The following is a 57671-nucleotide window of genomic DNA, read 5'->3' on the forward strand; positions in this document are numbered from 1 at the left end:
CTCCCCCTCACCCAACCCTCTCCCCCAAGCGAGCTTGGGGGAGAGGGCTTCGGCTCCCTCTCCCCCGGCCGCGAGGGGAAGGGCTTCTACTCCCTCTCCCCCGACAGCGTCGGGGGAGAGGGTTGGGGTGAGGGGGAGAAGCGCAGGATCGCCGCCATGTGCGGTTGTCGCGCTATCCACAATGCTGCATTTCGCTTCGCTGTCAGACATCCCGACCAGATTCCCCATGACACGCCCCTCAATAGGTCAGGATCAGATTGCCAAGCACGGAGTAATAGAGCGACTTCTGATCGCCATACAGATCCTTGAAGCCGGAGCCGGGCAGCAGCGCTGCGCCGGACAGGCGCACGACGGCGTTCTGCGTCGCGAACGGGCGCCAGATCCACGCGACGGAGACGTCGGTGCCGATGCCGCGGCTGATGTTGGCCTGGTTGCGCGCGGTCTCGAGGATCTCGGTCTTGTCGAACCAGAGCTGGTTGATGTTGCCGGACAGGCGCGACTGCGGCGTCAGGTCGAAGTCCGCGCCGATGCCGATGAGGCGCAGGCCGGGATTGTCGAAGTTCGACTGGCCTTGTTCCTTCGACGGACGCAGGTCCGGCAGCAGGCCGTTGCGCTGTGAGATCGCGACACCGCCGCCGCCGATCAGCGGCACGTTCTGGCGGATCCAGTAGCTGGTGTCCGCACCCGCGAAGATCGGGTTTTCGAAGATGGCGTCGTAGCCGGTGGAGCGGTCGTCGAACGGGTCGTCGTCGCCGGTGGCATAGGCGGCCGACAGGCGCGCGCGGATCCAGTCGAAGTCCATCGACGCCTCGGCGGCGAGAAAGCCCGCGCAGATGTCGGTCTCTTCGGCGACGAATACGCCGGAGGACTGGTCGCCGATCGCGTAATAGCCCGACACCGTGAGGTTCAGCCGGCCGATATGGCCGTCGCCGTTGTAGCCGAGATACGTCACGTCATACGTGCGCGGGAATTCGCGGCCGATGGCGGCGGGGCGCACGATGAAGCCGTTGGAGTCGTAGAACGAGTCGGTCTCGCGGTTGCGGTTGTGGATCACCGTGGCCTGCGAGGTGAAGCCGACGAATGGGAAGTCCTGGCGATACAAGTTGGCGACGAAGATGTCGTCCTTGCGCGGGCTTTCCGTGATGTCGTTGAGGCCGGAGTTGAGGTCTTTCTCCAGGCGCCGGAACCACGCGAAGTTGTATTGCCAGCGATTCGAATCGCGCGTGCCGAAGAAGCGGATGCCGGGCTGGTTGTCCTGGAACAGGAAACCGCGGAAGTCGCTGGAGAACGGCTGTATGCCGATGCGGAAATCGTCGAAGTCGTAGCGCGGACGGTTGCTGGCGTAGTCCCAGGTGAAGAACAGTTCCTGCACGCCGACGAAGCCGTCGTCGCGGGTTTCGCCGAACGTGGGATCGATGGTCAGCGCGCGGGTTTCTTCGGTGCGGACGCGGTTGTAGTTGACCGCGAGCGTGGCCTTGAACTCGTAGACCGGCGGCTTGAACGTGGTGTCGCCCTTGTACAGCACGGCGCTGGCGATGACGGTCTGCGCGGCGATGAGCTGGTCGACGTCGCCGAGCGTGTCGTTGGTGCCGGGTTCGCTCGGCGCCTGCGGCGCGGCGGGCGTGGGCAGGCTGCGCGGCTCGATCAGCGTGTCGGACACGGCGAGCAGGTTGAGGAACCAATCTTTCCCGATGACGGGCTTGTCGGCCTTGAGCTGGTTCTGGTTGTACGGGTCGTACCACGGGTGCTTGAAGCCCAGCGATTCCATGATGCGCCAGCGATCCGGCACGGGCAGGAATTCGCCGACCTGGTCGACCGGCGCGGGATCGACGTTGTCGGGGTTCTGCGGCGGCGATGGCATCCAGCGTTCGTACGGGTGACCGGGACGGCGGCGCGGGATGTCGGACGCGAACGGGTCGTAGGTCGGCGCGGGCAGCAGCTGCGTGAGTTCGAGCCAGTGCAGGCCGACGCTGGATGTGTCGGCGCGGGCCAGGCCCGGCGCGGCGACCACGGCGAGGATCAGCGCGGCGAGCGGGCGCAGTCGGAGATGGCGCATGTCACTTGCCCTCGCAGACGAACTGCTCGGTGGAATTGAGGAACGGCGACTGCGGGCATTGCACGTAGGACAGGCGCGCGCCGGACGGCACGAGCTTGTCGGCACGCAGCGCGACCGGCGCATTGCCGACGCCGGTGTTCAGCGCGACACCGGCGTTGTGCAGGCCGAGGAAGGCGACGAGGTCGCTCTGGTCGGTGCCATCGCCCGACGCGGCGACGCCGCCAACCAGCACGTTGCCGCGATAGACCGGGAAGCCGCCGCCGAACAGCGTGATGCCGTTGGGGATGCGCGGGATGCCGGTGCAGTTGCGGCCCACATCAGGCACGGGCACCGGATTGGCCGGTGTCGGCGCGGGCGCGAGCGCGGCGCCGTCGAGTGTCAGCGCGAGGCCTTTCTGGTTCAGATAGAAGGCGACGTGATTGGCGATCTGGTTGTAGACGAGATCGAGTTCGAGGCCGTCCTGGAACGGGCTCCAGCGCGCGAAGGGCAGGCTCAGCGGACCATTCGGCGTGCCGGGCACACCGTCGGGATAGAACGGTCGCGACAGGTTACCGATGGTGCGCAACGAGTAGGCGATCTGGCCGTCGCTCAAGGCCGTGGGCAGGCCGAGGAAGCCGCGCAGCAGCGGCACGTAGGCGTTCGGCGCGCTCTGCGCGACGGTGAACAGGTCGACGCGGCCGTTGGCGAGATCGAGCGCGGCGCGCAGGTAGCGCGCGTTCGTGGTCGTGGCGATGTCGGCGGCGGTGAAGGTGCCGGAGAAAAACGCGGCGGTGCGCGCCTTCTGCGTGGTCACGTCGACCGCATCGACCAGCGCATCGCGCGAGCGTGCGAGGGCGAGCACGACGCCGTTGCTGTCGACGACGACGACGGTTTCCCCGGCGCGCGAGCCGAGCGGCTTGCGCACCTGGGCGCGCGTGCGGGCGGCGACCTTGAGGGCCTCCTGCACGATGGTGCGGACTTCGGCCTGCGTCAGTGCGGCGGTGCCGTCGGTGCCGGCGCGCGGCGGATAACGGTTGGTGCCGGTGCCGTCGTCGAGCACGAAGGCGTCGAGGCCGGGGTAGTCCGTCGTATCGGGGCGGATGCCGGATTCGACGGTGCCGAGGGCCAGACCGCGCAGCACGACCGGATCGGCGTAGCCGGGTACGCGCAGCAGCGCGCCGTCGGCGGGGGTGAGGCTCGCGAAGGTTGGGGCCGTGGCCGGGTCGCGCGCGAGTTCGGCAAATTCCACATCGGTAAAACGCAGCGTGAGTCCGCCGGCGGTGATGCGGTCGGCGCGGCGGTCCTGCGGTGCGCCGAAGCCGAACGTGGCGGCGAGCGCGACGAATTCGTCGAGGTTGCGGTCGCGGTCGATCGCGTTGTCGTCGAGGCCGTAGGTGTCGTCGGCACCGGCGGCGGCGACCGCGCCGACGGGCACGCCGGCCTTATAGAGCGGAATGCCGCCGGGATCGGGCGACAGGCCGATCGGTGAGCGATGTGGCCCAGCGCCCGTGCCCGTGGTGAAGCGCGCGCTGATGTCCGAGCACGGCAGCTGCGAGAACTGCACGCCGAACAGCGGGCCCGAGGGCGCGGTGATATCGCCGGGGTTGAAGTGTTCCTGCGCGATCTGTCCTGCGGTGCGCGAGGTGAACGCGTTGCCTTCGGACGAGAAGTAGACCGAGGTCAGCGCCTTGGCGATGGCGGCGAATTCGGCCGGGACATCGAGGCCTTCGAGCCCGCCGACGACGCCGCGGCCGGAGCTCACGCGCACCGTGGGCGGCGCGCCGGCCATGGCGTACGCGGCGAGCACGTTGCCGACGCGGTCGACGACGACGAACGTGGCGGGCCTGCCCTGCGCGCGCGCTTCGGCGACGCCCTGGGCGATGACTTTGCGCACGTCGTCTTCCGTGAGGAAGGACTGCGCATTGCCACAGTTGCCACTGCAGCCCGAGTCGCCGTTAACGGGCGGGTTGGGCGGCGGCGCAGTGCCTACAGTGCTGCCGGAATTGCTGCCACCACTACAGGCGGCCAGGGCCAGGCAAAAGCCGGCCAGCATCCAGCGAAACGGCGATCTCCCCATCGCACAATCCTCCGAGTGGCAAGGCGGCGGGGCGCCTGCACAGAGCTCATCAGTGTTTCCCGCGTTCGATACTAACCTAGGAATCGTGCGGTTTGGCGCGGGATGGCGCGTTGCACCGGCCGTGTCAGTTTTCGGTGCTGTCTTGCGTTAGGGGTCCTAATGCGCGCGGCGTGATGCGCCGCCGCGCTGCTGCCGCGGGTCAGGAATGTGATGACGCCGCACCCGGGCATCCGCCCGACGACGCTGGCGCCACCCGGTTCAGGGGGCTCCGCTCCGGCACCCCGGTGGCGGCGGCCAGCCCGGCGCTGAATCGGGCGCGCGAATCGAGCGTGAGCCGCCGGACCGGTCGGCGCGTCGGAGCGGGCTTCGTACGAAGCGCGTAGTGCCCTGCGTGCCGGACCGTGCGCCGAAACCGGTGCTGGGCGTTTTACCCGCCGCCCGGTGCTGGACGGCCGGTGCGTCCCGCGCCGCGCGCCTGGCACGTTCCGGGTGCGTCGCGTCATGAAATCTTGTCCGGACGAAGTCTGCCGGAAGGCAGGTGTCACGCGGATTTCTTCCTGTTATGTTCGGCCGGTCCCTACGCCACGATGTCGAGGCCGGTGCCTGCGGAGTCTGCGCCGGAATGCTCGAGCCCGTGAAGCGGCGGACCACGTGTTGTCAGGTCCGATAGCGACCCCTCGCACGGTCGCGATGTCGCCCTGTACACGTGTGAACTTTTCTCATACGCAGGGGTAGGGCGAACTATGACATTCAGCAGATCAGGCAAGCGCACCGCGCTTGTGGCCGCGATAGCGGCCGTCGTTTTCAGCGCCGGGGTATCGGCGAACGATGCGGGCGGGGTGGCGGCAACGCATGCGGCATTGCCGCTCGCCGCCGTCGACGCGGGCACGCGCACGCGCTACATCATCGGGCTCAAGGAATTGCCGCTCGCACTGGCCGACGCGATCCCGCGCCGCGACGATCGTCGCCTCGCGCTCGAGTCGCTGCCGGCGCAGAGCTATCTCGCGCAGTTGCGCGCGCACCAGGACGAAGTGCTGTCGGATGCCTCGGCGCTGCTCGGCCGTCCGCTGCCGACGCTGATGCGTTTCCAGCACGCGTACAACGGCCTCGTCGTCGAACTCACCGCCGCGGAAGCCGAGCAGCTCGGCCAGCTGCCGCAGATCGCGCGCATCGAAGCCGACGGCGAATACCAGCTCGACACCGACCGCGGTCCGGTCATGATCAACGCACCAGCCGTCTGGGACGGTACCGGCACGCCGGGCAACCTGGCGTCCAAGGGCGCCGGCGTCGTCGTCGGCATCATCGACAGCGGCCTGAATGTCGCCAGCCCTGCCTATGCGGCCATGGGCAGCGACGGCTATGCGCATACCAATCCGCTGGGCGCTGGTACGTATCTGGGCTGGTGCAATCCGTCCAACCCGAACCATGTGGCCGGCCGTGACGTCTGCAACGACAAGCTGATCGGCGGCTGGGACTTCATGGATGCGCTGGCGGTTTCGCCGAACACCGAAGCACGCGGCTTCGAGGACGAAGGCGGACACGGCTCGCACACGTCCAGCACGGCGGCCGGCAACGCGCGCCAGGTCACGTTCAACGGCATCACCCGCGATGTCTCCGGTGTCGCGCCGCACGCCAACGTCGTGATCTACGACGCGTGCTATACGAGCACCAGCGGCGGCCAGTGTCCGTTCTCGGCCACGACCGCATCGGCCGACCAGGCGGTGGCCGACGGCATCATCGACGTGCTGAGCTACTCGATCGGCGGGGGCAACCAGCCGTGGAGCGACACGACGTCGTTGTCCTTCCTCGCCGCGCAGAACGCCGGCATCGTCGTCGTGGCCTCGGCCGGCAACTCCGGCCCGACGCCGGGCACGGTCGGTCACCAGGAACCCTGGACGATCACGGTCGGCGGCACCATGCACGACCGCGTGTTCGGCTTCAATTTCTCGCTGACCGCGCCGGCGGCGCCGCCAGCGAATACGCAGAACATCACGGTGCGGCCGGGCGGTGCGCCGATCGCGACGGCCACGCTGTCGGGACCGATCATCCAGAGCCCGAACTTCGCCAACGGCGCGACCGACGGCTGCGCGGCCTATCCGGCCGACACCTTCCGCCGCGGCGGCATCTCCGGCATCGCCGTGCTGCGCCTGGACAGCGTGACCAGCGCCTGCGCGAGCGGCGCGCGCCGTACCGCGGCGCTGAATGCCGGCGCTTCCGGCGTGATCTTCATCGACGTCGCGCCGCTGAACCTCGGCGCCAGTGCGACGAGCTACTCGATGCTGCTGAAGGACTGGAACAATGTCGCGACGCACATTGCGACGGACCCGAATGTCGCCGAGGCGACGATCGCAGTACCGCTGACGGCGGGTCCGGGCACGGCCGATGCGGTGTACTACTCGACCTCGCGCGGACCGGGCAGCTTCAACCCGGGCCTGCTCAAGCCGGACCTGGCAGCGCCTGGCGTGGAAATCCTCGCCGCCTGGACGCGCTGGGCCTCGGCGGCTCCGGCGCCCTACGGCGGTGCGGTCAATCCGGCCAACAACGCGATCGCCAACGTGATCAGCGGTACGTCGATGGCGGCACCGCACGTGGCCGGCTCGGCCGCGCTGCTGCGGTCGCTCAACCGGTCGTGGACGCCGGCACAGATCAAGTCGGCACTGACCACGACGGCCAAGCCCGACCTGATGGAAGTCGACGGCGTGACGCCGACGACGCCGTTCGCGACGGGCGCGGGCCGCATCGACGTGGCGCGCGCGAGCCGCGCGGGCCTGGTGCTCGACGAGACTGGCGTGAACTACCTCGCGGCCAATCCGGCCAACGGCGGCAATCCGTCGCAGCTGAATATCGCGAGCTTCCAGAATCTGGCCTGCGTCGGTACCTGTACGTTCCCACGCACGGTCAGGAGCACGCGTACCGCGCCGGTCACCTGGACCGCATCGGTCAGCGGCTTCACCGCCGGTGTCGTCACGATTTCGCCGGCGTCGTTCACGCTGGCCAATGCGGCGACGCAGCCCATCACGCTGTCGGCCAATTCGCCGCTGCTGCCACCGGGCCAGACCGTGTTCGGCGAAGTCGTGCTGACGCCGAACAACGCGACCATCCCGGTCGCGCGCATGCCGATCGCGCTGCGTGCGGCGCCGCCGGAAATCGACGTGACACCGACCGCGCTGTCGGCCACGGTCGACACCGGTGACGCCGTGACCCGCAACCTCACGATCGCCAACCTCGGCAATCCCACGATCAACTGGGACGTGGACAACACGGGTACCGCGCCATTGACGCTGCAGACGCAGACCTACGACGGCATCCGCGGCAACGCGTCGAACTTCTTCACCGGCGCCAACGGCGGCTTCTACCAGACCGAGGACATCGTTTCGCCGGATCCGGCCACGCTGCGCACGGTGGATGTCGCCGGCTTCATGACCGGCACGGGCGGCACGCTGCAGGCCACCGCGACGGCCATCACGGTGAAGCTGTACGCCGATGCGGCAGGCCAGCCGGCGGGCAACCCGGATGCGGGCGCGGCGGGTGAGCTGTATTCGTGTGCGCGTACGCCGGCCGGCCCGAACAGCGGTGGCCTGACGTTCCGTACGGTCGACGGTTCGGCCTTCAGCGTGAACCTCAACGACGCGGCCAGCGCCGGTTGTCCGGCACCGCCTGCCTTGGCGGCCGGCGTGCGCTACTGGGTCGTCGTGTACGCGACCGTCCCCGGTGCGGCGACCGCCCGTCGCTGGATCCTCGGTCGCGCGACTTCGACGAATGGTCTGGCACCGATGTCGTTCACGTCGACCACGCTCGGTGGCAACGCGACGTGGACGGCGCTGACGCCGGTCGCCGGACCGCCGCCGTCGCTGGCTGCGCTGGCGATCAGCGTCTCGACCAACGTCAACTGCGATGCCCCGTGGCTCAGCGCGGCACCGAACTCGGGCTCGCTCGGCGTGGCCGAGTCCAACCCGAGCGTCATCACCGCGAATGCGACCGGTCTGGCCGTCGGCAACTACCGCGGTTTCGTCTGCGTCGATTCCAACGGTGCTGACGCCGACGAACCCAAGGTCGCCGTGCCGTTCGCGCTCGAAGTGACCGAGGTGCTCGATCGCATCTTCGAAGACGACTTCGAAGCCGCGCCGGGCGGTTAAGCACGGTCGACGCGTCCGCGCTTCGGCGCGGGCGCGTCGTGGATCGGAAAAACAAAGGCCGCCGGTGATCCCGGCGGCTTTTTTGTGGGTTTGCCGTGGCGTTGTCCGTGGTGTCGTGCGGTTAGGGAGTGCCCGGCAGAGCCGGAGGGGATCGGTTCTGTGGAACCAGCGCCGCCCCGGTGTGGAACCCGAGGCGGCGGGGAAGGGTGATCCGTTGCGAAGACGTCAGTCGTCTACGCCGGATCCGCGATCACTCGGTCATGCCCAGGGCTGAAACCGAAACAGAATTCCAGCCACTCCATGTGCCATTGACGAGGACGCGCGTATAGATCGTCTGGCCGTCGCCCGATACCAGATGGAACTTCGGATAGCCTTCCGGCGTGACGCTCTGGCTCAGACTCTTGGCGGTTTCCAGCCCTGGAATGCCGATCTGGTTGATGGCTCCCGCGAACCACCCTGTCGGTACCTGCGTGACCTTGTCGATCTTCCGGAAGTACTGGGTGCGGCCATCGTCGCTGACGACGATATCCTTCAGCTGGTTGCCGATCGCGGCATCGGGTCCCGTGCGATCAAAGCTGCGAATCCTGCTGACGCCCGGAATACCGAGGCTGGCCACGCTCGCCGTGCGTACCGGGCCCCAGGCACCGTTGATGAAGGTGCGCGAGTAAATGGTGTCGCCGGCGCGATTGACGAAATATTGCTTCGGCTTGTTCTCGGCGTCCGGTCCCTGACTGAAGGAACGCACCGCGCCGAGGCCGATGGCGTTGACGCTGAGCAGGTTGGTCCACGCTCTCCAGCCGCCGTCGTAGTAGCGCTGCACGAGTTGCTTGCCGTCCGACGTGATGGCGACCTGCTTCACCCGGTTGCCGGATTCCACGTCGGGGCTGGCCTGGTCGAAGGCGCTGACACTCATGACCGGAATGCCGGGGCCGCCGGTCGTCGGCGGAGGCAAGGCCGTACCGATGCGGAGGCTCGGATCAGGCCACTGGCGCAGAACGCCGGTGGGCTCCAGGCCGTACAGGCGCTTCAGCGATACCCGCACGGAATCCAGCGAGCCCACTGCGATGTAGGTGGCGTTGTCGACCCAGCGTCTGCCGGCAGGATCGCCCCAGCTGCGGGTCGCGGTGAGTTTCGAGGTATTGAAGTTGCTGTTGCCGAACAGCGGGGTGAAGTCGAACATGTGGGCGCGGTACTGGAAGTCTCCGCCCTGGCTCTCGAACGGCGACCACATGCCAATGGCATGATTTCCGTCCTGGGTCGCGAAAATGAGCGGTACGTTGCTGGCCTCCTGCTCCACCGTCGTGCTGCCCTGGATATAGCTGCGAATCGGGCGATGCTCCCAGGTTTCGCCCGTGTGGGGATCCATGCGGTAGTGGCGCACAAACGGCGCGCGCAGGTAGATGGTCGGAATTTCCGCGTAGATCTGCTCATAGTTGCCGACCAGTTGCATTTGGCCGGTGTAGCGGATGACCTTGGCGTCGCCGGGCATGCCGACTTGTATCTGCTTCGTGAAAAGGTCATCAGCGACGATTGCTTCGCCGCATACGGCGGCGAGCCAGTGCGCACCGAAGGTACTGGTCTGCCAGGTGCCTGCTCCCACCTGGCCTGCATGCAGCACCGAACTGCTGGTGGGGCCACTGCCGTCGGCACTGCTGCCCGCCTCGGTCGGCATGCGGCACTCGGTTCCAGGCCGCAGCGCGACAGCCATCTGCATCTGCCGGCCGTGATCGTCATTGTTGATGTACTCGACACCGCCGTAGCGAAGACTCGCGATGGCCCCGGCGAAACGGGCGTGGGCTTCCATCTGGATGAACTCGTTGCCGAACTGCGCATCGCCCCAGCCGGGGCCCGAGGTTCCATAGGGGCCGGCCGGCATTAGCGTCTCATCGCCCAGATGGGGCGATGCGATGCAGGATGTTGCACTGATTGCGAAAATCAGCGCGGTAATCCACGCAGGCTTGCGTGGCGAAAGACTCAGAGGATTGTTGGACATGTGTAGAACACTCAAATGCCTCACATGAGGCATTGGCGCAGTACGCACATTCGTCGCCAATCATCTCAGCCACTGCCCGACTTTCTTCCTGCCTTTTCATGAGCGGTGTCGAGATGGGTGGCGCGCACGCCGGCGTGCTTGCCGGCGATCCAGATGCGCAGATGCGCAATCTCGGAACACGTTGCTGTGCGCGCGGAGTCTGATAGTCTCCGCCGATTACTGCCGACACCCGCGATAGCGCAAGCCTCAGACCGATCTCTGGCAATGGACATCAGCCACTACGCGCGCGTGAAGCGCGAGTTCGAGCGCATCAGCGAACTCAACGACGAACGGCGTCGGGTCGAGCTCGATACGCTGGATCGCAGCAATCCCCCGTTGGTCGCGGAGCTTCGTCGCTTACTGGACGCTGCGTTGCGAGAAATGCGCAGTCTCGATGGCGTTGTTCGGGACGTGCATCCGCGCTTTCCCCGTTACCGCGTTGTGCGGGAGATTGGCCGGGGCGGCATGGGGAGAGTGTGGCTATGCGACCGGGATGACGGCACGTTTCGTGGACAGGTCGCGGTAAAGCAGATCGATCGCGAGGTGTGGAGCGAGGCCGACGAACGGCGTTTCCTGCGCGAGCGGCAAATCCTGGCGGAACTGGACCATCCCAATATCGCGCGGCTGATCGACGGCGGGCGCGACGAGCGGGGCCGGCCGTTTCTGGTCACGTGGTTCGTCGATGGTCTGTCGATCACGCGGCATTGCGACGTTGCGGGTCTGGGGTTGCGGGCACGACTGGCACTTCTTCGAAAGCTCGCGGAGGCCGTGGCCCACGCGCATCGGCAGCTGATCGTGCATCGTGACATCAAGCCCGGCAACGTGCTCGTCGATTCGAAAGGCGAACCGCGTCTGCTCGATTTCGGCATCGCTGCCGTGCTCGACGGCGAGTCGACAGCAACAGCCGCCGGCGATGCGGCTCCGTTGACGTTGCGATATGCAGCACCCGAGCAGATCCTCGGCGAGCGGGCCGCGATGGCCTGCGATATCCACGCGCTGGGTTGCCTGATGTATGAGTTGCTTGCCGGTGAACCGCCACACGCAGGCATCGGTCCCGCGGCATTGACGCATGCCATCGTCCATGTGATGCCGCCAGCGCCGTCCACGGCCGCGCGGCGGCTCGGCCGGACGGTGCCCTCGCGCGACATGGATGCCGTTTGCCTGCGCGCATTGCGCAAGCGTCCGCAAGAACGGTACCTCAGCGTGGACGAGTGGGCCGCGGACCTGGATCGCCTGCTGGCGGGCGAGCCGGTGCGGGCACGTCGTGGAGAGGCCGGCTATGCGGCCCGGCGATGGTTGCGGCGACGCTGGCCCTGGCTGGCTTTCGCCGGCGTGCTCGTCACGCTGGTGATCTTTCACCTCGTGAGCATCAATCAGCAGCTTGCTGCGGTAGCGCTGGAGCGTGATCGCACCGCTGAGCTGGCTGACTTCACCTTGACGCTGTTTCAATCCGCGAAGCCGGCTGAAATCCGCGAGGGCCGGATCAGCGCGCTGACGCTGCTCGACCAGGCGGCTGAGCGCCTCGACGGTGCTGAGGCCGACGATCTTCGGCCAGAAGTGCGCGCGGCGTTGGTCGCGACACTGGGGCATGTCTACTTCGAGATCGGACTACGCGATCGTGCGGCCCGTCACTTCGAGCGCGCCGTCGGGCTGTTCGAGAAGGCTGTGCCGCTGCCGGAGGACGACATTGCGCTGCATCAACGCTATCTCGCCATGGCGCTGTATGGCCTGGGACAGTCGGAAGATGCGCTTGCCTGGGTAGAAAAGGCGCTGGCGCGTCGCCAGGCCATCGGCGACAGCGGCAGCCTCATCGTCGCCGGACTCGATCGCGCCGCTGCGCTCTATTCATCGTCGCTGGAGCAGCTGGACCGTGCGCGCGATCACTATGCCAAGTCCATCGACGCCCTCGAGGCGCATCTGCCCGGCACGCGCAACGATCTTGCCATCACGCTGGGCAATGCCGCGGACCTGGATTTCATGCTGGGACGTCTGGACGATGCGGAGCGACGCTTGGCGCGCGCGACGGAGCTGCTCGATCCGTCCAGTTCGACGTTTTACCGCAATAGCCTTTTTCTCCGACGGATGTCGGCGAAGTTGCTCGGTGCGCGGGGCCGGCACGACGACGCGTTGGCGATGATTCACGAGGCGCGAAAGGACGCTCGCGCGCAGATGGGAAAGGATCATCCCGATCTGCTCTTGTTCGCTCATGACGAAGGTCTGTTGCTGATGCGTGCGGGCCGACTGAAGGCGTCGGGCGAAGCCTTCGACGAGGCACTCGCCGTGGGCTCGGGGCCGGATGCCCAGGGAGCACGGCGAGTGCTGGGAGTGAGAGCTTCGCGCGCGCGCTGGCTCATCGCCCAGGATCGGTTTCCCGACGCCGCCGAGGAACTCACCGTGGTGCTGGCAGAGCGTGCCAGAACGCCGCAACGTGATCGCCGCGGCCAGGCGCAGGAACAGGCCGCACTTGCCTACGCGCAGTGCCGGTTGGGCGTTCCGGGCGCGCGCCGTCGATTGGCCGAGGCCGTCCGTTCACCGGACGCGCGCAGCGCCTCGCTTCGGCCGGGCGTGGCCGATGATTTTGCCGCGTGGTCGGCGGCGTGTGACGCGATGGGTGAAGGCGATAGTCCTCAGCCTGGTGCCGCGCCGACGTAGCAACGCCAATGTCCACGAGCAACGCAGGCGGGCCACCCGCGGGAAGCGGCGTCGCACCCCTTACAACTGCTTCAACTGCAACGTCGTCGACTGGTGGTAGCGATGGCATGCGATGCAGGTGCTGGCCACCTTGCTGCCACCGGATTCGCCGGCGTGGCATTGGCGGCAGTTGGCGAGATCGGGGATCAGCAGGTCGGTTGCACTCTTGGATTCCGCGGCCTTGTGGCAGTCGTTGCAGTTCATCGTCGAATGCTTGGCGTGGGTGAAGCGTGCCTCGCCGTACCAGATGCCGGCGACGCGCACGGGCGCGATCTGCCAGCCGCCGCCGGGCACGTTCGCGGGGCCGCTCGGACGCGTGACGGTGTGGCAGGTCACGCAGGCGCGGCCGGTGAAGACGCTGTCGGCGACCTGGCGCGATTTGTTGCGTGCCCAGCTCAAGGCTTCGATCGTTTCCTGCTGGCTCAGCGGCTGGTCGCCGGGACGCCCGCGCTGCTGCACGAAGCCGGGTGCGCTGGTTTCGGTATAGCCGCATTCGAGCGCGCGCTTGGCGTAGTAGTCGTCGAGCATGTACACGACTTCGGCGGCCCTTGGCATGCGGAACCTGGCGGTCCGGTGCGAAGCTACAACGTGCTGGGCGAACTGGTGACGCAAACCGATGCGCGCCAGGTCAGGACCACCATCGTGCAACGCGACGCGCTGGGCCGCGTGCTGCAGCAACAACGTGAACCGCTGATTCCCGTCGTGCCCACCCCCTGCGTCAGAATAGTTGTCGCCCCGATAAACTCACCAAGCTGGGGCGAAGGAAAGTAGAACGTGGCTCGATACGGACAAGCGTTTAAAGATCGGATGCTGGCGCGGTTGCTGCCACCGGAGAGTGCGGATGTGAATGTGGTATCGCGGGAGGCTGGTGTTTCGGCAGAGACGTTGGAGCGCTGGCGGAGCGAGGCCTTGTCGAAGGGCCAGAAGAGCGGAGGCTGGACGGCCGTCGCGCGCTTTGAGGCAATTCTGGCGACGGCAGGAATGAGCGAGGAAGACAAGGCGGCGTGGTGTCGTCGACAAGGGATTTTCCCCAGTGAGCTTGCCCCTACTTCTCGGACGCCTGGAAAAGCGATTCACCGTCGCCAGTCGCGTAGAGTTGAAATGACCAGCAAGAAGGTAGCGCCTGAGTTGGAGCGCGAGCACTTCAGCGCGGAGTTGAACGAGCAAGCACTGCTGCGTGCCGTGAAGGACGGTGGCCGGGGCGCTTCCACTGACTTTTCTACGAAATTCAGGGTCGACAGAGGAGGTCAGCAATGAGGACAGGCACTCCACGATCTGCCGTCGACGTTCTTGGGCTTGAGTACGACTGGCTGGGTTGTGATGAGAGCGGCTGTGTTGCTCTGTTCAGTACGGCTGGATCTGGTTACGCGCCTGGAGCATTCCTCGACGACACCGATGCCCATGACAGAGCGATCGAGGCGATACTTGCTCTCCCTGCATCCACGGAAGCAAGGTTTTTCCCGGATTTGTCTCCCGGGCTCGTCAACACGTGGCGGCTGGTTGCTGAGCGAGGACTCTATGCTTATGACTGCGATCCCAATGGTGGGCCATACCGTCACGTCGCATCACCAGCGAATCCCGCTCGGATAGGAACCTTCCCAGCCATTGTGGTCGACGCAGCCGTTCCGCTTACACGCTCGCTGCGCTTTGAATTCCTAAGCGTCGTTTCAACTGAAGTGCTGCAAGCCAACGATGTTCCGTAAATGAAGCCGCGCGCTTCAACGGCCACGAGCATCCCGACGACGCGCCTGATCATAGGAACAGGCATCGCGACCGTGTATGCGGATGGCACGCCGTTGAAAGGTGTCAGTCCCTCAACCCCAGGCTTTCAGCGATGAGCAAACAACCCACGAATAGCGGACTTTTGATTGCGTCGCAGGAAAATCGCCCAGCCTGGTAAAGCAAGGCCGCGCTGTAGCAGAGCTTGCTGGGTATTGGACCCTTTTCTGCGATTCCGCCCGGCCGTTCTTGCTAGAGATCCTCGACCGAGACGCCGTTTTGTTTCGCCAGCGCCAGAAGCGGCCCGATCGCGCCGGCACGCTCGACGATGCTGAGCGGTATGCAGTGGGCGCACTGGCGCGAGAAGAAGAACAGCAGGAACCCGCCAGAACGCGTGACCCGCGAAATTGCCGGCCAGCGATGGGTGATTTCGTACGTCGTGGCCGAAACATGGATGCCGAGATCGTCGAAGGTGTAGGTGAACGGCTCACGCATCTGCGGGTTGAAGTGCGTTAGCAGCGTCGAGATGACGAGCATGACCGGATAAAACAGCAGGGCTACCAGCATCAGGATTCCGGTATCCCAGCCCAATGGCCGTCCCTTGGCCAGCATGAAAACGAGGAACGACAGACCCAACACTGGCCAGACAAGGGCAGCGGCGATAGCGCGCTTGCTGTACGGGGTTAGCACGATGGCCGCGCGGAAGCGATCCCCCAGCGAGAAGGGAAATGACAGCGTGATGGCCTGCGACGGGTTTTCCATGGCGCCTCGATGGTGGACGAAGCCGGGCAGCGATACGCATCCGGCAGCAACGGTAGCCTGAAGCTGCTGTCTGGCGAGTGCGCGCAGCCGATGGCGATCTTCGCGACGATAGCAAAGCGGTCGCAGTTAGCGAATACGACGGCGAGACAAGGTGCGACACGCCGCCCCGCTGCCCTGCTCGGGTGCAGCGATGCGCAGAACGGTGGCGTCAGAGCTGCTTGAGCTGCAACGTCACCGACTGGTGATACCGATGGCACGCGATGCAGGTGCTCGCGACCTTGCTGCCGCCGGATTCGCCGGCGTGGCACTGGCGGCAGTTGGCGAGGTCGGGGATCAGCAGGTCGGTCGCGGTTTTGGATTCCGCGGCCTTGTGGCAGTCGTTGCAGTTCATCGTCGAGTGCTTGGCGTGGGTGAAGCGCGCCTCGCCGTACCAGATGCCGGCGACGCGCACGGGGGCGATCTGCCAGCCGCCGCCGGGCACGTTGGCGGGGCCGCTCGGACGCGTGACGGTGTGGCAGGTCACGCAGGCGCGGCCGGTGAAGACGCTGTCGGCGACCTGGCGCGATTTGTTGCGTGCCCAGCTCAGGGCTTCGATGGTTTCCTGCTGGCTCAACGGCTGGTCGCCGGGACGCCGGCGCTGCTGCACGAAGCCGGGTGCGCTGGTCTCGGTATAGCCGCCTTCGAGCGCGCGCTTGGCGTAGTAGTCGTCGAGCATGTAGACCACTTCGGCGACCTTGGCATGCGGTACCTGTCGGTCCGGCGCGAAGGTGTCGAAGCCCAGCGTGTGACAGTCGTGGCACATGGTTTCGAAATTCACCGGCTTCATCGCGAGGCCGCCGGCGTCCGGCACGTGGCAGGTCGCGCAGTCGAGCGTGCGGCGGCCGCTTGGCGCGTTGAGGTCGGGTTTCAGGTGCAGCGCGTGGTCGAACTTGAGGCCCGAGTTTTCCTTGAGGCCGGGGGTGAGCCGCGTGAGCTGCGGCGCGAACGCGCCCTGTGCGTCCCAGGCCGGCAGGCGTACGCGGAACTCCGGATGCGCGGTGGCGAAATCGGTCGCGTCGGCGAGCTGGCTCGCGTCCTTGGTGCGTGCTTTCAGATCGGTATGGCAGTCACTGCACAGCGACTGGTCGGTGTTGACCATGCCGTCGAGGCCCAGATGGTCCTGGTGGCAGCTGCCGCAGCGCGCCTCGCCGAGTGCGGGCAGGTTGAAGCGCGCCGGATCCGCGTGCGCGGCCATGCGCGTGTGGCAGGTCGTGCAGGCATCGTCGCGCACGGTCAGGAATGGCGTCTGGTGGCATTGCTTGCAGTCGTCGCCGAAGAAGCGGTGCGCGGCGTCGAGCGGTCCGGGATTCCAGCTCGCCGTCGTCGGCAGACCGCTGTGCGCGATGACGCGGCCCAGCGGCGGAATGAAATGCGTGGCGGCCGGCAGCAGCAGGCCGAACACGAGCACGAGCAGGAACAGGACCCACGACGGAAAGCGCTTGCCGATCCAGGTTTCCTTGAGCGAGGTCGGCTTGGCGCGCTTGGCCTTGACGGCTTCCTGTTCGGCCTTGTCGAGCGCGCTGATTTCGACCGCGGCCTCGAAGTCGCGCGGCGGATCGAGCAGCACGATGCGCGTGGAGGCGATCTCCACGGTCGCGCCAGCGCCGACGGTGGTCGCGTAGGTCAGCTCGCCGTTGACGCGGATGCCGGCGAGGATCAGCGACTCGACCTGGTAGCGACCCGGGCCCTGCGATGTCACGCGCGCGTGGTTGAGCGCGGCGCGGATGTCGGAAAGGAAAATCGCCTGGTCGGCGGCGCGTCCGATCGACAGTACGTCACCAAAGTGCACGTCTTCCTCGTAGGAGACGGCGCCCTTGCCTTGCTTGAGAACCCGGCGGATCAGCCAGCGCATCGGTGTACTCCGCCTACCAGTAGAAGAAGACCGACACGACGTGCGCGAACAGCGCGGCGACGGTCGCGAACGACAGCGGCACATGGACGTACAGCCAGATCTCCATCAGCGCCTGGTACTGGATGTCGCGCGCGACGCGCGAGGCGAGCGACTTCTTGCGCGACAGCAGGTCGATGAGCTTGCGCAGCGCCTCGGCCTGGCGGTCGTTGGTGCCGCTGGCGAGGAAGTCGACCATGGCGAAGATGGTCTGGCCGGACTTGGCGCCGGTCGCGGCCTGGTTGGATTTCTCGCGCGCCGCCAGCGCGGCGCGGATGCCGGCCAGCGCCGCGTCGGAGTCGTCGCGCGCACGAAGTTGCGTCAGCACGCCGCCGCCCAGGCGCGTATTCTGGATCGAGCGCAGCACGACACCGTGGACCTTGGGATCGATGCCGTCGGCCAGCGCTAGCGCGTTCTGGTCGAGTTCGGCGATTTCCTCGAGCATGTTGCTGCGCGTGGCGCTTTCGCGGTTGCGCGTCATCAGCGTCGGATAGCGCAGATAGCAGTAGACGCCGAAGAAGCCGGAGAAGATCACCAGCAGCATGAGCACGAGGAAGAAGGTGTGCAGGTTCCAGCCGACCTGGAAGCCCGCATGCAGCAGCGCGATGAGGATCAGTGTCGTGCCGAGGTAGACGTGCGCCGACAGCCAGCCGCGCAGGCTGGACGAACCCGAGTACGAGCGCTTGCGGATGCCGAAGAACATCAGCCAGAGGATCAGCAGTCCGGCGATCGTGCCGAGCGTGTAGCCGAGCCAGGTGCCGCCGTTGGGCGGTACCGACGGCGAATGCCAGGCGTAGGCGATCAGCGACACGAGCGACAGGCCCAGCGAGATCCACAGCCAGCGCGAGCCGGCGTGATTGAGGATGGATTCGTGGCGGGCGTTCATGCGCGGAGCCTGCCGCGGTGTGGTGCAGGTCTTCCGCGCGTTCGTGCGGCGTCGATCAAAAGATTCATGGTTCGTCCACCGGGAAGCGGCGTTGGAGCGAGGCGCGGATCTGACGCAGCACGACGTGGCCGAGCGCGGTCAGGCCCGTGCCCGCGACGAAAGTGAACGCGACGAACTGCCAGTACTTCACGGGTTCTTCGGCGCGCAGGATGACGGTGCTGTGTCCCTTGCCAGCGAACATGACGGCGCCGAGCATCAGTTGCAGCGCGCCGATCACGAGCAGGAAGATGCCGGCGGCGCGCAGGACCTGCCAGCGTGCAACGGAATCTTTGGCCTCGTGCTCGGCGCGATCGCGCAGCACCCGTATCGTCTTGCGCCGGCCTTCGGCGACAGGATCGGCCGCGGCCGGGGTCGGGTAGAACGACTGGCCGCAGGCCGTGCAGCGCTGTAGCTGCGCGCCGGCCATGATCTGCGAGGCGGCGCAATGCGGGCAGGAGGCCGTGCGTTCGTTCATGCGCGTGTCCGTCGACCACGCTCAGCGCCGGCTCTGCGCATAGGCCGGGAACTCCTCGGGCGAAATGCGGATGGCCGCGCCGGTAGGACAGGCGCGCACGCAGGCGGGGCCGCCTTTTTCATCTTTGCACATGTCGCATTTGACGGCCTTCTTCTCCTTCGGCTCTTTCTTCTTCTTCGGGTCGTAGGGCGCCTCGCCGGGACCGGGGCCGAGGCCGAGCAGCAGCCAGCTCAGCAGGCCGGGCTTCTTCGGCGGCTTGGAGGCCATGTGGATGACGCCGTAGGGGCAGTTGCGCTCGCAGTTGCCGCAGCCGATGCAGTTGTCCGCGATGTAGACCTCGCCGTTGGGCGCGCGGCGCAGCGCATCGGGCGGGCAGTCCTTCATGCAGTGCGGATGTTCGCAGTGGCGGCACGAGGTCGGCACGTGCACGCTGGCATAGGTCGGGCCGGCCTCGCGGTCCAGGCGCGAGGTGCCGCCGTGGGTTTCGGCGCAGGCTTTCTCGCAGTTGTCGCAGCGCACGCACAGCGACTCGTCGATCAGCAGGATGTCGGTCGCTTCGCCCGCGCCCTGGGCGAGCAGGAACTGGATGATGTCGCCGCCGGCCGGCAGTGCCTGCATGGCGAGGTTGGACGCGGCACGCTGGCGGTATTCGGCCTGCAGGCGCAGCTTCAGCACGGGCATGCGGTTGACGAGTTTCTTGAAGCTCTCGCCGTCCAGGCGCACGGTCTCGGTCGCGATCGCCGCGCGCGCCGTGGCCGAGCGGCGCGATTCGCCGAGCAGCGCCATCTCGCCGACGTAGTTGCCGGCCGGCACGTAGGACAGCACCACTTCCTTGCCGGCGATGCTGCGCGAGATCGTCAGCGACCCCACGCGCACGAGATGCAGGCAATCGCCGACTTCGCCTTCGTTGAACAGCACGTCGCCGGCGGCGAACTTCTGCAGTGTCGCGCCGGCCACCATGTCCTTGAGCTGCTCGGCGCTGGCTTCGGGCGCGAAGCGCGACTGGATCGCGCGCAGGATGAAGACCTCGTCGATCTCGCGCTTGACCGCGGCGACCGAGTTGATCAGCCGGTTCATCGAGCGCCGCGGTGTCTCGATCAGCACGCAGCCGTTGCCGGCCGTGACCGTGGCCGAGCGGCGCCGGCCTGAGATCAGGCCCATCTCGCCGAAGAATTCGCCGCGGCGCAGGGTGATGTGCTGCTTGCCGGCGTCGTCGAGCGCGATGTGCACTTCGCCGTCGACGATGGAATAGAAGCTGTTGGTGTAGTCGTTGCGCGTGAACACGACCTCGCCGGGCTTGGGTGCGCGCAGGTCGGAGTCGAGCATGAACTCGCGCAGCTGCAGCGGCGTGATGTGCGAGAGCACGCGCACGTTCTGCTGGATCCGCGCGAGCGCCTCGTCGACGCCGCGGAAGCCCGGCATGGTGTCGAGCTTGGCCTTGAGCAGCGGCGCGTCGGCGGGTTCCACGCGCTCGCCGCGGATGTATTCGATGACCTCGTAGCCCTGGTTCATGGCCTGCTTGATCAGCGGATAGCCGCCGAGCGCGCCGACGATGTAGAGGCCTTTGACGTTGGATTCGTACTGCGGGCTGATCGCCGGCACCGAGGCCGGGTCCTTGCTCGGGAACACCACGCCGCAGGCTTCGACGAAGCCGCGTGGCGCGGTCGCGCCGAGGCGGCCGATCACGCGGTCGATCAGGATCTGCGCCTTGCCGGCGGTCGTCGACAGGATCATGCGGCCTTTCTTGCGGCCGACGCTGAGCGCGTCGACGCGTTCGGGCGCGGCGTTGTAGTAGCACTCGATCACGCCGTCCTCGATCGCCTTGAGGATGGCCGTCTCGTTGCCTTTCTTGGCGCGGGCGAACTCGTCGCGCCGGTTGATGATGACGACGTTGTTCTGCTTGGCCAGCGCGATCGCGTTTTCGATCGCCGCGTCGCCGGCACCGACGACGACGATGGTCTCGCCTTCGTATTCGTCCGGGTCGTCGAGCTGGTACTGCACGAAGGGCAGGTCTTCGCCGGCCACGCCGAGCTTGCGGATGTTGCCCTGCAGGCCGATGCCGAGGACCACGAACTGCGCCTCGAACACCTTGCCGTTGACGCACTTGAGTTCGAAGCTGCCGTCCTCGCGCTTTTTGATCGCGCTGACCTCGTGGCCGTGGCGGACGTTGATCTTGAGCCGCGCGGCGGCCTCGTCCCAGGCGCCGAGGATGGTTTCGCGCGAGCCCGCCTTGAACGGCACGGGCGAGCGCAGCGGCAGTATCCCGGGCTCGTCCATGACGAACTTGCCCTTCTGGTAGCGGTAGATCGTGTTGGACAGGTGCGGCTCGGCTTCGAGCAGGACATGCGATTCGCCGCGCTCGGCCGCGCGCGCGGCGGCGGACAGGCCGCCTGGCCCGGAACCGACGATGGCTATCCGGAAACGCTCGCTCATTGCTTCCTCGCTGGGTCGGCCTTGCGGCCGCCGGGCTATTGCATCGGGAGCACACCATGGCCCTTGCAGGCCATCGCGCCGCGGGCCGGCGGGCTCCGCCGTCCGCGCGCGCTGACTGTAACGCATAGACGCGGCGTTTCATGACAGGAAACGGCGGGCGCCGTCATACTCGGGGGCGTCGCCGAGGGGACTCCGTACGTACAGCGGAGGCAGGCGGCGGCAACGGAGGCGGGATGAGGCAGGTGGAACGACACACGGCGGTGGCGCAGACGGTCGCGCGCATTCTCCGGCAGGACGATGGCCAGTTGCGCGTTGCCGCGCCGCTGGGCCTGGGCAAACCGAACGTGCTGCTCAACGCGCTGTACCGCGCCGTCGCGGCCGATCCGCGCCTGTCGCTGCATATCTTCACCGCGCTGTCGCTGCTGCGCCCGGTGCCGAAGTCGGATCTCGAGCGGCGCTTCCTCGATCCGTTCCTCGCGCGCCATTTCGGCGCCGACTATCCCGATCTCGACTACGCCGTCGCGCGCCGCGACGGCTGCCTGCCGGCGAACGTGCGCATCAGCGAGTTCTATCTCCAGTCCGGCGCGCTGGTCGGCAACGACAGTGCGCAGCGCGAATACGCCAGCCTCAATTACACCCATGTCGCGCGCGACCTGGCCGACAGCGGCATCAACGTCGTCGTGCAGCTCGTCGCGAGACGTGTCGAGGACGGCCGCGAGCGCCTGAGCCTCGCGAGCAACCCGGACGTGACCCAGGATCTCGTCGAGGAGATCGCCGCGGCCGGCAAGCCGCGGCCGCTGGTCGTCGGCGTGGTGCACCCGCGGCTGCCGTTCGTCGCCAACGAGGCCGAGGTCAACGCTGAGTTCTTCGATCTGCTGCTGGACGATCCGGCCTGCGACCACACCTTGTTTGCCTTGCCGCGCGATTCGGTCAGCGTGGCCGAGTTCGCGCTCGGCCTGCACGCGAGCACCCTGGTGCGCGACGGCGGCACCTTGCAGATCGGCATCGGTGCGCTGTCGGACGCGGTGGTGCATGCGCTGCTGCTGCGCCAGCGTGACAACGCGGCGTATCGCGAGGCGCTGACCGCGCTCGGCGGTGCGAGCCCGCTGGCCGGCCGTGTCGGCGGTCTCGATACCTTTGCGCGCGGCCTCTACGGCGCGAGCGAGATGGTCATGGACGGCTTCATGCACCTGGCCAAGGGCGGCGTGCTCAAGCGGCATGTGTTCGACGACTTCGCGCTGGAGCAGGCCCTGGCCGACGGCCTGATTGGCGAGACCTTGCGCAGCGGCGACGCGGAGCGCCTCCACGCCGCCGGTGCGCTGGCGCCGCTGATCCATCTGCCCGAGCTGGCGCGCCTCGTGCGCGCCGGCCTGTTGCCGCAGGGCAGCCACATCGACGGCGACGACGTGGTGTTGCCGGATACGACGCGGATTGCCTGCGACCTGCGCGAACCGGGCGCGCTGGCTGCACTGGGCCGCGCCATGGACGGCCGCCGCCTGCGCGACGGGCGCTACCTGCGCGGCGCGTTCTACCTCGGGTCGGTCGAGTTTTACCGCTGGCTGGCCGGTCTGCACGGCGAGGACTTCGACGGACTGTCGATGACCCGCGTGTCGGACATCAATCAGCTCTACGGCGGCCGCGAGGCGCTCGACGCACTGCAGCGCCGCGACGGACGCTTCTTCAACACCTGCATGATGGCGACCGCGCTCGGTGCCGCCGTATCCGACGCGCTGGAAGACGGCCGCGTCGTCAGCGGGGTCGGCGGGCAATACAACTTCGTCGCGATGGCGCACGCGCTGCGCGACGGCCGTTCCGTGCTGCTGCTGCGCTCCTGCCGCGGCAGCGGCGACTGCGCGCGCTCGAGCATCCTGTGGAATTACGGCCACACCACCATTCCGCGCCACCTGCGCGACGTCTATGTGACCGAATACGGCGTCGCCGACCTGCGCGGCAGGTCCGACGAGGACTGCGTCAAGGCCATGCTCGCGATCAGCGACGCGCGCTTCATCGGCGGGCTGGTCGCGCAGGCCAAGTCGGCCGGCAAGCTGGCGCCCGATTTTGAGGTGCCGGCGCCTTGGCTGCGCAACACACCCGAGCGGCTCGCCGCGGCGCTCGCGCCGCTGCGCCAGCGTGGCCTGTTTGATGCATTCCCCTTCGGCACGGATTTCACGCCGGTGGAACTGCAACTGGCCGGCGCGCTGCAATGGCTCAAGCAGCGCAGTGCGCGCTGGAGCGGCCGTATGGGTCTGTTCTGGCGAGCGCTTTGCAGCGGTTCGCCGCGGCCTGACGAGGTGGCGGCGCTGGAGCGCATGGGCCTCGGCCGGCCGCAAACCTGGGCCGAGCGCTGGCAGCAGCGCCTTGTGCTGGCGGGCCTGCGCCGCTGATCGCCCCGGTCTCGACGTTAAGGTAATGAGAAACGTCAGGAACAGGGTCTAAACTAATGACTTGAGAAAGTTTCTGGAAACGTCTCCGCGACAAGCGCCCATGCTCGGCCTCGATCTCCATCATCCCGCCGACTGTGCGCGCCACTCGCGGTCAGCGGGCCGCCCGATTCGTGGAGCTTCCCGCGCAGGGTCGCGTTCCGAGCTGTTCAGCGATTCACATACGCAGGTAGCCACAGGGGGCAACCTCGATGCATGACTGGCTTCACCGCCTTTCGCACGACTGGCCGGAACGGCATCCGCCGTTCCGCGACGACTTCGCCACCGACGCCCGGGCGATCCGCAACTGGCTGAACCACTTGCCGCTGGCCAATCCCGCGGCGACTTCGCGCCAGCTGCTCGACGCGCTGATGGTCATGAACCGCATGCGCATCGACGCGCAGCAGCGGCTGGACGCACTGGAACTGTTGCGCGGGCCGGTGCTCCAGGTCATCGGCAGCATCGAACGGCAGATCCTGCTCGAAACCTTTCCGCTGCCGCCGGCCAAGCTGCAGCAGGCGCGCACGGCGCAGGACTTCGAGCGCGAGATCGGCCTGGGCTATGTGCAGGCCTTGCACGATTTCTGTGCTCCCGCGGGCAAGGTGCCGTTCCTGAAAGGAAAATCGGTCGCGACCGCGGCCGTGCGCGCGCTGCAGCACTACGGCAACCTGCTGGCCAAGGCCTATACGCTGTACCACACGCCGCCGGCCGGTGTCTGGCTGCGCCTGCACGATGTATTCGTCGCCGCGGCCGCGCTGCGCCTGGACGACAAGGCCTCGGTCGATCCCAGCCTCGGTGGCGCGGAGCTGTCGCCGCGGGTCGCCTATGCCCACGCGCTGCTGCTCGCGCTGAGCAATCCCTACCGCTATACCCAGCGCGAGATGGGCGACGTGTTCGCGCTGACCCGCGCGCTCGCGCCGTATTGCCAGATCGGCCAGGGCCGCGGCGGGGTCGCCGGTTTTGCCGTGCAGACCGACCAGGACCAGGGCGTGGGTTATGTGCCCGAGGAGCGTGAGGTCGCCGCCGAGGGCCTGCTGTCGTTCGATCCGCAGCCGGTGCAGCGCATGGTCGAAGGCCATGTGCAGATCCTGCCGCCCGGTGCGGACCTGCTGAGCTTCCGCCTCAAGGGCGGACCGCCGGTGCAGGCGCGCCGCGCCGTGGTCGAGCGCCTCATGCGCAGCTGGGGCGGCAGTGCCGAGCGCGGTCACGCGCGGCTGCCGGCCGGGCATCAGCTCGACACCGTCGTGGGCTTGCATGCGCTGCATCATGTGCTGGCCGGCAACGAGGATTTCGACGGTTTCCTGCGCCGCGTGCGCGGCCAGGCCATCAGCCTGTCCGAGCGCGAGACGGCCGCACCCTGGGCCAGCCAGAGCAGCGAGCTCAAGCCGGTGATCCAGCGTGCGCGCGTGCTCGACCAGAGCCTCGGCGGCTATCGCCTGGTCTGGGACAAGGCTGACCTGGCCCGCGCCAAGGTCGGCGAGCTGGTCGGGCTCACCCCGGCCACCGCGGCCGACGAGGACGACGACGATCGCGACTGGATGGTCGGCGTGATCCGCTGGATCCGCATCGACGACGCCGATTCGGTCGACGCCGGCATCGAACTGCTGGCGCGCCGCGCGCAACCGGTCGGCATTGCGAGCTTCGAGGCCAACGGTCAGGTGCGCGCAGCCATGCGCGGCGTGCTGCTGCTCGACCAGGACAATGGCCATGCGACGACCGTGCTGGCGCCCCATCTGTTCGATCGCCACGCGCACGAGCTGGAACTGACCCGGCCGGCCGATCCGATGGACTGGGAAACCCGCGCCAGCGTGGCGCGCCTGGACGACGTCACCGTCGTCGACGCGAGCAATTCCTACCAGCGCGTGCTGATCGGCCGCGCGCCGACGGTCGAGGAGCTGGCCGAATCCGCGGCGCTGGAGAGCGAGGAGATCGAGGCGCGCGCGGACGGGACCACGGGCTAGCCTGTGGTCCGCAGCTGGAGAGTCGCTAGAATCCCGCCTTTGCGGCCGCCTCGTAGCAGCGAATGAATTCCGAATCCGAAAACCGCCTGGCCAGTGCCGCACCGCGCCGTGACAGCATCGGTGTCGATGTCGCCGGCGTGAAGGTGGGTGGCGCATCGCCCATCGTCGTGCAGTCGATGTCCAATACTGACACCGCCGACGTGGCGTCCACGACGCGCCAGGTCGCCGAGCTGTGGCGCGCCGGCTCGGAGCTGGTGCGCATCACCGTCAACACCGCCGAAGCCGCCGCCGCGGTGCCGCGCATCCGCGAACGCCTGGACATGATGGGTGTGGGCGTGCCGCTGATCGGCGACTTCCACTACAACGGCCACACCCTGTTGACCGGCGAGCCCGCCGCCGCCGAGGCGCTGGCCAAGTACCGCATCAATCCCGGCAATGTGGGTTTCGGGAAAAAGAAAGACCTGCAGTTTTCCACCATCGTCGAGCTGGCCATCCGCCATGGCAAGCCCGTGCGCATCGGCGCGAACTGGGGCTCGCTCGACCAGGACATGCTGGCGCGCATGATGGACGAGAACCACGAGCGTGCGCAGCCGTGGGACGCGACCCGCGTGATGCGCGAGGCGCTGATCCGCTCGGCGCTGGATTCCGCTGCGCGCGCGGAGGAGCTGGGTCTGTCGCGCGAGCGCATCATCCTGTCGTGCAAGGTGTCCGGCGTGCAGGAGCTGATCGCGGTCTACCGCGACCTGGCCGCGCGCAGCGACTACGCGCTGCACCTGGGGCTGACCGAGGCCGGCATCGGTTCCAAGGGCATCGTCGCGTCCAGCGCGGCGCTGGCCGTGCTGCTGCAGGAAGGCATCGGCGACACGATCCGCATTTCGCTGACGCCCGAGCCGCAGGAATCGCGCACGCGCGAAGTCATCGTGGCGCAGGAGTTGCTGCAGACCATGGGCCTGCGCGCGTTCACGCCGCTGGTGACGGCCTGCCCGGGCTGCGGCCGCACCACCTCGACGTTCTTCCAGGAACTGGCCAAGACCGTGCAGGACCATGTGCGTGCACGCATGCCCGAATGGCGCCTGCAGTACGACGGTGTAGAGAACCTGACCCTGGCCGTGATGGGCTGCATCGTCAACGGCCCCGGCGAATCCAAGCACGCGAACATCGGCATCTCGCTGCCTGGCAGCGGCGAGGCGCCGGCCGCGCCGGTCTTCATCGACGGGGTCAAGACGCAGACCCTGCGCGGCGACACGATCGCGCAGGATTTCGTTGGCATCCTCGAGGGCTACGTCGCCGAGCGCTATCGCGCGAAGGCGGGCTGAGCCAGCCGGCGAGGCCCGATGCGGCGACGAAAAAGTTTTCGCCGGCGTGTCGATTCCGCGGCTGCCGCTTCGACGCGTTGGTCAGAGCCGGCGTTCCCCGCGCCCGCCATTTCTGGCATCCGGCTCGCGCCTCCCGCCGCAGCGCCAACGCGCCGCGACCGGTTTCCTTGCGACACCCCTGACTAGGAGTCCTGGCATGAAACTCAACGCTTACCTCACGTTCGACGGCAACTGTGCCGAAGCCTTCGCCTACTACGCGCAGCATCTGGGCGGCCAGATCGTTGCGGCCATGAAGTTCAGCGAAGCCCCCGACGGTGGCGGCTGCGGCCCCGAGATGGGCGACAAGATCATGCACTCGTGCCTGATGATCGGTGATCAGATGCTCATGGGCTCGGATGCGGTCAGCCAGTACTGCCCGTACGAGCCGCTCAAGGGTATTTCGATCGCGCTGCATCCGTCGTCGATCGAGGAAGCCGAGCGCGTGTTCGCCGCGCTGTCCGATGGCGGCAAGGTGGAAATGGCGCTGGAAAAGACCTTCTGGGCCGAACGCTTCGGTACCTGCACCGATCGGTTCGGCGTGCCGTGGATGCTGAACTTCTCGCCGGATACCGAGGACTGCAAGTAAGTCGCGGCTGACGCAAACATAGCGGATGCGCGGCGGTCGGCCGGTCGTCGTGCATTCGCTGGTGTTGCGCTGATGGCGAGACCGGGCTGGTCGGCGAATGGCCGACCAGCCGGTTCGCGCTGGAATCTGCATCGGTCACCTGAGCTGCTCGATCGTGCCGCCGCCGCTGTCCGCGCCTTGAATGGCGCGTCTCCGCGCCCCAGTCTGTGGCATCCGACCTGCCTGCGCCCATGAACGACCAACCCGACAATTCGATCTGGCTGTTCGGCTACGGCTCGCTGATCTACAAGGTCGACTTTCCGTTCCTCGAACGTCGTCGCGCGCGCATCCGCGGCTGGACGCGGCGGTTCTGGCAGGGCTCACACGACCACCGCGGCACGCCCGAGGCGCCGGGCCGCGTGGTCACGCTGATTGCCGACAGTGGCGCGGTCTGCACGGGCATGGCGTATCGCGTCACGCCCGACGTGTTCGCGCATCTCGATCATCGCGAGAAGAACGGCTACACGCGCGAAGCCAGCGAGTTCTTCTTCGACGACGGTTCCCACGCCCAGGGCGTGGTCTACGTGGCCAATCCCGGCAACGAGGCCTATCTTGGCCCGGCCGACGAGGACGAGATCGCGCGGCATATCGCGCGTGCGCGCGGCCCGAGTGGCGAGAATCGTGACTACCTGCTGGCACTGGCTGCGGCGCTGCGCGAACTGGGCAGCGACGACGCGCATGTGTTCGGCATCGAGCGGGAATTGCGCGGGATGCTGGAAGCCGCGACGTGAGTTAGCGGGGAGTGTCCGATGAGCGTCTGACAAAATGCCTGGCCGAGGCGCCAAGCCGAACGCATTAGCCCTCCCCTCGCTGGGGTCAAGGACGATGAGAACCTTCGGTTCTAAGCCATCGTCCTTCACCCCCCTGAAGGGGAGGGCTCAACAGCTCTCGACTTGGCGTAGTGCCATGTCGTTTTGTCGGACGTTCTAACCTTTCCGCGTTTTTGGCTTCCTCGCCGCCAGGCGCGCGACGACCGCGGCGCTGTTGAGTTCGCGCAACGCGTCCTTGCCGATCCAGCGCGGCGTTGCCTCCTTCTGCGCCGCCAGCCGTTGCGCCACGGCCACCGCAGCGGCATGCAGCGCGACGTTGCGCTTGCCGATCGAGCGCAGCGCCCAGTTGACGGCTTTCCTGACGAAGTTGCGCTCGTCGCCGGCGGCGGCTTCGATGTGCAGCAGGCCGCGCAGGAAGGGTTCGTCGCCGGCCTGCTTGTCGTGGACGGTCAGGCTCGCGAGCAGCGCGAATGCGCCTCGCCGGACGAATTCCTCGGAGCGTGTGGCCCAGGCGTCGACTTTCTTCCAGGCATGCGGCGTGCGGTCGAACAGCACGAAACACGGCGTGTCGCAGTGCGCCCAGTTGTCGACGCTGCCTATCCAGCGCTCCATCTGCGCGGCGTCGACGAGCGCCGGATCGTCGATATAGCAGGCGAGCATGCGCGCATCGTAGAGATCGGTCTGCCACAGCGATTCGGCCAGCGCGTGGTCGTAGCGGTAGCGTTTCGCGACGGCCTGCACATCGCGCATGGAGACGCCGAACGCCTTGTCGTTCGGAATCGCGTAGCGCGCCATGCCGGCGCGCGTGGCCTCGCTGGCATGGGCCTTGAGCGCGGCGACGGCTTGCGCGCACCGCGCGTCGATGCCGATCGCTGTGTCGTCGCGCGTAGTCGCCTTCGCGCGCGGCGCCGTCGTCGTCGCAGTGCGGGTCGAGATTTTCTTCGCCGCCGCAGTGCCTGCAGCGCTGGCGGCAGAGCGTGGCGCGCCGGGTTTCACGGCGCTGCGGCGCATGGCGCTCGTATCGTCCGACGCGATCTTCGCGGGCGCTTTCTTTGCGCTGGCTTTCATGACGGCTCCGATGCGCTCACGCGCGAGTGCGGCACAGTCTCGCGCCGGCCCAGGGCGTCGGCAAGGCGGTAGGCACGCGCGGGACCGGGTACGAGGTCGCGCTGGTCACGGCCTGCGCGAGCAGGCCGCCGATGCCGCCGGGATCAGGGCAGGCCGAACGGCTCAGCCTGCCGTCACGCCGCACTCGCGCAGGAAGTCGCGCACGCCGGCCACGCCGGCATAGCAGTGCGCGCGCAGCCCGAGCATGCGCGCCGCGGCGACGTGTTCGGGCGAATCGTCGATGAACAGGGCGAGTTCGGGCGTCGAAGCGGCACGTTGCAGTGCGATTTCGAAAAACGCCGCGGCTGGCTTGGCGACGCCGATCTCGCTGGAGTTGACGACGGCGTGGAAGGCGTCGCCGAGGCCGAGACGATCGAGATCGCTGCGCAGGCGTGTGCTGCCGTTGGACACCAGCACCAGCCGATGCGACGGGGTGCAGTCGCGCAGTACCTGCAGCAGTTCGGTATCGATGTCGCCGAGGCCACTGGACCACTGCGCGATCGCGCCCGCGACATCGGCATGGATGTACTGCTGGCGCAGTCGCGCAGCCGTACGGGTACGCCAGTCCTCGTCGCTCAGGCGTCCCTCGACGAGATCGGCCAGCAGCGAGGTGCTGAACGCCGCCGCGCGAATGCTGCCGTCCGGCAGGCCGTGTGCGCGTTCGATCGCCTCATCCGACGCGGGCCAGTGGCGCAGCACGCCGTCGAAATCGACCAGGAGAGCGGCAGCGGGCATGGTGGTGTCCGGCGGGGCAGGGCGCCACAGTCTAGCCCGCATTTCTCACACCCCTTCTACTGCGGCCGCCGATACGCTCGCCCTGACGCGCGCTGCTCCCTCGTGTCGGCTCGACGTAGTGTCGGCTACGCCTTCGCCGTCACTCAGTCCGCGGCGCGCATCAGGACGGCGTCTCGACGGCCTCGCTACGAATGGGTGTGAGAAATGCGGGCTAGCCAGGAGTCCGGCCGGTGGCGTGGCTTCAGAAACTCGCGCAGGCGCGCTGCTTCAGACGCATGACGGCTTCCTGTTCGAAGCGCGTCTTGTACGCGGCCATGATGGCCTGCACCGCGGTTTCGCTGTGCGCGTCGTCGGCATGGGCGAGGGTCAGCACGCGCGAGTTCTCGCGCACGATGCTGCCGTCGTTGCCGCGCCACTGGCCGGCGGCCTCGACCACGCTGAGGCCCTGCGGGAAACGTGGCGTGACCTCGTCGCGCAGGAAGGCGCGCCAGTCTTCCTCGCTGATCTGGCCGCCGCTGGGGGTGGACAGGCCGAAGAACAGTTCGTCCTCGATCAGCGCCTGCGCGCTACCGGTACAGCGTGCGGCCGGGACGGCACTGCAGGCGCTGAGGACCAGGACCGCACAGACGAGCAGGGCAGGCGTGCGCATGGGCGTTCTCGCATAAGCAACAGGTATACAGCGTGTCAATCCAGTGGCTCGGACAACAACGTAATCGGCACGTTCGTCTTGCGGAACGGTGCGCCGTCGCCGGGTGGCGTTATCTCGATGTCGGCGCGGTTCGCGCCGCTCGCCGGATCTTCGCGCGTCGCGGTCGTGAGCGTCAGCGTCATGCGGCCGATCGGCGCCTGCGTGCGCGTCGCCGGAGCCGGACAGCGGCGGCAGTAGCCGTTGTCGGCTTCGTACACCGTCATTGCTTGGCCGCTAACGAAGTCCGGCGACAATGCGCTCGCCCAGCGCGGCGTTCCGCTGCTGTCGAGGTAGTACAGGATCGCGACGAGCGTCGGCGGTCCGTCGCCGTCGGCGATCGCGGTGACTTCCATGCCCCAGCCCTGATCGGCCGGCGCGTACCAATGGCCAGAGTAATGTGGTGACGCGTGCTGCGTCGCTGCGACGGCCGGTTCGATGCACCAGATCGCCGACTGGCCGCCGATCGACCATTGCATCGCCGCGAGCGCGTGTGCGTCGGCGCGGTCGTCGGTCTTGCACACGGCGTTGCGTCGGAAATCGATCGAGAAGTCGCCCGACAGCGCATTGTCGGGCATTCCCTGTCCGCTGCCGCTGCCGCGCACGCGCGTCAACGTTCTGCCGTTCGCGTCGGCGATCGGCAGCAGCACGTCGCCGTTCAGGCGGCCGAGCCCCTGGAACCATTCGGGTGCGCCGTTCTGGTCATAGGTATAGAAAACCATAAAGTAGATATCGCCAGCCGGATCGCGGCGGTAGCGCTGCAGGTCGATGCCGTGGCCGGCGCGGCGCCGGTCGTACCAGTTGCCCGGTGTTGGCGCCGCGTCGTCGCGCAGGAGTTTCTGCAGGCGCGCGTCGAGCGCGCGCCGCGCGACGGCATCGAACAGGTAGCCGTAGCGCATGATCGAGTTCCAGCTCGGGCGCGACATGCCGCTCAACTCGCGGTTCGCGCCGGGAAACACACCGATGCCTCCGTGGGCAAACGTCGACGGCAGCGGCACGTCCAGTGGGACGAGGTCGCTCCATTTGACGAGATCGCGCGTCGTGCGGCCCGAGAGGTTGGGCATCGGCGATTCGGCCACGCTGCTCGCTCGATCGAACTCGAGGTACTCGTCGCCGAGCCAGCCGAGCGCGTGGCCGGCCTCGTGCGAAATCGGCGTGCTCGCGTAGGCGGCATAGTAGTTGCCGCCGTTGGCCGTGATCATCGCGGGCATCGCGCCGGCCGTCGCATTCGCGCGCCCCGTCGATACCGGCTGGTTGATGAGGACGACGAGCAGATCGTGCCCGGGCATGAGCTGCTCGCCGGCGATCGTCGCTCTTTCGTAGTCGACCAACATGTACCCACCGTTCGCGTAGTGGGTCGCGGCGAACAGCGTGCTGCGCGTAAGGATCGTATCGCCCGCGCTGTTGCGCAGCGTCATGCCCGCTTGCGGCGACGCAAGGAACGCGGCGCTGACCTGAAAATCGCCGCGGCGCTGCGGCCAATAGTCGCCGCTGAACAGGTCACGCACGTAATTTTCGACATTCGCATAGAACAGCGCCTCGTCATCGACATTCGGAATGCCGTCGCCGTTGCGGTCGTCGAACGGCTCGCCGAGCGCGGTCGGATCCGAACCGTCGGGCAGCGCCGCTGTCGGTTGGCCATGCGTGTTGACGATGTCGCGGCCGCTACGGTAGACGCCGTCGCCGTCGAGGTCGTACCACGCATAGCCGTCCCACACGCCGTTGCCGTTCGTGTCGGTGAAGGTTTCGCGTTCGCGCACGTAGTCGTCGCCGATGAATAGCACGCGGATCGGATCCTCGCGCCCGGCCGCTAGCACGGTGCGCACGGCCGACGCGGGTTCCGGATCGGGCACCGGCAGATCGTCGAGCACGAGCTCGCCGGATGATGCGGCCTGCGGCGTGAGGGCGACGGTGGTGCCGAGCGCGCGGCCCCCCGACTGCGGCGCCACGAACGCGGTCAATCCGTCGTCGTCAACGGGCAGCGTCAGGCGACCCGCGGCGTCTGCCGCGTTGTAGAAGACCATGCGACCGAGTCTGTCGACGACCATTGCCTCGGCCGTCGCGAGCGGCCGGCGCTGTGCGTCGAGCACCTGCGGGCGCCATTCGCGCCGTGCCGGAAGATCGAAGGCGACGCTCGCATCGCCGCTGCGCACGTCGACGACGCGCCACGAGGTCGGTTCGCCGCCGCGAGGATCGACGCGCAGTTCATACTCGCCGGCCGGCACGCCGAGCGTCGAGGTCGCCGTGCGCCGCCCGCCGACGCACGTAAACGACGAGCTGCCGAACTCGGGCCGGCTGAGCAGGCGGCCGTTCTCGCGGACGTGGATCTCGGCGCTGTAATAGACGCCGCAGCCGGGCCACGAGATGCTGACGGCGACGTTGCGCGCCGATGCGGCGACGTCGATGTCGAGCGTCGCGTCCGCCGTTACCGGTACGGCTGTGCGCGTCGCCGGCGCATAGTGCAGCACGTTGTACGCCGGATCTTCGAACTGTTCGGCCGTCACGTCGTACGTGCCGACCGGCAGCCGCAGAATGTAGGCGCCGTTCGTGATCGTCGACGTCTGCACGACCGTATCGTCGCCGGTACGGCGGGCGGTCACCGTGCCGTAGCGCGGCCCGGTTTCCGGCGCGGTGGTGAGGACCCTGCCGCGCAGCGTCGCGCCACGGCGTAGCGGCGCATCGATACGCTCGTCGCGGTCGATGCGGCGCGGACCGATCGCGTACGGTGCGAAGCCGTCGAGCGTATCGAACATGACGGTCGCCGTTCCGGTCGGCAGCACGACGCGCCAGTCGTAGTTCGAATTGGTCAGGGACGTACGGATGCCGTCGACGAACGTACTGGCGCTCCCGTTGTAGTTGCTGCCCGCGTCACCGCCGATGCGGAATGTCACGTCGTTGCCGCGCCGCAGCGCGGGAAACCACCGCTGGCTCGCCTGGAAGCGCAAGTCCGGATAGCCGACGGGCAGGTACGGCACGGCCGCCTGGAACCAGCAGTCGTTCGCCTCGCCGGGCCGTACGCGCAGCAGCGCCGCCGTGCCGCCCGAAGCGCTCGCCCTCGTTTGGCCGGCAGCGGAAATGCAGCTGGCTTCCCACGCAGTACCCGGCACCGGGCCGTCGCCGATCGGACGTACGGGAATCTCGATGCCCGGATCGGCGACGAAGTCGACGCTGCGGTCGCGATCGACGACGCCGATGTCATGTCGCATCGCTACGTAGCGCATCGGCGTATCGAGGTTCGATGCCGTCACGACGAACGCGCCGGGACGGTGCTTGGGCACGGCGAGCAGATAACTGCCGTTGCTGGTGTACGCAGATGCTCCGGACGTATTGCTGCCGGCTTCGCGGACGTTGACGCCAAATTCGCCCGACGCCGTGCTGCCGTTGGCTGTGCGCAGGCGGCCGCTGATGAGCCAGCCGCGCGGCATGCGGATCTCGGCGACGTTGCCCTGCGCATCGGCCGTCGCGGCCAACCGCTGGTACGGGTACGGCGGCTCCGGCGATGCCATGAACGAAAATTCGCGGCCGACGTCGGCCTCGAAGCGATACGTGCCGTCGGCCCCGACCGTGAATGTGACGCCGGCATCCGGCATCCACCCGTTGAACGTTTGTCCGGTCGGCAGCCCGTCTTCGCCGAGCAGGCGTCCGCGGTACGTCATCGTGGCGTTCGTCGATGCGATCGTCTTTGTTGCGGTGTTCGTTGCCGGCGCGACGATCGTCGACGGCGCGGCGGCCGGTGTCACGGTGAAGGGCTTGTGCATCGGCGTCGACGCCGGCACCGATGTTGCCGGCGATGATCGCAACGCCGGTGCATGCGCCGGCTCGCGGATTATCTGGAGCGCGCGCCAATTAGTGAGCGTCGGTTCGCGCGCGTACGCGTTCCACGCCGCACTGCGTTCGTCGCGACGCCGGCGCTCGACATCGGCGGCGAGCCGTGCGATCGCATCGGACCGCGGGATCTTCGCGGTCGGTTCGACCGCGAGTTCGATGCGCTGCTTCGCGGTGTCGGCGGAGCGGCGCGCCTGCTCATGCAGCGCTGCGTCGACGCGACGGGTCCAGACCACGGCGCCCTGCGCATCGACGAGATCGATGCGCGCGGCCTGCGGCAGCGCCGGCGCGCGCACGGTGAGACGCCGCGCGGTGCGATCGCCGTCCTCGAAACCGTGCGGCGCTGCGACCGATGCGACGTAGATCCGGTGTCCGGCGCCGTCGTACAGTTCCACGCGCCAGGCGTGATCGTCGCCCGCGTCGCGACCGCGCTCGAACCGGTCGGTCGCGACGATGGCGGTCGACTCGGGCGTGCCGCGGCTCGCATCGAACAGCAGCAGCCAGCCCGGCGTATCGGCCGCGGCGGCGATTCCATACGATGCCAGCAGCCCAATCGCGCAGGCGGCACGAACGAACCAGTGTTGCGCGAGAGATTGCCGCATGAAGGCCTCGGAAACGATCAGGAGAGTCTGACAAAGCGTCCCAAGTGTATACAGAGCGACGCTTCGTCAGTAACCGAACTCTCGGATGAGCACGTTGGCAATCAAGATGATTCTGTGGGTGCTGATCGAACCGCCGCCGCCGCCGCATGCGCCGCGGCCAGCGCGGCTGGTTCGCCACGGGCTGGGAGGTCGGTGAAAGCGGCGCGTATCGCATGGTCGGCCGCGACGGCGGGGCGCGGGTGCGCGTACGCATCCTGTTCAAGGATTCGCTGGCCGGCGATGTCTACACCCTGGTCTATCTGACCAGCGGCAGTCGGCGCAACGTCTGGACGAGAACGCTGCTGGACAGCCTCACGGCCACGGTCGCCCCCGATCAGTTCCACAACGAAGCCCTGTCCGAGAAACTCATCGGTTTCGCGCTGCAATCGCCCGACGACACGACGACGCAGACATTCGCCGAAACCCTGCGCAACAGCGGCGGCTTCGAGCAGAAGCAACTCGAACAGGCCGTCAACACCGGCGGCTACGCCATCCGCTCCAACCTCGGCGTCGACGTGGCCCTGCCGGTCTTCACGCTCAACACCGTGCTGTTCCCGCAGTCGGCCAACACCTGGGACAGCCTGGCGGAAGCGTACGAGGCCAAGGGTGACAAGGACAAAGCGAAAGCGCTGCGCATGAAGATGAACACCGCACGCGAAGCATCGCCGTGAAGCGGCGACGGACACGCCCGGCGTCGCGGACGATCGCGCATCAGGCAGGACCTGATCGCTTCGCGAAAAAGTTTGCGATGACGGTTTGCTGTCTGTGAAAAACGAGGAATCTTTTTCAGACGTCTTGGGTGCGTTCCTCAGCAGGCTGTTGGATTGGCAACCTGACAGCATTCGCAACGCGGCGTCGCGTGCGCGCCGTCGCGCAGTCGGGCATGCTTGCGACCGACCACCGAGGGGAACCCATGGCCGCACTGTTGCGCTGCATCGTGTTGTGGATGGCGCTGCTGGCATCGGCGCAGGCGGCCGACTATCTGGAACTGACCGACTTCCAGCTCATCGACGGCACGGGCGCGGCGGCGCGGCCGGTGAAGTCGCTGCTCGTGCGCGACGGCCTGATCGTGGCCATCGACGAGGCCGGCGTACGGCCGGTCGCGGAGCCCGACGCACGCTGGACGCGCATCGGTCTCGCCGGTGCCTGGGTCATCCCCGGCCTGATCGACACGCATGTGCATGTGAGCCGCTTCCCCGACCCGCGCCAGGGCGAGCGCATCCTCGCGGCGGCGGTGCGTGGTGGCATCACCGGCGTGCGTGATCTGGCTGGCGATGCGCGCGCATTGGGTGAGCTGGAACGCGCGATCGGCGCCGGCGAATGGCCCGGTCCGAGCCTCGTCTACAGCGCGCTGTTCGCCGGGCCGGACGTGTTTCGCAGCGGTCCGACGGCTGAGATGGCCACCGGCCGCACGCTGGGCGAGGCGCCCTGGGCGCGGCTCATCGAGGCGAAGACCGACCTGCGCCAGGCCATCGCCGAAGCGCGCGGCGCGGGTGCCTCGAATATCAAGATCTATGGCGACCTGACGCCGCGCCTCGCAGCCGCGATCGTGCGCGAGGCGCGGCGCCAGGGCGTGCAGACCACGGCGCACGCGACCGTGTTTCCGACGCGGCCCGGCGATCTCGTCGAGGCCGGCATCGGCTCGCTGTCGCACGCGCCGTACCTGGTCTGGGAAGCCGTCGACACGGTGCCCGATGACTACGGCAAACGCATCGCCGGCCCCTGGGACACGATTGCGCCGGATCATCCGCGCCTGCTCGCGCTGTACCGGCGCATGGCGCAACGGGGCGTATTCCTCGACGCGACGCTGTACGTCTACAAGGCGATGAAGGACTACGCGCCCGGTCAGATGGACACGAGCTGGACCGATGCCGCGTTCACCTGGGGCGCGCAGGCGACGCGCCTGGCGCGTGCGGCCGGCGTGCGCGTGACCACGGGCACGGACTGGTTCGAGCCGCGCGGCGACGGCGGTCTGCCGCATACCCACGACGAACTCGCGCTGCTCGTGGAGCATGCGGGATTCACGCCGGCGCAGGCGCTTGTCGCCGCGACGCGCGACGGCGCCGCGGCGCTGGGACTTGGCGCGACACAGGGCACGCTGGACATCGGCAAGTCGGCCGATCTCGTCGTGCTCGACGCGGACCCGCTGGCCGATATCCACAACACCACGCGGATACGCCTGACCGTCAAGCGCGGCGTGGTCGTTGCGCCGCACTGAGCGGCGGCGCGGCTAGCACGCCGTCGGCCGGTGTGGGCGCGCGGTGGAACGCCTCGTTCGCACCGAACCGGATCGCGCAAACATAGCCGCGGCGATCCGGTGCGCGCAGGGTGCGCGTGCGCGATGGCAGGCAAGCGCGGATCGGCGCCAGGTGCGCGGATGCGGCGTTCTGCATGGGTTTTCACACGGAACTGACAGCGCTCGTGGCTGAGTGATTATCGCGGCCATCCTTGAGGTTTCCCGCCAGCGCGCTTCGCGCGATGATCGGCCACACACAGCTTTGCTCTTTTTGCACGAGTACACACCGCCGCTGTTTCGGCGTACCTTCGGATGCGTATGTCGTAAACACGGGGCCAGAGCGAACGGACAGCCATGGGTCAGGAGATCACCGGTCGCCCGCTGGAAATCCTGCTCGTCGAGGACAACCCCGGCGACGTGCGGCTCACCACGGAAATGCTCAAGCAGGCCAAGCTGCTCAACCGGCTCACCGTTGCGACCGACGGCGAGCAGGCGCTGGCGATGCTGCAGCGCGTCGGCGCCTACGAGCACCAGCCGCTGCCGGACCTGATCCTGCTGGATCTGAACCTGCCCGGGATCGACGGGCGCGAGCTGCTCGAGCGCATCAGGGACGATCCGGACCTGTCGCGCATCCCGGTGGTCGTGCTGACCCAGTCCGGCGCCGATGCCGACGTACGCCGTGCCTACGACGCGTTCGCGAGCTGCTACGTGCGCAAGCCGCTGGACCTCGACCAGTTCCTCGGTGTGATGCAGAGCATCGGCCATTTCTGGCTCAGTGTCGTCACCTTGCCGGCCGGAGTGGGGGCGCGCCTTGATGCTTTGCCGGTGCTGCTGGTCGAGGATGAGGCCGGCGCTGCGCGCCTGGTGCGCGAACTGCTCAGCGAAGCCGAGCCGCGCTATGTCGTCGACACCGCGGACACCCTGGCCGGCGCGCTCGCGCAGCTTGCACAGAAACGTTACGCGGCCGTGCTGCTGGATCTGGGCTTGCCGGACTCACAGGGCCTGCAGACTTTGCGCGCGGTATTGCACGCGGCTGGGTCGATGCCGCTGGTCGTGCTCAGTGGCCGCGACGACGAAACCCTCGCGATCCGGTCGATCCAGCTCGGCGCGCAGGACTACGTGGTCAAGGGCCGTGGCGACGGCGCGCATCTGGCGCGCGCGCTGCGCTATGCGATCGAACGCAAGCTCGTGCAGGAGCATCTCGAATTCGTCGCCAGCCACGACAGCGTGACCGGCCTGCCGAACCGGCGCCGCTTCATCGACTCGCTGCGTCAGCTGCTGCCGTCGCTGCGCCGCCGCGGCGGCGAGGTGGCGGTGCTGGTCGTGACCCTGACCGGCCTGAGCGCGATCAACCAGAGCCTCGGACACGACATCGGCGATCTGTCGCTCAAGGCGGCGGTCGGGCGCATGCAGCGGCTCATGCCCGAAGGCACGCTGCTGGCCTGCACCGGCAATACCGAGTTCGCGCTGGCCTGCATCGATCGCGACGCGATCGGCCAGGCTGCGCTGCTGGCCGAACAACTGCTCGATGCGCTGCGCCAGCCTTACCGCGTCGGCGAGCACGAGTTCTACCTCGGTGGGCAGATCGGCCTGAGCCTCTCACCAAACGACGCGGTCGAAGCGGCGGCGTTGCTCAAGTGCGCCGAGACGGCGATGTACCAGGCCGGCCAGCGTGGCGTCAGCGGCATCGACTTTTATTCCTCCGAGCTCAACCGCGATTTGCAGGAGCGCCTGACGCTCGAACGCGAACTGCGCCATGCGCTGCTGCGCGACGAGCTCGACCTCGACTTCCAGCCCATCGTCGACGGCGAAGGCCGCGTGGTCAGTGCCGAGGCACTGCTGCGCTGGAACCATCCGCAGCGCGGCCGCCTTGCGCCGGACGAATTCCTGCCGCTGGCCGAGCAGTCCGACCTGATCCTGTCGATCGGCCGCTGGGTCATGGAGCGCGCGATGGGCGTGGCAGTGGGCTGGTCGGCGCTGTAGCCGGATCCGCCGAGCGTCGCGATCAACGTCTCGGCGCGCCAGCTCGGCGCGAGCAACGTACTGTCCGACGTGCGCTCGGCGCTGGAGCACAGTGGTCTGCTGCCGCAGCGGCTGGAGCTGGAACTGACCGAATCGGTGATGCAGCGCCCCGAGTCGCGCGCCACGCTGTCGGCACTGCGCGAACTCGGGATCTCCATCGCAATCGACGATTTCGGCACCGGCTTCAGTTCGCTGAGCTATCTCAAGGCGTTTCCGGTCGACCTGCTCAAGATCGACCGCAGTTTCGTGACCGACGCGATCACCGACACGCGCGATGCGGTCATCGTGCGCGCCATCATCGCGATGGCGCACATCCTCGGCATCGACGTGGTGGCCGAAGGCGTGGAGAGCGAGCGCCACCTGAGTGTGCTGCGCGCGCTGGGGTGCAACCGCATGCAGGGCTATCACGTGGGTCGGCCGGAACCGGCGGAACGTTTCGCCGAGCGCCTGCGACAGCAGGTGCGCGACGAGGTCCGCGACCGTCCGCCGGACGCGCGCGATGAGTGACGTGGCCGGCCGCCGGGCTGCGCGCCAGCGCGGCCAATTCCTGTGGGCGGGCGCGCTCGCAACGCTGGGCTGCGCGTTCGCCGGGGTTGCGCTGAATCTTGCGGGTCTGCACGAGTGGGCGCCGACCTGGCCGGCGCTGGCCGCCTTGCTGCTGCTCGGCGCGGCGCTGCTGGCCGAGCGTGCGCGGCGGCCGGGGTTGGCCATTGCGCTGAGCCTGCCGGTCGTCGCACTGGGCGGTGGCGTGCTCGTGATCACGCTGGCCGGCGCGCGCGATACGCTCGGTGCGGATCTCAACAGCTTGAGTGCATTGCCGGGCAACAGCGCCGCTGGCCTGCTCGCCGCGGCGCTCGCGCTCGCCCTGGGCGCGCGGTCGTCACGCGCCGGCGTGCAGATCCTGTGCACCCTGCTCGCGGCGCTGGCGGTCTCGCTCGGTACCTTCGGCCTGCTCGGCCGGCTGCTCGGCATCACGCCCGGCATCGGCTGGGGCGGGGTCAGCAGCGTGTCGATACTGACCGGCTCAGGCCTCATCGTCTGTGGCAGCACCTTGCTGCTGCAGCGCGCGCTCGGCCACGACGGCGGCGACGCGGGCGCGCGCGCAAGCCTGCTGCCGGCGCTGTTCGTGCTCGCCATCGCGCTCGGCGCCACCGCGATGGCCTGGCGCGTCAGCGCGGAAACGCAGGCGGGCGCGCAGCGCCAGCGATTCGAACACGAGGCGCAGCAGCTTGCGGCCACGATCGAGCTGCGACTGGGCGGCTATTTCGACGTGCTGCACGGCGCGCAGGGGCTGTTCGCCGCGTCCGACAGTGTCGAGGTGGACGAATGGCGCCGCTACTGGGCCCCGATCGATCTTTCCTCGCGCTATCCCGGTATCGTCGGCATGGGCTATGCGCCACGCCTGGATGCGCGTCAGCGCAGCGATTTCGAAGGCGACATGGCCGCGCGGCTGCGACCGGGCTTCCGTATCTGGCCCGAGGGCGTGCGCGAAACGTATTACCCGGTGACCTTTCTCGAACCGCAGCGTGGCGCCAATCTGTGGCGTATCGGCTTCGATCTCGGCAGCGAGGCGCCACGGCGCGAGGCCGTGGAACGCGCACTGGTCCGGGACGAGATCGCGCTCAGCGGCAAGCTTGAGGTCGCCGGCGACGTCGCGGGCGAGGTCGAGCCGGGCTTCGCGGTCTACGCGCCGCTGCGCATCGGCGAGCGCGACGAGGAGCCGGGTCGCGCGCTGGGCGTCGGGTATTTCGAATTCCGTGCGCGCGACTGGGTGCAGCCGATCGGCACGCCACAGCGCAGCGGCCTTCACATCCGCCTGTTCGACGGCGAGCGCGAAGACGAGGCGCAGCTGCTGTATGCCGACGCCAACGGTGCGGCGGCGGGTGGTCTGGTCTACGGCCAGACGCTGGACCTGGCGGGCCGGCGCTGGCGCCTGGTGACGCGCGCGACCCCGGCATTCGTGCGCGCGAATGCGTCGTCAGCGCCGCTGTCGGTGCTGCTGGTCGGCCTGTTCTGCAGCCTGCTGCTGTTTGCGATTGCCTGGCTGCTGGCCGGTTTGCGCGCGCGCGCCGAACGTCTGGCCGAGCAGCGCACGGCCGAACTGCAGCGCAGCCAGCAGGCGTTCAAGGCGCTGACCGACACGGCCAACGACGCGATCATCGCAGCCGGTGCCGACGGGCGCATCCGCTACGTGAATCCGTCGGCCGAACGCTGTTTCGGCTATGGCGCGAGCGAGCTGCAGCAGCAGCTGCTGACCGTGCTCATGCCCGAGCGCTACCGCCCGCTGCACGATGCCGGCATGGCCGCCTTCCTCGCCGGCGGCGAACCGCGCGTGATCGGCCAGACGATCGAACTGGCCGGCCTGCGCCACGACGGCAGCGAATTCCCGCTGGAAATCTCCATCGCCCATTGGCAAAGCGACGGCGAGCATCACTTCACCGCGATCCTGCGCGACATCACGCGCCGGCGAGAAACGGAAAAGACCATGGAGAGCCAGCGCAAGGAGCTGGAGCGCTCCAACGCGGATCTCGAACAGTTCGCCTACGTCGCCTCGCACGACCTGCAGGAGCCGTTGCGCATGGTCGCGAGCTATGTGCAGCTGCTGTCGCGACGCTACAAGGGCAAGCTCGACCAGGACGCCGATGAATTCATTGGCTTCGCGGTCGACGGCGCGCTGCGCATGCAGAGCCTCATCGACGACCTGCTCACGTATTCGCGCATCGCCGCGCGCGCCGACCACACGCGCGAAGTCCCCGCGGCAGACTGCCTGGAAGCCGCGTTGCGCAACCTCGCCGCGCGCATCGCGGAAACCCAGGCCGATATCCGCTTCGGCACGCTGCCGCGGGTCTGCGTCGATCCGCTGCTGTTGACCCAGCTGCTGCAGAACCTGATCGGCAATGCGCTGAAGTTCTGCGGCGAGCGACGGCCCGAGATTGCTATCGACGCTGCGCGCGAAGACGCGTGCTGGCACTTTCAGGTGCGCGACAACGGCATCGGTCTCGATCCGCAGTATGCCGAGCGCATCTTCGTCATCTTCCAGCGCCTGCATACGCGACAGCACTACGCTGGCACCGGCATCGGCCTGGCGATCTGCAAGAAGATCGTCGAGCGCGCCGGTGGCCGCATCTGGGTCGAGTCCCGGCCCGGTGACGGCGCGACCTTCCACTTCACCCTGCCTGTCCTGGAGCCTGTGGCATGAGCGAATCCGCCGAACCCCGCGCCGTCGAGATCCTGCTGGTCGAAGACAACGAAGGCGATGTGCGCCTGACGCGCGAGGCGCTGCGCGAAGGCCACTTGCGCAACCGCCTGCACGTCGCCGAGGACGGCGAGCGCGCGCTGGACTTCCTCTATCGCCGTGGCGACTTCACCAACGCTCCGCGGCCCGACCTGATCCTGCTGGATCTCAACCTGCCGCGCCGCGACGGCCGCGAAGTGCTGGCCGAGATCAAGGCCGACCCGTCGCTCAAGCGCATTCCGGTCGTCGTGCTGACCACCTCGCGCGCGGAAGAAGACCTCGTACGCATGTACGACCTGCACGCGAACTGTTTCATCACCAAGCCAGTGGACTTCGACCAGTTCATCCAGGTGATCAAGACCATCGAGAATTTCTGGTTCACGATTGTGGTGTTGCCGCCTGCGTGAGGTAAGGAATCGGGAGTGGAGAATCGGGAATCGTTCGAGCGGAGGGTCGCTCGATAGCCGGGCGGGCTTCGTAGCAACGGCCGCTGCGTTGCCTCGCAGCTGCTTTCACGATTCCTGATTCCCCATTCGCGATTCCCGGCGGCTACGCCGCCCGCCCCACCTTGCTGCCGGTCTCCCGGCCGAGCTGGGCGGCGAGCCAATGGCCGGTTTCGACGAGCTTCGCCAGGTCCACGCCAGTCGCGATGCCCATGCCTTCGAGCATGTAGACCACGTCTTCGCTCGCGACATTGCCGCTCGCGCCTTTCGCATAGGGACAGCCGCCGGTGCCCGATACGGCGGCATCGACCACACTGACGCCGAGTTCGAGGCAGGCCAGGATATTGGCCAGCGCCTGTCCGCGCGTATCGTGGAAATGGATCGCGAGCGCATCCATCGGTACCTCGGCGGCGACCGCGGCGAGCATCGCCGCGGCCTTGCGCGGCGTGCCGATGCCAATGGTGTCGCCGAGCGAGATCTCATAGCAGCCCGCGCGATGCAGGCGCGTGGCGACGCGCACCACGTCCGACAGCGGCACCTCGCCCTGGTAGGGACAGCCCAGCACCGTGGACACGTAGCCGCGCACGCGCACGCCGTCGGCCGCGGCGCGTTCGAGCACGGGCGCGAAGCGTTCGAGCGATTCGTCGATGCTCGCGTTGATGTTCGTACGACTGAATGCTTCGGATGCCGCGGCGAATACCGCGACTTCGTCGGCACCGAGCGCGCGCGCGCGCTCGTAGCCCTGCAGGTTCGGCACCAGCACGGGATAGTGCACGCCGGGCCGGTGCGCGATGCCACTGAACACATCGGCGGCGTCGGCGAGCTGCGGTATCCACTTCGGGCTGACGAAGCTCGTCGCCTCGATGCTGCGCAGGCCGGTCGCGCTGAGGCGGTCGATCAGCTCGATCTTCACCGCCGTGGGCACGATGGCCTTTTCGTTCTGCAGGCCATCGCGCGGACCGACTTCGACGATGCGCACCTGCTGCGGCTGACTCATGGTGTTTCCTTGCGCTGACGCGCGAGCAGGGTCTTCTCGTAGGCCTCGACCGATTGCTCGCTGCGTTTCAGCCGGGTGGGCTTGTCATTGAATATGGCGTGCTTGCGCACGATTTCCAGCATCTGCTGGCGGTTGCCCCGCACGTAGACATGCAGTTCGGTCGCGGTCTTGTCGATCGTGCCTTCGATCTTGGCGTCGAGGATCAGCTTGGCCACCCGCTCGGCGTCGACGTCGTGAAGATCCAGGGTGTCGCCGCGCAGCCGGTAGCGCGCGAAGAAGAAGGATTTTTCCGGTGCCGGCTCGATCGCATGCGGTGCTGACAGCTTGACCAGTCCCTTGAGCTGCACGTCGGAGACGACGATGTAGTCGTTGCCACCGTCGTGCACGAAATTCAACGGCACATGGATGGGCTTGAGCGGTGCGCCGGGCTCGGTCTGGTCGAGCACATGGAAGCGACATTCGTGATCGACGTAGAAGGCGCCGTCGGTGCTTTCCCCGGTTTTTCCCTCGTCGGCGAGCCAGAGTCCTTTCCAGCCCACATCGCAGGACTCGATGTTGTCTCCGAGCGGCGCCTCGAAGCGCGTTTCGACGCAGCCGCCCAGCAGCAGCGCGGTAGCCGCGAACAGCAGGCGGGTTGCGTGGTGTTTCATCGTGCGGATTTGCATCAGACGCTCTCCAGCCGGATCAGCACGGCATCGGCTTCGACGAATTCGCCGGCCTGGGCCTGTACCGCGGCGACAATGCCCGCGCGCGGCGCGCGCAGGGTGATTTCCATCTTCATGGCTTCCATGATGGCCAGTTCCTGGCCTTCGACGACGGCGTCGCCAGCCTGGACCCTGGTCAATACGACGCGGCCTGGCATGGGGGCGGTGACACGGTCGCCACCGCCGCTCTTGCTGGCGCTGTAGGCGAACGCGGCGGCGCGCTCGAACACCTGGCGCTGCTGGCCGTCGTGCAGCAGCACATGCGCCTCGTCGATGTGCGCGCTGAAACGGCGCGTGCTGCCGTCGATCTCGGCGCTGAAGCGCCCGTCGGCGTACAACGCGTTGCGCACGATCGCATGGGTACCATTCCAGTCGAGGCTGTACTGCCCGCCCGCGCCGTGCGCGGCGATCTCGATGCGTTCGCCGGCATGCACGAGCGCGACGACGCGCTTGCCCGGATGGCCCAGGCGCCAGCCGTCGGCGCGTGCCCACGGCGAGTGCGGATCGTTGCCGGTCGCGGCGAGCTGCGGCGCAGCGGTTTCCTGATCGAGCAGCACCACGGCCGCCGCTGCGGCGAATTGCGCGGTGGGCACGGGTTCCGCGCTCTGCGGCAGGAATTCGTCGAGATGGCGGTCGAGGTAGCCCGTGTCGATCGTCGCGCCGGTCACTGCCGGATGACGCACGAGGCGCTCGAGGAATTCGACGTTCGACTTCGGCCCGACGATCTGCGTGGCGGCCAGCGCTTCACGCATGCGCTGCAGCGCTTCGTCGCGGTTTTTGTCCCAGACGATGAGCTTGGCGATCATCGGGTCGTAGAAGATCGACACGGTGTCACCTTCGATCACGCCGCCGTCGATGCGCACATGGCGCGAGGGCTGCGGCAGACGCAGTGTGGTCAGGCGGCCCGAGCCCGGCAGGAAGTTCTGCGCCGGATCCTCCGCGTACAGGCGCAGCTCGATGGCATGGCCGTCGGCGGGAATCGACTTGTTGCGCACGAGCGAGCCGGGCAGTGCTTCGCCGGCGGCGACGCGCAGCTGCAGCTCGACGAGATCGAGATTCAGGGTCAGCTCGGTAACCGGATGCTCGACCTGCAGGCGTGTATTGATTTCCATGAAGTAGAAATCGCCGCCTTGTCCCACGATGAACTCGACGGTGCCGGCATTGCTGTAGTCGATCGCGCGGGCTGCAGCGATGGCCGCATCACCCATGCGCGCGCGCAGATCCGGCGTGACGAACGGCGATGGCGCTTCTTCCAGCACTTTCTGGTAGCGACGCTGCGCCGAGCACTCGCGCTCGTTGAGGTGCACGATGTTGCCGTGCGTGTCGCCGAACACCTGGAATTCGATGTGCCTCGGCTTCTCGACGTAGCGTTCGAGCAGCACGCGGTCGCGGCCGAACGCGTTTTTCGCCTCGCGCTGGCAGGACTCGAGGCTGGCGGCGAATTCTTCCGCCGAACGCACGACGCGCATGCCCTTGCCGCCGCCGCCGTGGGCCGCCTTGATCATCAGCGGATAGCCGACACGGCCGGCTTCGCGTGCGAGCACGCCTGGATCCTGGTCCTCACCGGTATAGCCCGGCACCACCGGCACCTTGTGTTCCTGCATGAGGATCTTGGCGCCGGCCTTGGAGCCCATCTTGCGCATTGACGCGGCGCTGGGGCCGATGAAGATCAAACCGGCGGTCTCGACCGCCTCGGCGAAGTCGGCGTTCTCCGACAGGAAGCCGTAGCCCGGATGGATGGCCTGTGCGCCGCTCTTCTTCGCGACATCGAGGATCACGTCGCCGCGCAGGTAGGAATCCGCCGGCCGCGAGCCGCCGATCGGCCAGGCCTCGTCGGCGAGTCGCACGTGCTGCGCGGTCGCATCGGCTTCCGAATACACCGCGACCGTCGCGATGCCGAGCCGGCGGCAGGTGCGGATCACGCGACAGGCGATTTCACCGCGGTTGGCTATGAGTACCTTCGAAAACAGTCCTTGCATCGTGTGCCTTCCGGTTGTTTGGCATCGGCGCCGGCCGTCACGGCCGGCCTGCTGGGGTGTCTTGTCGCGGACGGTCGCCGCCCGTCGCTCACTCGGGCTTGTGGCAGACCGCTTCGAGATTGTGGCCGTCCGGATCGATGACGAACGCGCCGTAGTAGTTCGGGTGATACATCGCGCGAATGCCGGGCGGGCCGTTGTCCTTCGCGCCGGCGGCGATCGCCGCGGCGTAGAACGCATCCACGGCCGCGCGGTTTTCCGCCGCCAGCGCGACATGCAGCCCATTGCGCGTCGCCTCGCCACCGGTGCCGATCCAGAAATCCGGCTTGCCCGTGCCGAAGCCCGCATGGCGCGAACCGTTGCCGGTCATCTCCGGCGTGACTTCCATGACGAGTCCATGCCCCAGCGGCGCGAGCACGGTCTTGTAGAACGCGAGACTGCGGTCGAAATCGGAGACGGTGAAACCGAGGTGGTCGATCATGTCAGCTCTCCTTCGCCCAATCAGGCGCACGTTTGTCGAGAAATGCACCCAGTCCATGCTGGCCTTCGGCCGACACGCGCAGGCGCGCGATCAGTGCGGCGTTGTGCTCGTCGAGCGTGCGCTGCTGGCCGTCGCTCATGCCGGCCATGGCCAGGGCCAGGCGCTTGGCTTCGGTCTGGGCGAGCGGGCCGCCCTTGCCCAGCCAGTGCAGGCTGCGGTCGATGGCGGCGTCGAGTTGGTCGGCGGGGACGGCTTCGTGCAGCAGGCCGATGCGCTGGGCGTCGGCGGCACCGAAGACTTCGCCGCTGATGAACAGCCGGCGCGCCTGGCGCGCGCCGATCGCGGCGACCACATACGGCGATATCACCGCCGGCACCAGGCCGAGCTTCACTTCCGACAACGAGAACTTCGCCGTGTCCACACCGATCGCGATGTCGCAACAGGCGACGAGGCCGACGCCGCCGCCGTAGGCCGCGCCATTGACGCGGGCAAGGGTGGGCTTGGACAGGTAATTCAGCGTGCGCATCAGCGCAGCGAGCTTGAGGGAGTCGGCGCGGTTGTCGGCCTCGCTGGCCTGCGCCATCGAGCGCATCCAGTTCAGATCCGCGCCGGCGGAGAACGAGGCGCCTTCGCCGGTCAGCACGACGGCGCGGATGGTCGCGTCGGCGTCCAGCTGCTGCAGCGTCGTCGTCAGTTCGGCGATTAGGCTCTCGTCGAACGCGTTGTGCACGCCGGGACGGTTCAGGCGAACCTCGGCGACGGCGCCACGGACGGCCAGTGCTACGGATGCGGTCATGGATCCCTCCCTCCGGGTTTCCAGCAGCGAAAGCCGGATCATAGCGGCGTCAAAGGGAATAGGCCGGGTTCCAGGTCCGGACATCTGCAGGCGTATGGTTTCGAGGGGGAGATGTCGGCGCAGCCGTCCCGTTTCGCCGGCGGGGGGGGGGGCGCGCGGCAAACGTCGAAGCCCCGCAGGCGGACGGATCCGGATATAATCGCGAACCATTCTTATTCAGTGCGTATCTGCCTGTGCGACTTTCCGAACTGCTTCCGGGCAACACGGCCGTCGTGCGCGAGGTCGAGGATGTCGGCAGCGCCGATCCCATCGCCCGGCGCCTGCGTGACCTGGGTTTCGTCGCCGGTGAGCCGGTCAAGCTGGTCACGCGCGGGCCGGTAGGCGCCGACCCGTTGCTGGTTCAGATCGGTTTCACGCGGTTCGCGCTGCGGCGCAGCGAGGCGGCCCGCGTCTGGCTGCAGTCCGAAGGAGCGAGCGCATGAGTACGGACGCGGCACTGCGCATCGCCCTGGTCGGCAACCCCAACTGCGGCAAGACCGCGTTGTTCAATCTGCTGACCGGCAGCCGCCAGAAGGTCGCCAACTACGCCGGTGTCACGGTCGAGCGCAAGCAAGGCCGCTATACGGCGCCTTCGGGACGTGTGGTCGATCTGCTCGACCTGCCGGGCGCCTACAGCCTCGACGCGGCGAGTCCGGACGAGGCAATCACGCGTGACGTCTGTCTCGGCATCGCCGCGGGCGAAACGCGGCCCGACCTGCTGGTCTGCGTCGCCGACGCGACCAACCTGCGCCTGCACCTGCGTTTCGTGCTCGAAGTGCGCCGTCTTGGCCTGCCCGTCGTGCTGGCGCTGAACATGATGGATGCCGCCGCGCGGCGTGGCATCCGCATCGATATCGCGGCACTCGAACGCGAACTCGGCATTCCCGTCATCGAAACCGTCGCGGTCAGGCGTGCCGGCGCCAAGGCGCTGGTCGAACGCCTCGACCTCGCTGTGCCGCTGCCGGCCGTAACCAGCGCCGGCGATGCCGATCTGCACGCGGAAGTGCGACTCGTGCTCAGTGCCGCGGTCAGCATGCCGACGCGCACGGCGGCCACCGACGATGCAATCGATCGCGTCGCGCTGCATCCGTTCGGCGGACTCGTGCTGCTCGCTGGCCTGATGTTCCTGATCTTCCAGAGCGTGTTCTCCTGGGCCGAGCCGCTGATGGAGGGCATCGAAGGCGGCATCAAGCTGCTCGGCGAGTGGAGCGTGGCGACCTTGCCCGATGGCCCGCTGCGCAGCCTGCTCAACGACGGCGTGTTCGCCGGCATCGGCGGCGTGCTCGTGTTCCTGCCGCAGATCCTGATCCTGTTTCTGTTCATCCTCGCGCTCGAGGAATCCGGTTATCTGCCGCGCGCGGCCTTCCTGCTCGACCGCCTGATGTTCAAGGCCGGCCTGAGCGGACGCTCCTTCATTCCGCTGCTGTCGAGCTTCGCCTGCGCGATCCCCGGCATCATGGCCACGCGCAGCATCCAGGATCCGCGCGACCGCCTGACCACGATCATGGTCGCGCCGCTGATGACCTGCTCGGCGCGACTGCCGGTGTATACGCTGCTGATCGCCGCGTTCATCCCGCAGCGTACGGTCGCCGGCCTGTTCAACCTTCAGGGCATCGTGCTGTTCGCGCTGTATGTGGCGGGCATCGTGAGCGCGCTCGGTGTTGCCTTCGTCATGAAGCGCCTGCGCCGCGACCGCAGCGAGCACGCGCTGATGCTGGAACTGCCCTCGTACCGCTGGCCGCATCCGCGCGATCTCGCGATCGGCCTGTGGGAGCGCGGCTGGATCTTCATCCGGCGCGTCGGCGGCATCATTCTCGCGCTGACGATCCTGCTGTGGTTCCTGTCGAGCTATCCGGCGCCGCCGGAAGGTGCGACCGGACCGGCGATCGACTACAGCTTCGCAGGCCGCATCGGCCGCTGGCTCGAAGTCGTGTTCGCGCCGATCGGCTTCAACTGGCAGATCAGCATCGCGCTGATTCCGGGGCTCGCCGCGCGCGAAGTCGCGGTGTCGGCGCTCGGCACGGTGTATGCGCTGTCGGGTTCCGACGAAAGCGTCGCCGCCGCGCTAGGCCCGCTGATCGCTGTGCAATGGCCGCTCGCGACCGCGCTGTCGCTGCTGGTGTGGTTCATCTTCGCACCGCAATGCCTGTCGACGCTGGCCGTGATCCGGCGCGAGACGAATTCCTGGCGCAATGTGTGGATCGCCGCGGGCTATCTGTTCGGGCTCGCCTACGTCGCCTCGTTCATCACCTTCCAGGTCACCCGGGCGCTAAGCGGATGACCGCCTCGCTCGCCGTGCAATACGTCATCGTCGGCGCGATCGTCGCGACCGCGGCGATCAGCGTGCTGCGCAAATACCTGCCGTCGGTCTGGGGCAGGGCGCTGGCGCGGATCGCCGATGGGCTCGAATCGGCGCGCATGCCGTCGTGGGTGCGACGCACCGGGTCGCGTTTGCGTGCGCGGATTCCGGCGAGCGTCGGCAGTGGCTGCGCGACGTCGGGTGGCTGTTCGTCCTGCGGCGCCTGCGCGACGACCGACCCGGTCATACCGACGCGAGTTCTTGCCGAACCCAAGCCCCTTCGGCGCGCGTAGCCCTCCGAGATCAGTCACGCCTGCGCTGATGGTCACCAAGCTCGTGACGCAGCCGTTCCGAGACGGTGCACTCGCGCGGCGTATGGCGCGGCGACAACGTTGCTGTGTCAGATGTAGCATGCTGTGTCTTGCGAGATGCGGAGGAATGCCGAGCAGCGCCGGCGCGCCGTTGCGCATACATTCCTCCGCCGCGGATCCGCCCCAATGACGACCTCGATTCGCGCGAGCTTCATCAATCTGGACGTCGAGCTCGAATCGAGCGAGGACCTTGCGCCGCTGGCTCAGCATTTCGGCCGTCGCACGTTCGTGCTGCAGTGTGGTGCGACCGAGACGGAACCGCCGCGATTCCGGCTCGCAATAGAGGCGCTTACCGATGGCCAGCTCGAATGTGACCCGCAGCGCTGCACGGACCATTTTCTTGCGCTCGTCGAGTCCTTGCCTCCGGTACTTCAAGCGCTATGGAGCGGCTGCGATTCGCGCGTGTTCGACTACGGTTTCGAGGGCGGCCGCGATGCGGCACCATTCGCTGCAGTGATCGACGCCGCTCGGGTAAGCCGCGTTGCCGCGTTAGGCGTGGACCTGCGCATCACTGTCTATGCGTATCGGGAACCTGAAGCCGACACAGCGTGTGCTGAGACGTGTCCAACGTGCTGCGCTGAGGTCAGTACCCCGATTTCCGCGTAGTCATGGTTCGCCGATGCTCTCGGGTGCTATCGCCTCAGGGCTGTTTGCGGTGCGCGATCGACGTCAGCGCAACACCTGAATCTCCACCTGTGCAAAGTTCCCCGAAGCCGTCATCGCCGTGATCGACTGCGTGCCGGGTTCGTCGAAGTCGTGTTCGAACGGGCGCGCCGCATCGAGTGCGGCCTTGATGCGACCGTTGACGAGCCATTGCACCGTGCCGTGGGCGCCGAGTGCGCGCAGGGACAAATGCGGCGGATGCGTGCTGCCCGGCGCACGTACGAGGCTGCTGCCGGCCGCGACGCCGGCGATCTGCAGGTTGGCGTTGCCGTCGAGGCCGTCGTCGGCGCAGCCGCCTTTGAGCGGCGGCAATCGCGAGGCTTTGCGCTGCCAGGCACTGAGCCACGGCTGCGCGAGCGCGGGCCAGCGCGCGAGCACGGTTTCACGTTCGCTGTCCGCATGACAGCCGCCGCTGAGGCGCTGCCCGCTGCGCGCATCGACGCGCAGGCGCAGGCGTGCGTCGTGCCACGCGGTGGCTTCGCGTTCGGGCAGGGTCGGCGGGATCGCGCCGGCAAGGGTCCACGCCTTGCGCTTTTCCTGGCACAGCTGCGGCTGTTCGGGCTCGAAAGCGGTGCCGAGCGGCCAGCAGATGTCCACTTCTGCCACTGTGGACGGAGCCGCCGTCGACGCGGCGTCTTCCGGCGCGCGCGGCAGGCTGTCGACGGCCTGGAACAGCAACGGCAGAGCCGTGACGGCGCCGTACTGGCCCGGCACCGGCGTGCCATCGGGCCGGCCGACCCAGACGCCTAGCGTATAGCGCCGCGTCGTGCCCAGCGCCCAGGCGTCGCGAAAACCGTACGACGTGCCGGTCTTCCAGGCCAGACGCGCGCGCCGTCCCGGGTCGAAGGTGTCGCGGCTCTGTCCCGGTCGCAGGTTGGCTTCGAGCATGCTGCGCACGATGAAGGCTGCGCCTGGGCTCAGCAGGCGGCGTTCGGTCAGCGGCTCCTGTTCGCGCAGGCGCACGGTGCCGGCGAGGCCTTCGCGATTGAGCGCGGCGTAGGCGCCGACGAGATCCTGCAGCGTCGCACCGGTGCCGCCGAGGATCAGCGACAGGTTCGGACTCGCGCCGCGCGGCCATTGCAGTTCCAGTCCCGCATTGGCCAGCCGCGCGGCGAAGCGCGCGGGCCCGACGCGGTCGAGCAGGTCCACCGCGGGTACGTTCAGCGACAGACGCAGCGCGTCGGCAGCGGAAACCGGGCCATTGAACGCCATGTCGAAATTGCCCGGGCGATAGCCGCCGAAGGACTGTGGTGCGTCGACGAGCAGGCTCTCGGAATGGATCAGCCCATCGTCCAGTGCGAGGCCATAGAGAAACGGTTTCAGCGTCGAACCCGGCGAACGCGGCGCGCGCACCATGTCGACGTGGCCGAGGCGCTGCGGATCGGCGAACGCGCCGGAACCGACGTAGGCGAGAGCCTGCAAGGTGGAATTGTCCACAAGCAGCAGCGCGGCCGAGGTGCGTTCGGGCAGGCGTGCGAGATAGCTGGTCACGCGCGCTTCCATCGCCGCCTGCAGTTCGCGGTCGATGCTCGAGCGGATGCTGCGTTCGCGCGGCAATGCCGAGCGCAGGCGCTGGGCGAGCAGGGCGGCGTCGAGCGGCGGATCGAGCGTGCGTGCGGCGACGCTTTCGTGCTGCGCGTCGCGCACCGTGGCCGTGTCCCAGCGCTGCAGCGCGTGCATGCGATCGAGCAGCTTGTCGCGGTAGCGCTGCGCCAGTGCGGGATGGCGGTCCGGGCGCAGCCGGCTCGGCGCCTGCGGCAGCACGGCGAGCAGCGCCGCTTCGGCGTGGCTCAGGCGCTGCGCCGATTTGCCGAGATAGGCCCAGGACGCGGCTTCGACGCCCTGTATCGTGCCGCCGAACGGCGCGTGGTTGAGATACAGCGTCAGGATCTCGTCCTTGCTCAGATGCGCTTCGAGCTGCAGCGCGCGCAGGATCTGCTTGAGCTTGCCCAGCGCGCTGCGCGAATGCGGATCGAGGATGCGCGCGACCTGCATGGTCAGGGTCGACCCTCCGGACACGGTGCGGCCATGCCATACGCGCTGGACCGCGGCGCGTGCGAGCGCGAGCGGATTGACGCCGGGATGGCGGTGGAACCAGCGGTCTTCGTAGGTCAGCAGCGCGTCGAGATACAGCGGCGACACCTGTGCGGTCGTGACCGGATAGCGCCAGATGCCGTCGGCGTCGGGAAACGCGCGCAGGGGCGTGCCGTCGCGCGCGAGCACGACGGTGCTGCCGCTGTCGTCGGCGGGTAGGGGCAGGGGGAACAGGCGGTCGAGGATGAGCGCTAGAGCGGCCAGCAGCAGTGTGGAAATTGTGATGCGGCGCAGCCAGCGGGTTTGGCGCCGCTTTTCCCTTCCGTTTTGCGGGAGCGGAGGAGCTACACCATCCCCACCCAACCCTCCGGCCCGTTGGGCGTTGAAGCCGGTGAGAACCTGTCGGTTCTGAACCGCCGGCTCCAACCCCCTTGAAGGGGAGGGCTTCAAGAGATTCGCGACAACCTTGTACAAGGCCAGCTTCAATGCAGAACCTGAGCGACTAGTGCAATCTGGCGAAGAAAAGCCCTCCCCTTCAAGGGGAGGGTTGGGTGGGGATGGTGTTCGGCGGCCTCGATGCATCTCGCTTGCTATCAGGCGCAGTCGGTCGCTTACGGCTGAACCACGGTAACCCGCGCCGGTACGCTGCGCGCGACGCCGCGGATCTGCGGGCGGTACATGTCCTCGACTGTCGTCGGCGGCACCACGTAGCTGCCCGGCGATACCGCGCGCACGAGGTAGAACACGTGCGCCTTCTGGCCCTGCATGAGGTTCAGCGCGGCCACGTAGCGGTCGTCGCGGAATTCCTCGTGCTTGACGTCGGCGGCATAGGCGCGTTCGGCGATCTGCACGCCGTCGACGACGACGTCGGCCCACTGCTTCGCGTCGGTCAGGTTGAAGTTCTCGATTTCCAGGCCGCCGGGCAGCAGGTCGATCAGCAGCGCGTCGCGTATCGCTTCCTTGGCTTCGATGCTGATCCCGACGATGAGGCCTTCGCCTTCCTTGAGTTCGCCGCCGTCCCAGGCGCTGCCGTCGAGCGCATACCACTGGCGCCGGATCATGATCACGCTGTCGTCGGCGGCCGGGGCGGTCTTCGGAATGCCGGCGACGTCTTCGCTGACGTACAGCGGCGCCGTGCTCTCGGGCACGAAGCGCACGCCGGCGCGCAGCGCGGCGGCGTCGAAGCTGCGGCTCCAGATCGGCGCGGGCTGAACGACTTCGCTACTGCCGCCCAGGCTCAACGTGCCGCCGACCTTGGCGTCACCCTTGGCGATCAGCGCCTTGCCGAGACGCGCGATCGCGCTTTGCTCCTGCGTGCTGAGCCACTGGATGCGGTCGCCGGACTTGCGAGCGACCAGCTCGCGGCCCAGCGCGATCACGCTCTCGTCGTATTCGGGTTTGTTGAGGCCGGCACGATGCGTCAGCGCGACCATGAGCGCGGCGTCGCGCAGATCCGAACCGTAGTCGCCGAGCCAGCGCGGCCGCTCGACTTTCTTCGCGAACGCCTCGGCCAGCGCCTGTTGGCCGCGCGCCACATCGCCGCGCAGGCTCAGCGCGATGCCCAGATGCACCAGCGGCAGAGCCGTGATCGACTTGCCGCGCTCGTTGTCGAACAGCGTCCGCAGCGTGCCGAGCGGTGCACGCTGCACGCGCGCGAGTATGTAAGCCGACCAGGCCTGGTCGGCAAAGCGCAGGTGTTCGGCGTTGTCATAGGCGTAGTACGGATGACCGCCGGACAGCAGATCGTCGTTGAGACGTTTCAGCGCGTTCTGCAGCATGCCTTCGGGCACGGCGAAGCCGGCCTCGCGCGCGTCGAGCAGGAACTCGGTGACGTAGGGCGTGATCATCGTGTCGACCGAGCCGTCGTCGCCCCACATCGAGAAATGCCCGGACGGCACCTGCATCGCCGAGATGCGGCTGATCGCGTTGGCGATCAGGCGCTGGCGCGCGTCGTCGGGCAGCGGCGTGATGCCGAGGTTCTTCGCATTGTTCGCGTCGAGCACGAGCACGCCGTAGCCGCGGCTCGTGGTCTGCTCGATGCAGCCGTAGGGATAGCCGAGCAGGCCGCGCACGGAGCTGGCGAACGGCAGCGGCGGCAGCGCGCTGACGCTCAAGCTCGCGGTCACCGAGTCGGCGATCAGCCCTTCCATCGCGCCGCTGCCCAGGCCGAGGCCGGCACCTGGCTGCAGCACCTGCGGCGCAGAGCGCAGCACGGCCGGCCAGGCCGGCCGCACGGCGATCTCGAAATGGCGCTGCAGGCGCAGCTCGCCGGCTTCGGCGAAAACGCGGAACTTGCCCACGCCCATGCCTTCGTCGGCACTGAGACTGAACTGCAGCGTCTTCTTGGCGCCGTCTGCCAGCGTCTGCGTGCGTACCGCATCGGCGATGCGCAGCGGCGGGTCGGCTTCGAGACGCACGCGGAATTCACGCTGCGCGCCGGAGAAATTGCTGAGATCCAGCGTGAGGCTCGCGCTGTCGCCCGGTGCGAGCACGCGCGGCGTCGACACCTCGGCCACGAGTGGCGCGCGCACGACGGTTTCCGCGTCGCTGCCGCCGTAGCGGTCGTCACCGAAGACGATGCCGGTCACCCGCAGGGTGCCGTTGAAATCCGGTACCGGCAATTCAAGCTTTGCGTTGCCCTGCGCATCGAGCCTGACCGCGCCGGAGAACAGGTCGACGGTCTGCACCTTCGCGGTGGGCCGGCGCGCCTGCGGCAGCGCCGCAGCGGCCATGTCGCCGCCGTAGCGCAGTTTGGCCAGTGCACCGTCGAAACTTTCGATCAGGCGGCCGTAGAGATCGTAGGCGTCGATGCCGAGGCGGCGCTGGCCGAAGAACCAGGCGTTTGCGTCGGGCCGCGCGAAGCGCGTGATGTTGAGGATGCCGACGTCGACGGCCGAGACGGTCACGAAGGCGCTCTTGCCGGCGAGCGCCGGCGCCCTGATCTCGACCGGCAGCGGCAGTTCCGGCTTCATCAGTTTCGGCGCCACGATCTCCACCGCGATCTTGCGTTCCGCGCGATCCATAGACACATGCGCCACGCCGACCGCGCGCGCCGGCGTGACCTTGCTCGTGGCCGAGCCGCCGCGCAGCACCAGCGCGCTGATGTAGACGTCGTGGCGCTCCCAGTCGGTGGTGACCGGAATCTCGAACGTGGTCGCACCGTTCACCTCGATACGACGCGTATAAAGCAACTTGTCGCTTTCGACAAGCAGCAGGCCAGCGCCGGCCTGCGGCGCGGTCACGGTCACTTTCAGCGTGTCGCCGGCACGGTAGTGTTCCTTGTCCAGCGCGAGCTTGATCTTGTCCGGTCGCGCTTCCTTGCCACGGTTCTCGTCGTCCCAGCTCCAGCCGGCGGTGAACGGATAGCGCAGGGTCAGGCCGGTGGCCGGGTCGAGCACTTCGATGCGGTAGCCGCCCCATTCCACGGGCACGTCGAACTTGACCGCCTGGCCGGCCGTGGTCGCGATGTCGCGGCTCTCGACCGTGTCGAAGCTGCGCGTGAAATCGAAGCGCCAGCCGCTGCTCTTGTCGTAGCTCCAGTGGTAGTTGCGATTCTCGCGCACGAGGCTGAGCTTGAGTCCCTGAGCCGCGAGCAGTTCGCCATCGCCGTTGGCGCGGATCAGCTCGAAGCCGACGCGCCCGTTGGCTGCGGCGCCGTCCTTGGGATCGAACAGCGGCCGCACGCCGACCAGCGCATCGGCCGGCCACACGGTGCGCTTGAGCGTGCGCGTGACGCTGCGCCCGCCGCTTTCGTAGACGCTGCCGGACACGACGGCGGCAACCGGCGCCTGCGCCTTGATATCGCCGAGGATGTCGAGCTGTGTGGCGAGCTTGCCGCGCTCGTCGAGCGCTTCGTCGACGACGTCGCGCGCTTCCTTGGGTAGCTCCAGCGTCGGGTCGCCGAAGAAGAAATCCTTGCGTGCCTCGAGCGGATGCGCATCGTTGACGACGGTCAGGCGCGCGGTGAAGCGATTGCCCGCGGCCGGCGCGCCGTAGAGGTAGTCGCCCTGTACGTCGAGCGCGAGTTTTTCGCCGGGTT

At 67.8% G+C, this 57671-nt stretch carries 37 protein-coding genes and 2 pseudogenes (1 of these 39 cut by a window edge); 19 read left to right on the plus strand and 20 right to left on the minus strand.

The genetic code is table 11. The features are described from left to right. Positions 1-238: 238 nt before the first annotated feature. On the minus strand, positions 239-2056 hold the full coding sequence (locus RUU78_RS02240) for a hypothetical protein (RefSeq protein ID WP_313913238.1): 1818 nt from the start codon (positions 2054-2056) through the stop codon (positions 239-241). 1 nt (position 2057) lies between these two features. Continuing rightward, positions 2058-4112, minus strand: coding sequence for a heme-binding protein (locus RUU78_RS02245; protein ID WP_313913239.1), 2055 nt, complete (start codon positions 4110-4112; stop codon positions 2058-2060). 743 nt (positions 4113-4855) lie between these two features. Here RUU78_RS02245 and RUU78_RS02250 point away from each other — a divergent pair. Beyond that, positions 4856-8248, plus strand: coding sequence for a S8 family serine peptidase (locus RUU78_RS02250; RefSeq protein WP_313913241.1), 3393 nt, complete (start codon positions 4856-4858; stop codon positions 8246-8248). Between the two features lie 250 nt (positions 8249-8498). Here the strand turns inward: RUU78_RS02250 and RUU78_RS02255 are convergent, their stop codons facing one another. Continuing rightward, entirely contained in the window at positions 8499-10241 is a 1743-nt protein-coding gene (locus RUU78_RS02255; protein WP_313913243.1) for a hypothetical protein, read from the minus strand. Positions 10242-10358: 117 nt separating this feature from the next. On the opposite strand from RUU78_RS02255, the gene RUU78_RS02260 reads away from it, so the two are divergent. After that, the gene (locus RUU78_RS02260) at positions 10359-12932 is read left to right on the plus strand and encodes a serine/threonine-protein kinase (protein ID WP_313913245.1); all 2574 of its coding nucleotides are present in this window, start codon (positions 10359-10361) and stop codon (positions 12930-12932) included. Between the two features lie 60 nt (positions 12933-12992). Here RUU78_RS02260 and RUU78_RS02265 read toward each other — a convergent pair whose 3' ends face one another. Further along, positions 12993-13526: a cytochrome c3 family protein gene (locus tag RUU78_RS02265; RefSeq protein ID WP_313913246.1), complete on the minus strand. Its 534-nt coding sequence runs from the start codon at positions 13524-13526 to the stop codon at positions 12993-12995. A gap of 33 nt (positions 13527-13559) precedes the next feature. On the opposite strand from RUU78_RS02265, the gene RUU78_RS02270 reads away from it, so the two are divergent. The 3 genes and pseudogenes from RUU78_RS02270 to RUU78_RS02280 all read left to right on the plus strand — a co-directional run bounded on the left by RUU78_RS02270 (position 13560) and on the right by RUU78_RS02280 (position 14674). Beyond that, the gene (locus RUU78_RS02270; protein ID WP_313913248.1) at positions 13560-13742 is read left to right on the plus strand and encodes a hypothetical protein; all 183 of its coding nucleotides are present in this window, start codon (positions 13560-13562) and stop codon (positions 13740-13742) included. 3 nt (positions 13743-13745) lie between these two features. Further along, positions 13746-14012: pseudogene (locus RUU78_RS02275) on the plus strand (transposase); the annotation flags it as partial. A 212-nt stretch (positions 14013-14224) separates the two neighbouring features. Further along, complete coding sequence (locus tag RUU78_RS02280) at positions 14225-14674, plus strand: hypothetical protein (protein ID WP_313913251.1); 450 nt, start codon at positions 14225-14227, stop codon at positions 14672-14674. Positions 14675-14942: 268 nt separating this feature from the next. On the opposite strand, the gene RUU78_RS02285 is transcribed toward RUU78_RS02280, so the two are convergent. The 5 genes from RUU78_RS02285 to RUU78_RS02305 form a co-directional block, all read right to left on the minus strand. Beyond that, entirely contained in the window at positions 14943-15452 is a 510-nt protein-coding gene (locus tag RUU78_RS02285; RefSeq protein ID WP_313913253.1) for a YcxB family protein, read from the minus strand. Positions 15453-15660: 208 nt separating this feature from the next. Further along, complete coding sequence (locus RUU78_RS02290) at positions 15661-17343, minus strand: cytochrome c3 family protein (RefSeq protein ID WP_313913255.1); 1683 nt, start codon at positions 17341-17343, stop codon at positions 15661-15663. Positions 17344-17356: 13 nt separating this feature from the next. Then, the gene (locus RUU78_RS02295; protein ID WP_313913257.1) at positions 17357-18265 is read right to left on the minus strand and encodes a hypothetical protein; all 909 of its coding nucleotides are present in this window, start codon (positions 18263-18265) and stop codon (positions 17357-17359) included. A gap of 64 nt (positions 18266-18329) precedes the next feature. After that, entirely contained in the window at positions 18330-18779 is a 450-nt protein-coding gene (locus tag RUU78_RS02300) for a hypothetical protein (protein WP_313913259.1), read from the minus strand. A gap of 21 nt (positions 18780-18800) precedes the next feature. Continuing rightward, positions 18801-21212 carry a cyclic nucleotide-binding domain-containing protein gene (locus RUU78_RS02305; RefSeq protein WP_313913262.1) on the minus strand — a complete coding sequence of 804 codons (2412 nt, stop codon included), beginning with the start codon at positions 21210-21212 and terminating at the stop codon, positions 18801-18803. Positions 21213-21445: 233 nt separating this feature from the next. Between RUU78_RS02305 and RUU78_RS02310 the strand changes: the two genes are divergently transcribed. The 5 genes from RUU78_RS02310 (at position 21446) to RUU78_RS02330 (ending at position 28304) form a co-directional block, all read left to right on the plus strand. Further along, positions 21446-23596, plus strand: coding sequence for an acetyl-CoA hydrolase/transferase C-terminal domain-containing protein (locus tag RUU78_RS02310; RefSeq protein WP_313913264.1), 2151 nt, complete (start codon positions 21446-21448; stop codon positions 23594-23596). Positions 23597-23844: 248 nt separating this feature from the next. Beyond that, entirely contained in the window at positions 23845-25593 is a 1749-nt protein-coding gene (locus tag RUU78_RS02315; RefSeq protein WP_313913266.1) for a hypothetical protein, read from the plus strand. Between the two features lie 62 nt (positions 25594-25655). Further along, entirely contained in the window at positions 25656-26909 is a 1254-nt protein-coding gene (ispG, locus tag RUU78_RS02320; RefSeq protein WP_313913268.1) for a flavodoxin-dependent (E)-4-hydroxy-3-methylbut-2-enyl-diphosphate synthase, read from the plus strand. A gap of 196 nt (positions 26910-27105) precedes the next feature. Next, positions 27106-27534: a VOC family protein gene (locus RUU78_RS02325; protein WP_313913270.1), complete on the plus strand. Its 429-nt coding sequence runs from the start codon at positions 27106-27108 to the stop codon at positions 27532-27534. A gap of 230 nt (positions 27535-27764) precedes the next feature. Then, positions 27765-28304, plus strand: a complete 540-nt coding sequence (locus tag RUU78_RS02330; RefSeq protein ID WP_313913272.1) for a gamma-glutamylcyclotransferase — start codon at positions 27765-27767, stop codon at positions 28302-28304. Between the two features lie 195 nt (positions 28305-28499). Here RUU78_RS02330 and RUU78_RS02335 read toward each other — a convergent pair whose 3' ends face one another. The 4 genes from RUU78_RS02335 to RUU78_RS02350 all read right to left on the minus strand — a co-directional run bounded on the left by RUU78_RS02335 (position 28500) and on the right by RUU78_RS02350 (position 35297). After that, positions 28500-29411, minus strand: coding sequence for a DNA alkylation repair protein (locus tag RUU78_RS02335; protein ID WP_313913274.1), 912 nt, complete (start codon positions 29409-29411; stop codon positions 28500-28502). A 162-nt stretch (positions 29412-29573) separates the two neighbouring features. Beyond that, positions 29574-30185, minus strand: coding sequence for an HAD-IA family hydrolase (locus RUU78_RS02340; protein ID WP_313913276.1), 612 nt, complete (start codon positions 30183-30185; stop codon positions 29574-29576). 241 nt (positions 30186-30426) lie between these two features. Continuing rightward, positions 30427-30834: a DUF3574 domain-containing protein gene (locus RUU78_RS02345; RefSeq protein ID WP_313913277.1), complete on the minus strand. Its 408-nt coding sequence runs from the start codon at positions 30832-30834 to the stop codon at positions 30427-30429. A gap of 35 nt (positions 30835-30869) precedes the next feature. Next, the gene (locus RUU78_RS02350; RefSeq protein WP_313913279.1) at positions 30870-35297 is read right to left on the minus strand and encodes a M64 family metallopeptidase; all 4428 of its coding nucleotides are present in this window, start codon (positions 35295-35297) and stop codon (positions 30870-30872) included. A 146-nt stretch (positions 35298-35443) separates the two neighbouring features. Here RUU78_RS02350 and RUU78_RS02355 point away from each other — a divergent pair, with 146 nt between their 5' ends. The 5 genes and pseudogenes from RUU78_RS02355 to RUU78_RS02375 all read left to right on the plus strand — a co-directional run bounded on the left by RUU78_RS02355 (position 35444) and on the right by RUU78_RS02375 (position 43236). Next, positions 35444-36007, plus strand: a complete 564-nt coding sequence (locus RUU78_RS02355; RefSeq protein WP_313913281.1) for a hypothetical protein — start codon at positions 35444-35446, stop codon at positions 36005-36007. Between the two features lie 242 nt (positions 36008-36249). Further along, positions 36250-37554 carry an amidohydrolase family protein gene (locus tag RUU78_RS02360; protein ID WP_313913283.1) on the plus strand — a complete coding sequence of 435 codons (1305 nt, stop codon included), beginning with the start codon at positions 36250-36252 and terminating at the stop codon, positions 37552-37554. A 372-nt stretch (positions 37555-37926) separates the two neighbouring features. Further along, positions 37927-40101, plus strand: a pseudogene (locus RUU78_RS02365) (EAL domain-containing protein). Continuing rightward, a complete protein-coding gene (locus RUU78_RS02370) occupies positions 40094-42793 on the plus strand; it encodes a CHASE domain-containing protein (RefSeq protein WP_313913285.1) in 2700 nt (899 codons plus the stop codon). The pseudogene RUU78_RS02365 and the gene RUU78_RS02370 overlap by 8 nt, the downstream one beginning before the upstream one ends. Beyond that, positions 42790-43236 carry a response regulator gene (locus RUU78_RS02375; protein ID WP_313913287.1) on the plus strand — a complete coding sequence of 149 codons (447 nt, stop codon included), beginning with the start codon at positions 42790-42792 and terminating at the stop codon, positions 43234-43236. Before RUU78_RS02370 ends, RUU78_RS02375 begins: the two co-directional genes overlap by 4 nt. A gap of 142 nt (positions 43237-43378) precedes the next feature. Here RUU78_RS02375 and RUU78_RS02380 read toward each other — a convergent pair whose 3' ends face one another. The 5 genes from RUU78_RS02380 to RUU78_RS02400 form a co-directional block, all read right to left on the minus strand. Then, the gene (locus tag RUU78_RS02380; RefSeq protein WP_313913289.1) at positions 43379-44269 is read right to left on the minus strand and encodes a hydroxymethylglutaryl-CoA lyase; all 891 of its coding nucleotides are present in this window, start codon (positions 44267-44269) and stop codon (positions 43379-43381) included. Beyond that, entirely contained in the window at positions 44266-44934 is a 669-nt protein-coding gene (locus RUU78_RS02385; protein WP_313913291.1) for a hypothetical protein, read from the minus strand. The genes RUU78_RS02380 and RUU78_RS02385 overlap by 4 nt, the downstream gene beginning before the upstream one ends. Further along, positions 44934-46943, minus strand: coding sequence for an acetyl/propionyl/methylcrotonyl-CoA carboxylase subunit alpha (locus RUU78_RS02390; RefSeq protein WP_313913371.1), 2010 nt, complete (start codon positions 46941-46943; stop codon positions 44934-44936). Before RUU78_RS02390 ends, RUU78_RS02385 begins: the two co-directional genes overlap by 1 nt. Positions 46944-47040: 97 nt before the next feature. After that, on the minus strand, positions 47041-47430 hold the full coding sequence (locus RUU78_RS02395; RefSeq protein ID WP_313913293.1) for a VOC family protein: 390 nt from the start codon (positions 47428-47430) through the stop codon (positions 47041-47043). Between the two features lies 1 nt (position 47431). After that, positions 47432-48226, minus strand: coding sequence for an enoyl-CoA hydratase-related protein (locus RUU78_RS02400; protein WP_313913295.1), 795 nt, complete (start codon positions 48224-48226; stop codon positions 47432-47434). Positions 48227-48459: 233 nt separating this feature from the next. Between RUU78_RS02400 and RUU78_RS02405 the strand changes: the two genes are divergently transcribed. The 4 genes from RUU78_RS02405 to RUU78_RS02420 all read left to right on the plus strand — a co-directional run bounded on the left by RUU78_RS02405 (position 48460) and on the right by RUU78_RS02420 (position 51541). Next, positions 48460-48708 (plus strand): FeoA family protein, encoded by a 249-nt coding sequence (locus RUU78_RS02405; RefSeq protein WP_313913297.1) that lies wholly within the window; start codon positions 48460-48462, stop codon positions 48706-48708. After that, complete coding sequence (gene feoB, locus RUU78_RS02410; RefSeq protein WP_313913298.1) at positions 48705-50546, plus strand: ferrous iron transport protein B; 1842 nt, start codon at positions 48705-48707, stop codon at positions 50544-50546. Before RUU78_RS02405 ends, feoB begins: the two co-directional genes overlap by 4 nt. Then, positions 50543-50857: a DUF6587 family protein gene (locus RUU78_RS02415; protein WP_313913300.1), complete on the plus strand. Its 315-nt coding sequence runs from the start codon at positions 50543-50545 to the stop codon at positions 50855-50857. Before feoB ends, RUU78_RS02415 begins: the two co-directional genes overlap by 4 nt. Positions 50858-51061: 204 nt before the next feature. After that, positions 51062-51541, plus strand: coding sequence for a hypothetical protein (locus RUU78_RS02420; protein WP_313913302.1), 480 nt, complete (start codon positions 51062-51064; stop codon positions 51539-51541). 63 nt (positions 51542-51604) lie between these two features. Here RUU78_RS02420 and pbpC read toward each other — a convergent pair whose 3' ends face one another. Both pbpC and RUU78_RS02430 read right to left on the minus strand, forming a co-directional pair. Next, complete coding sequence (gene pbpC, locus RUU78_RS02425) at positions 51605-53926, minus strand: penicillin-binding protein 1C (protein ID WP_313913373.1); 2322 nt, start codon at positions 53924-53926, stop codon at positions 51605-51607. A gap of 317 nt (positions 53927-54243) precedes the next feature. Continuing rightward, positions 54244-57671: the 3' portion of an alpha-2-macroglobulin gene (locus RUU78_RS02430; protein ID WP_313913374.1), read on the minus strand. Its footprint extends 1465 nt past the window's final position; 3428 of the gene's 4893 nt are visible here — the last part of the coding sequence; its start codon lies off the right edge, out of view — the gene reads right to left on this strand; it ends in the stop codon at positions 54244-54246.

Source organism: Tahibacter sp., from assembly GCF_032229445.1.
Lineage (GTDB): Bacteria > Pseudomonadota > Gammaproteobacteria > Xanthomonadales > Rhodanobacteraceae > Tahibacter.

Excerpts from the sequence above, each read along its gene's own strand:
- RUU78_RS02240 (WP_313913238.1), bottom strand. The coding sequence starts at position 2,056 with ATGCGCCATCTCCGACTGCGCCCGCTCGCCGCGCTGATCCTCGCCGTG.
- RUU78_RS02245 (WP_313913239.1), bottom strand. The coding sequence starts at position 4,112 with ATGGGGAGATCGCCGTTTCGCTGGATGCTGGCCGGCTTTTGCCTGGCC.
- RUU78_RS02250 (WP_313913241.1), top strand. The coding sequence starts at position 4,856 with ATGACATTCAGCAGATCAGGCAAGCGCACCGCGCTTGTGGCCGCGATA.
- RUU78_RS02255 (WP_313913243.1), bottom strand. The coding sequence starts at position 10,241 with ATGTCCAACAATCCTCTGAGTCTTTCGCCACGCAAGCCTGCGTGGATT.
- RUU78_RS02265 (WP_313913246.1), bottom strand. The coding sequence starts at position 13,526 with ATGCCAAGGGCCGCCGAAGTCGTGTACATGCTCGACGACTACTACGCC.
- RUU78_RS02280 (WP_313913251.1), top strand. The coding sequence starts at position 14,225 with ATGAGGACAGGCACTCCACGATCTGCCGTCGACGTTCTTGGGCTTGAG.
- RUU78_RS02285 (WP_313913253.1), bottom strand. The coding sequence starts at position 15,452 with ATGGAAAACCCGTCGCAGGCCATCACGCTGTCATTTCCCTTCTCGCTG.
- RUU78_RS02290 (WP_313913255.1), bottom strand. The coding sequence starts at position 17,343 with ATGCGCTGGCTGATCCGCCGGGTTCTCAAGCAAGGCAAGGGCGCCGTC.
- RUU78_RS02295 (WP_313913257.1), bottom strand. The coding sequence starts at position 18,265 with ATGAACGCCCGCCACGAATCCATCCTCAATCACGCCGGCTCGCGCTGG.
- RUU78_RS02300 (WP_313913259.1), bottom strand. The coding sequence starts at position 18,779 with ATGAACGAACGCACGGCCTCCTGCCCGCATTGCGCCGCCTCGCAGATC.
- RUU78_RS02305 (WP_313913262.1), bottom strand. The coding sequence starts at position 21,212 with ATGAGCGAGCGTTTCCGGATAGCCATCGTCGGTTCCGGGCCAGGCGGC.
- RUU78_RS02310 (WP_313913264.1), top strand. The coding sequence starts at position 21,446 with ATGAGGCAGGTGGAACGACACACGGCGGTGGCGCAGACGGTCGCGCGC.
- RUU78_RS02315 (WP_313913266.1), top strand. The coding sequence starts at position 23,845 with ATGCATGACTGGCTTCACCGCCTTTCGCACGACTGGCCGGAACGGCAT.
- ispG (WP_313913268.1), top strand. The coding sequence starts at position 25,656 with ATGAATTCCGAATCCGAAAACCGCCTGGCCAGTGCCGCACCGCGCCGT.
- RUU78_RS02325 (WP_313913270.1), top strand. The coding sequence starts at position 27,106 with ATGAAACTCAACGCTTACCTCACGTTCGACGGCAACTGTGCCGAAGCC.
- RUU78_RS02330 (WP_313913272.1), top strand. The coding sequence starts at position 27,765 with ATGAACGACCAACCCGACAATTCGATCTGGCTGTTCGGCTACGGCTCG.
- RUU78_RS02335 (WP_313913274.1), bottom strand. The coding sequence starts at position 29,411 with ATGAAAGCCAGCGCAAAGAAAGCGCCCGCGAAGATCGCGTCGGACGAT.
- RUU78_RS02340 (WP_313913276.1), bottom strand. The coding sequence starts at position 30,185 with ATGCCCGCTGCCGCTCTCCTGGTCGATTTCGACGGCGTGCTGCGCCAC.
- RUU78_RS02345 (WP_313913277.1), bottom strand. The coding sequence starts at position 30,834 with ATGCGCACGCCTGCCCTGCTCGTCTGTGCGGTCCTGGTCCTCAGCGCC.
- RUU78_RS02350 (WP_313913279.1), bottom strand. The coding sequence starts at position 35,297 with ATGCGGCAATCTCTCGCGCAACACTGGTTCGTTCGTGCCGCCTGCGCG.
- RUU78_RS02355 (WP_313913281.1), top strand. The coding sequence starts at position 35,444 with ATGCGCCGCGGCCAGCGCGGCTGGTTCGCCACGGGCTGGGAGGTCGGT.
- RUU78_RS02360 (WP_313913283.1), top strand. The coding sequence starts at position 36,250 with ATGGCCGCACTGTTGCGCTGCATCGTGTTGTGGATGGCGCTGCTGGCA.
- RUU78_RS02370 (WP_313913285.1), top strand. The coding sequence starts at position 40,094 with ATGAGTGACGTGGCCGGCCGCCGGGCTGCGCGCCAGCGCGGCCAATTC.
- RUU78_RS02375 (WP_313913287.1), top strand. The coding sequence starts at position 42,790 with ATGAGCGAATCCGCCGAACCCCGCGCCGTCGAGATCCTGCTGGTCGAA.
- RUU78_RS02380 (WP_313913289.1), bottom strand. The coding sequence starts at position 44,269 with ATGAGTCAGCCGCAGCAGGTGCGCATCGTCGAAGTCGGTCCGCGCGAT.
- RUU78_RS02385 (WP_313913291.1), bottom strand. The coding sequence starts at position 44,934 with ATGCAAATCCGCACGATGAAACACCACGCAACCCGCCTGCTGTTCGCG.
- RUU78_RS02395 (WP_313913293.1), bottom strand. The coding sequence starts at position 47,430 with ATGATCGACCACCTCGGTTTCACCGTCTCCGATTTCGACCGCAGTCTC.
- RUU78_RS02400 (WP_313913295.1), bottom strand. The coding sequence starts at position 48,226 with ATGACCGCATCCGTAGCACTGGCCGTCCGTGGCGCCGTCGCCGAGGTT.
- feoB (WP_313913298.1), top strand. The coding sequence starts at position 48,705 with ATGAGTACGGACGCGGCACTGCGCATCGCCCTGGTCGGCAACCCCAAC.
- RUU78_RS02415 (WP_313913300.1), top strand. The coding sequence starts at position 50,543 with ATGACCGCCTCGCTCGCCGTGCAATACGTCATCGTCGGCGCGATCGTC.
- RUU78_RS02420 (WP_313913302.1), top strand. The coding sequence starts at position 51,062 with ATGACGACCTCGATTCGCGCGAGCTTCATCAATCTGGACGTCGAGCTC.